We start from the raw sequence: 57,671 nt of genomic DNA, 5'->3' as shown, positions 1-57,671 counted from the left end.
GGTACATGGCTAAAATGGCGCCACGCTCAATCCCTGCTGGTGAGTCACAGATAATGTAATCAAACTCTTGAGCAAGCTCATCCATGACACGTGCCACACCTTCATCGGTCAGGGCATCTTTATCACGAGTTTGAGAAGCAGGTAAAATATAAAGGTTTTCAATATCTTTATCGCGAATTAATGCTTGTTGTAAACGCGCTTCATTATTTAAAACATTCACAAAATCATAAACAACGCGACGTTCACAACCCATGATCAAGTCCAGGTTACGCAAACCCACGTCAAAATCGATAACAACAGTTTTGTGGCCACGTAGGGCTAAACCTGTTGCAAAAGATGCACTCGTTGTAGTTTTACCTACGCCACCTTTGCCTGATGTTACGACAACAATTTTCGCCACCGAATCCACTCCTGTTATGGTTTAAATCCCCCTTTTGTGTATGGGGTTTTTTGGTGTTTATTTATACATTAAAATTCCAGAGCTTCAAATACAAGCTCTTGGTTGTCATTTAGGTAAATATGTACCGGTTTTTTCGTTACGTGCGGGGGAATATCGTCCGCCACACAGTAAGTGCCTGCAATAGATACCAATTCTGCTTCTAGGGAATGACAGAAAATTCGTGCTGAACTGTTCCCACCTGCGCCGGCAATGACTCTACCACGAACGCTACCATAAATATGTATATTTCCTGAAGCAATCACTTCCGAACCGCTGTTAATACCAGCTTTCAAGATAATATCGCCCTGGTTCTGGACCAGACATTGACCGGTACGCAGAATTTCATCGTGATAAGAGGTCACATGCGAAATTCGTGCCGCTGCAGCTTCTACCACCGCGGCTTCTGCGGCAGGCGCTTCAGGTTCTGCCGGAGTTTCAATGACCTGTTCCTGGGTGGCTTTGATCTGTTGTAACTGACGATCTTGCGGAATTACCGGGAACTGGATGGCACGCGCCTGTTCCGACAGAATGCCTTCTACCACGGCCAGTGGCTGTACATTCAGATCAATCAGCAGTTGAATCAGGGCAATTAATTCCTGATCTACCGAACTTTCAATCACCGCCGGAATTTGGGGTGGAAACCCTTTTTGTAACATTGGGCTCAATTGCTGGCGGATCGCATCATGATCATCTGTATCTAAGCTAATGCGAATCGCATTGACCATTCTGCCTTTTATCCGTATGTCAGCCATAATGATTCCTTAAGACTTCTGACCTGTTCATTGTTGTCGAAGTAAATGTTGTAAATAGAGCAAATCCTAGAACAATTCGGCCGAATACTCTAGCCGAAGGTTTAAATATTTTTATTGCTGGTTATTCTTTGTCAGTTTCCTGCTCATTCAGGATCTGTTGCCACTTTTTCACTTTCACCTGTTTGCGAATGGCTTCCAGGGTTTCAAATACCGCAGATTCCACCAACGCATCAATATGCGGATTATGTTCAATCTCGATCTGGCTGACTTTGTTGGCAATATGCGCATAGGCCACATTATCTGGCAGGGTGTCATGATGGGCAAAAGGCTGAATCAGCCCTTGGGTAATATTTTCGCCCAAACGTTGGCCAATGCTTTGAATCTGCCGTTCCATACGTCCGCCGACAATTGGCAGCAGGCGCAGTAACTGGGTCAGCTCCGGGGTATCTTCAATGGCCTGACTCACCACCTGACCGACATTTTCGGCAATGCTCTGACGCTGGCTCTGCAATTCTTTACCCAAAGATTGCTGCAAGATGTCGGCCAGTGCTGCGGCCAGCAGTTTGCGGTGCTGCTCGACCAGATCATCAATAAACTGGCGATGACCAGTGCTGCTGCTCAGTTCACGTTGCAGGTTATTGACAATGGTCAGCACAATCCGGCTCGACAGTTCTTCCATCACCAGGTTGTAATAAAAGTTGGCACGTCGGAAGATGCTGTCCGGGATGACCTTGTAGCCATGACTATATAGGTTGTAGCCAATTGCCACGGCACGTAATAAACGCAGAAAACGCAGCTGTGGCAGAATCGACAGCACTTCATACCAGTGTACGAAGGGGAAGAACCACCAGCGGGCATGATGCCGGAAAATAATCGCCAGGCCCCAACGTACCAGCAATTCGATAATCAGGAAGGTGGTAAACCAGCCTTCGGTAATAATGACCCAGGGACGCAGTTCTGTGCGATAAAATTGCAGTACCTCCGGCAATTGAATAAAGTTGAAAAGCCAGTCACCAAAATCACTCATCAAAATGGCATTGGCACTCAGGCAGAACAGGTTGATGAGAATTAACGCCATCATAAAGATGTCGTATACCAGCACTACTTTCCAGCTCCATGAGTCCTTTCTGACAAAGTGAAAGGAAGATTTGATCACCGGCTCTTCGCGTTTCTTCATAATGCTTTTGGTACTCGCTTACTGCTCAGCAAATTTCTGTTTCATTTCATGAATGAGCTGATCTTTCTCTGTCCAGAGTTGATGCACCCAGTCCTGAAAACGTTCCCGATATGCGGCATCTTCTTCATAGTCACCACCCAAGACCCAGTCTGGAATGTCAATTTTGCGCAGATTGACCGCAATACGTGGCACTTCACCCAGCCAGAATTCACCATAACCCGGTGCGCCGTCCGGATACACAATGGTCATATCTACCAGCGCATCAATTTCATTGCCGAGAATATTCAGCGCCAGCGCCAGACCGCCAGCTTTGGGTTTCAGCAGATGCTGATACGGTGATTGTTGCTGATCATGTTTTTCCTGAGTAAAGCGCGTGCCTTCCAGATAGTTGAGCAGGGTAAATGGCTGGCTGAGCAGTTGCTCGCAAGATTTACGCGCTTCCAGCATATCGCGGTCTTTTAGCGCCGGATTTTTGGCAATCTGTTCTTTGGTATGCCGCTTCATCATCGGGAAGCCCAGAATTTTAAAGGCCTGTCCGACAAAAGGAATAAAGATCAGCTCCCATTTGGTAAAGAAACGGGTCAGTGGCATACGGGTTAAACCGAAATACTGGTTGACGGTGGTATCGACCCAGCTCTGGTGGTTACAGGTCATTAAATAACGGCCCTGCATGCTCAGTTCCAGACCATCTTCAATACTGATGTCCCAGTGGGTATTGGGTAATACATGGTCAATCAGCCAGTTGTTGACACTCAGCCAGCTGTTGGTAATCTGGATATTGGTCTGGTCGACCTTGGCCGATTTCTTGAACAATTTGGTCAGGCCCAAAGCCAGTACCGGCGGTCCATGTAAAAAAGTGCTGCCGGTGATCACTGAGCTGACCGTAAGCCCTTTTGTGATTTTTTTTAAGAGCGGTTGCTTATTGGTTTTAGATGACATAAACAGTCCTGAATATAAAAACAACTTATACGAAGTTCCGCCCAATATAATTGTTGTTTTTAAAATAAAAAAGTGTTGAAGTGAAACTGTGTAGGAATTATGGTGAACTTATGCGTAGAACAACATGAGATTATTGCAAATTGTAAATAAAAGTTTATTTATTAACAAAAAATCAATGGTCTAAGCACTTTATTTCATCCAAACTTTCCCATATACGAAAAACACAAGTAAGGAGGCATGCGATGCGTGCACTAGCAATTTCAGCAGTAGTCGGGGCAATGGTATTAACAGGTTGTCAAACCACTGGTAATAACCTGGGCGGCGTAGAATATGACAAAACCGCATTAGGAACCATTATTGGTGCGGCAGCAGGTTATGGTGTTTCTAAAGGGAATGCCAATACCAGCGCACAAAACAACCGTGCAGCAGCAATTGGTGCGGTACTCGGTGGGGCTGCAGGTATCTACTTGGACAATAAAGAGAAAAAATTACGTCAACAAATGGCTGGTACCGGTGTAGATGTTAACCGTAACCCAGATGGTTCTGTTGGCCTGATCATGCCAGGTAACATTACTTTTGATACCAACAAGTCAAACATCAAGCCAAACTTCTATGCAACTCTAGATAAAGTGGCGCAAGTTCTGACTGAAGATAACAAGAGCGGTATCTTGGTGACAGGTTATACTGACAGCACTGGTAATGACTCTATCAACATCCCGTTATCTCAGGCGCGTGCGCAATCTGTAGCGAGCTACCTGGCATCTCGTGGTGTATCAACTGCACGTATTAATGCCCAAGGTCACGGTTCATCAAACCCGATCGCGTCTAACGCAACTGCAGAAGGCCGTGAACAAAACCGTCGTGTTGAGATCAGCATTTACGCGATCCAGTAATTCGGTCCAGAATTCAAAAAACCACCTTCGGGTGGTTTTTTTTATGACCAGAAAAGCAGCATTTTAGATTAGGCAACTGTGGTGGAGATGACTATAATCGAGCTCGAACCGAAATAGAGGAAACACTATGTCACTGGCAAGTCAACTCAATGACAAGCAACTTGAAGCCATGAAATATACTCAAGGACCCTTGTTAGTGCTTGCAGGTGCAGGTTCAGGTAAAACCTCGGTGATTACCCGGAAAATTGCCTATCTGGTGCAGCAATGCCGTATTCCGGCGCACCGGATTACCGCCATGACCTTTACCAACAAGGCTGCGCGTGAAATGAAAGAGCGGGTTGGTAAGTTGCTGTCGCGTGAAGAAGCCAAAGGTCTTTCGGTCTCGACCTTCCATACGTTCGGTTTAAATTTACTGCGTTTAGAGCTGAAACATACCCCGCTTAAAGCCAACTTTTCGATTCTGGATGCCGACGACTGCAAACGCATTCTGATGGATCTGATGCATCGCGACAATTTATCGGGTGCAGAAAGCAAAGAGCTGATTGCGCGGGCCATGAAAATGATTTCGGACTGGAAAAATGACCTGATTCCACCGGAGCAGGCACATACCACCTGTGAAACGCCAGAAGATATCCAGATGGCGCATTTATATCAGCTGTATGAGCGTAATTTACGTGCCTATAACGCAGTCGATTTTGATGACCTGATTGTGATGCCAACCCGGTTATTGCAGGAAAATGCTGAAGTCCGCGATAAATGGCAAAACCGGGTGCGTTATTTGCTCGTCGATGAGTATCAGGACACCAACACCGCGCAGTATATTCTGGTCAAACTTCTGGTCGGGGTAATGGGACAGTTCACCGCCGTAGGGGATGATGACCAGTCCATTTACGCCTGGCGCGGCGCCAAACCGGAAAATATGGCGCTCTTAAAAGAAGATTTCCCAAATTTAAAAGTGATCAAGCTGGAGCAGAACTACCGCTCCACCAGCCGGATTCTAAAAGCGGCCAATACTGTAATTGGCAATAACCCGCATATTTTTGACAAAAAACTCTGGTCGGACAAAGGCCATGGTGAAGTCATCCGGGTGATTACCTGCCGCAATGATGATGATGAAGCAGAGCGCGTGGTCAAAGACCTGATCACGCATAAACTGATGAACGGTAAAAACTGGAAAGATTATGCGATTTTGTATCGCGGTAACTTCCAGGCGCGTATTCTGGAAACCCAGCTGCGCCAGATGCAGATTCCGTACAAGCTGTCAGGAGGTCAGTCTTTCTTCGCCCGGGCAGAAATTAAAGATGTGATGAGCTATTTACGGCTGATTATTAACCCGGAAGATGACAGTGCTTTCCTGCGCATTATCAACACGCCAAAACGTGCCATCGGCCCGGTGACCTTGGAAAAACTGGGCTTATTTGCACAGGAAAACCATCTGTCCTTGCTGGCGGCAGCAGGTGATCAGCGTTTGACCATGGCCATTCCGAAAAAAGCCACGACTCAGCTGGCCGAGTTTGCCGACTTTATCCAGAACTTTACCCGTGAATTGCTGGAAGATGATGAACCGGTGCCAATCATCCGCCAGATGATGAACGAAGCTGGTTATATCGACTACGTCAAAGAAAGCGCCGCCACGCCTGCGCAGGAAAAAACCAAGCTGGACAATATTGAAGTGCTGTACAGCAGTATTCAAAGCCTGATTAACCGCGCTGAAGATGTGGACGAAAAAAATATTGAAAGCGTGATCCGTAAAATGGTGCTGCTGGATATGCTGGAGCAGCAACAGGAGGAAGAAGACACTGACAAGGTCAACTTATTAACCTTGCATGCCTCCAAAGGTCTGGAATTTCCGTATGTCTATTTAATTGGACTGGAAGAGGAAATTCTGCCGCATAAAAACTCGATTGTGGCTGAGACGGTCGAAGAAGAACGCCGTTTGATGTACGTGGGCATTACCCGTGCGCGTCAAGGCCTCACCATTACCCTGGCCGAGCAGCGTAAGGCTGGCGGGCAGATGAAACAGATGACCCCAAGCCGCTTCCTAGATGAAATGCCACAAGATGAGCTGGAATGGCTGGGTCGCAAGAAAAAGCTGGCTGGCGATATCGATCCGAAACTGCAGGCCCAGCATTATCTGGAAAATTTACGTGCGTTAATTAAACGCTAAACCATTCATTGATATAAACAGGAATTACTGATGAAAGTTCAGGTAAAAGTGCTTGATGCACGTTTGGGCCAAGAATGGCCAATGCCAACCTATGCCACCTCTGGTTCGGCAGGTTTGGATTTGCGTGCCTGCGTGCATGAGACCACTGTCATTGAGCCGGGTCAAACCGTATTGGTGAAAACCGGTCTGGCGATTTATATTGAAGATCCGCATTTTGCCGGTTTAATTCTGCCGCGTTCGGGTCTGGGCCATAAACACGGTATTGTGCTCGGCAACCTGGTTGGCCTGATTGATTCTGACTATCAGGGTGAGCTGATGGTGTCGGTATGGAACCGTGGTCAGACTGCATTTAGCCTGGAACCAGGTGAGCGTCTGGCGCAATATGTGCTGGTGCCGGTGGTACAAGCCCAGTTTGATCTGGTTGAGGAATTTGAAGCCACCGAACGTGGTGCTGGCGGTTTTGGCCATACCGGTAAAGCTTAAAATCTGCTTGAATGATAAAGCCTAAACATTAGGCTTTATCACAACACGCTAGAAAGTAACGCAACAAACACTTAAAATTACATTTTGTAGCGTGAATTCTGTTTTCGGCCGCATAGAATCAGTTCTTATATTAACTTATATTAAAAAGCCTAAAACAATCATTCTCCCTATTCATATATAAAGTAGTTCTGCCATGGATATTCAACAGTCCAGTTTCCCTTTTCAGGTTTTCCGTGCTTACGACATTCGTGGCAAGGTGACTTTGCTGACGCCTGAACTGGTGCAAGCGGTGGCGTTGGGTTTGGCCGTACAAATTAAAAACACGGGCAGCACACGCGTGGTGATTGGTTATGATGCTCGACTCAGCAGTCCGGCCTATGCCGATCTGATCATGCAGGTGCTCCAGCAGCAGGGCTTAAGCCCGACCTTAATGGGCTGTTGTTCCAGTCCGATGCTGTATTACATTGCCCGCCAGTTTGATGGCAATGGCATTATGGTTACGGCCAGTCACAATACCAAATCTGACAATGGTATTAAATGGATTCTGGGCGGTGAACCCCCGACGCCAGACAAGATCCAGCAGGTGGCGGCCCATGCCAGCAACTATTTTCTGGCACATCGACAGCAGCCTGTGGCTGAACAGCCGCATCAGATTTATCCGGAATTTTGCCTGCAGTATCAGCAGGCGCTACTCGATGATATTCAATTACAGCGCCGTTTTAAGGTGGTACTCGATGGTCTGCATGGTTCAGCGGGTCGCTGCGCTGCGCTGGTCTTGCAAAAACTGGGCTGCGAGCTGATCACAATCCGCTGTGAGGCCAATGGGCATTTCCCCGATCATGCCCCAGATCCCTCTCAGGAAAAACATTTAAGCAAGCTGAAACAGGCGGTACAGCAGCATCAGGCAGATTTAGGCATTGCACTGGATGGCGATGGCGACCGTCTGGTTCTGGTCGATGAACAGGCCAAAGTGATTGGTGCAGACCGTTTGCTGGCATTGTTTGCCGAAATGTGTTTACAGCAACATCCACAGCATGAAGTGGTGTTTGATGTGAAGTGTTCGACCATGGTGCGTAACACGGTACGCGCGCTGGGTGGCCATCCGGTAATGATTCGTACCGGCAGCACCTTCCTGCGTCAGTATCTGGCGCAATCAAAGGGACACGCAGTGTTTGGTGGTGAATATGCCGGGCATTATGTCTTTAATGACGGGCGCGGCTTTGGCTATGATGATGGCCTGTATGCTGCGCTGCGGGTAATGGAATATTTAAGCCAGCGCCCGGAGCGAAGCCTGTCTGAACTGCTGGCCAAATATCCTGAACGCTGCTGTACTGAAGATACTTATATCAGCACCCACAACATTGCTTCAGCGCATGTTTTACATGAGCTTGAAACCTTAAGTCAGCCATTGGCCGCACAATTAAGTAAAATTGATGGCGTTCGACTTGATTTTGAAGATGGTTTTGGCATTATTCGAGCATCGAATACGGGCGAATATTTTACAGTACGTTTTGATGCCGATAATCCGGCACGATTAGCGGATATTCGTCATACCTTTGTTTCCATGCTGAGCAACCGTTATCCGCAGATTGCTCAAGACATTTTAGATGCTCAATAAGGAGAGGCGCATGCCACAGCAACAGACTGGCATCGACAAAGCACAGATTCTGACAGAAGCTTTGCCGTATATTCAACGTTTTATGGGTAAAACGCTGGTCGTGAAATATGGTGGCAATGCCATGACCGATCCTGAGCTGGAAAGTTCATTTGCACGTGACATTGTGCTGCTTAAAACGGTCGGTTTAAACCCGATTGTGGTGCATGGCGGTGGTCCACAGGTCGATTCCTTCCTGAAACAGCTGGGCCGCGAATCTGACCGTATTGATGGCATGCGCGTGACTGATCCGGCGACCATGGAAGTGGTAGAAATGGTGCTTGGCGGTAGCGTGAATAAATCTATCGTCAATTTAATTAACCAGCATGGCGGCCGTGCCATTGGTTTGACCGGTAAAGATGGCAACCTGATTCGGGCCAAAAAACTGCTGATGGAAAAAACCGCAGAAGATGGTTCAGTACAGAAAATTGACTTAGGCTTGGTCGGCGAAGTGGTCGGCGTGAAAACCGACGTACTGGAAATGTTTACCCAAAGCGATTTTATTCCGGTGATTGCGCCGTTAGGCGTCGACGAAGACGGTAATACCTATAATATTAATGCCGATCTGGTCGCTGGTAAGGTGGCTGAAGCTTTGGGCGCAGAAAAACTGATTCTGTTGACCAACATTACGGGTGTACTGGATGCCAACAAGAATCTGCTGACCGGTTTAACCACTCAGGAAGTCGATCAGTTAATTGAAACCGGCGTAATTTATGGCGGTATGATTCCGAAAGTAGGCTGTGCGCTGGATGCCGTCAAAAATGGCGTGGTCAGTGCGCATATTGTCGATGGCCGTGTGCCACATGCCTCTTTGCTGGAAGTCTTTACTGACCATGGAGTGGGCACTTTAATTACCAACCGTGCCGCCAAACACTAAGAGTTAAAACAACTCAAGGTCTCTAAGGAGGCCTTTTTTTATGGCTGATTTTTGGTCATTGAATTGTCATCTGCATCGCCTAGTGTATAGGCAGAACATTAGGAGTGCTGATCGATGTTAGCCAAACTCAATCAATATCGACAAAATTTGAGTTTTCCTTTAAGCAAAAAAAATCATACCAAATATGATTTTAAAACCACAACAAAAACAGAATACAGCTTTGAATGGGTTGAAAATTTAAAACAGTTAAAAGAAGTACAGCAATTTCGTGCCGAGCAGTTTGCCAACCAGTTCGGTTTGCAGTTTGAGCATGGACTGGATCAGGATGTTTACGATTTTGGCTGCGAACATGCCGTATTAAGGGATAAGGCCAGTGGGGAAATTGTGGCCTATACCCGATTAAAACTGTTTCAGGGGTATGAACTGGCGCAAAGTTATAGTGCCAGCGAATTTGCCATTGAAGAGCAATTAAAGCATCTCAACAATATTGTGGAAATTGGCCGTACCTGCGTGCATCCACGGCATCGGGCCGGTAAAGCTCTATCCATTTTATGGCTGAATCTGATGCCGAAAGTACTCTGGAGCATGAAAGCCCGCTATTTGATTGGCTGTGTTAGTGTGCGTTTAGAAGGCAATGAAGCGCGTGCCTATCATACCCATCAGTATATCCAGCAGTTAAGCGAACAGCAGCGCTGTAACATTGCCTCGAAACAGGTGTATATTCCGCAGGCCTCTGAAATGACTTCGCTGAAACAGGGCCGGATTCCCAAGCTGTTTGATATTTACCTGAAAATGCAGGGCAAGCTGTCCACCGAAGCCTATTATGATCAGGAGTTTAACTGTCTGGATTATTTTGTCTTTGTCGAAATGAACCAGGTGCTAAAAAAGATGGTACTCAAGAAAAATACCCGCCACATTGTGGAATAAATAAAACTTTGCAGCGATTGTGATTTGCATGGCCTGACAGAGTCATGCACAATAAATGCAGTTTTAATCAGATGTTGAAGTCCTGTATGTGCCAGTTACTCGGAATGAATTGTGCAACACCTACTGATATTACCTTTTCATTTCGTGGTTTTTCACAACGTGCTGGCATAACTTCCGACCATAGTGATGGCTTTGGCATCGCCTTTTTTGAAGACAAGGCCTGCCGCTTATTTGTCGATAACCAGTCGGCAGTGGAATCGCCCATTGCCGAGCTGGTACGCAACTATCCAATTAAATCACGCAATGTGATTGCGCATATTCGCAAAGCCACGCAAGGCAAAATTACCCTGGAAAATTCCCATCCCTTTATTCGGGAGCTGTGGGGACGCCACTGGATTTTTGCCCATAATGGCGATTTACACCATTTTGATCCAGCCTTAAGCGGTCATTTTACCCCGGTGGGCAATACCGATAGCGAGCGGGCATTCTGTTATTTGCTCGATCAGATGGTACTGAAATTCGGTTTTGTGGAACCGTCTTTAGAGCAGCTCTTTGAACTGCTGACCGAAATTTCCCCGAAAATTGCCGAGCATGGCACCTTTAACTTCTGTCTGTCTAATGGTCAGGCGCTGTTTAGCTATGCCACCACCAAACTGCACTGGCTGGTGCGTGAATACCCGTTTAAACCGGCACAATTAATTGATATTGATGTCGAGGTCGATTTTAGCCAGGTTACCACACCGGAAGATCGGGTGGCGGTGATTACCACTGAACCGTTGACTCAAAATGAAACCTGGCAGGCTTTTAGCCCCGGCGAAATGATTTTATTCCAGCAGGGACAGCCAATCAGAAAACAGCTGACTTATATTGAACGTTTGGAAAAAGAACGTCTGAATCCGGAATTAAAACGGATTACCCGCGCCGATCAATATTAATCTACTGTTGTATATTTTATTTTAAATAGTGCCGTATTTTATTTAAGTCTAAAAATACGGCAGAAAATAATAAAACGGTTAAATAATAACTGACTCTTTTGCTCGGGTTAAAATAATATAAACATTATAAAACAAGGGTTTGTGTGAATTTGTTGGCAGAAACAGGAATCCCAAGTAAATCACTTCATTTTTATTTTAAATTAAATATGGCTACTATGCTCAAAGCTTATAAATCATTTGATTCAGGGGTGGTCGTATGAAAATGAAGTGGATTCCAGAATATAATACTGGCATCGATGTGATTGATGACCAACATAAACGTATTCTTGATTATATTAACGAAATTGTCGAGATTGGTGAAAATACCGATCGTGCCCGTATTAAACAGATTCTCGATAATATTATTGACTATACCCAGTCTCATTTTACCTTTGAAGAATCTTTACAAGAAGAAGCCGGTTATAAATACCGCGTACCACATAAACGCGTACATGACTTATTTATTAAAAAAATCGAGTCGTATCGTGAACGCTTTGAAATGGGGCATTCCATTGAAGGAGAACTGCACGAAGTGTTGTCAAAATGGTTAATTAACCATATTCAGCATGATGATGCAGATTATGTTGGCGCTGTAAAAGAAAATATGATGGGTATTATTCAGGAAAAAGAAAAGAAAAAAGGTAAAAACTGGTTTGCCCGTTTCTTCTCATAAACAGAATAAATTACTGCACAATTAATAAAACCAGAGAACAACAATATTGGACTAAAAACTAGCGCAGCAAACCATTGATGGCAATGGTTTGCTTTTTCTTTTTTAGTTTTTGATTTTCCCGGGTGACAAGGGCAAAATAGCGATAGATTTTTATTAGGAAAGCATCATGCAGGACAATGCTATGTCACGATGGTTATCGCCGCTGATGGCATTTTGTTTATCATTTATTCTGATTGCCACACTGGCACCGGTCACTGGCATTCAGCTGGAACGTCAACTGGACTTCTGGCTGCTGTGGTTAGGTACCATGCTGGTGCTGGCCTTGCCATTGACCTATATGGAAATTGCGCTGGCCAAGCGTTCAAAAACTACAGCCTTGCAGGCTCTATCCAGTTTGACCCGTGATGCCGATGCCTCTGCACAGTGGCGTCTGGTGGGCTGGCTGGCCGCGGTGTTTATTCCATTTTTAGCAGGCGCGATGCTGTTTAATGTCAGCCAAATGCTGACCCAGCTAGCACTGCCAACGATTCTACCGTTGTGGATTTTTATTGGCTTGGCACTGGTTGCCCTGGCATTGTCTTTTATTTCGCGTCTGCTGCTGCTTGGCCTGACTGCGGTCGGTGTGATTGCTGCCTTTATTCTGGCGCAAGTGATGGGTGCTCCGGTTGCTGAATGGCAAATGACCGCGCTTGAGTTTGGCGAGTGGGGCAATGCCACAGTACTGGCGTTGGTGGCTAGTGGCCTAGGTCTGGGTCTGTACTGGCAAACCAGTTTGCCGGCGGTACAACAGCAACAGGTGGCGACCAAAACCGTGTTCCCGATCTGGCTGGCGCAATTACTGGCCGTGATTGCCTTTGCTTTCTTTGCCGCGACTGCTCAGCTACCCGCTTTTGCGCTGGCTTTTGCTGTGGTGATGGCTGCTGCGCTCATCCTGCAACTGGCACGTGAACAGTTGGCACAGCGTCAGATTGCAGTGGCAATTCAATGGATCATTCTGCTGGCAGCCACGTTGATCTGGGCCATTCCAGGTCTGGCCAGTGTGTTAAATCCGCTGCTGATGATCTGGGGCCTGGTGATTTGTCTGATTTATGCGATTTTCGCCGGTTGGATCATGAAAATCAGTCATTTGCGTAAATCCATGAACTTCAGCAGTGAAGCCTTTTATAACCTGTGGCGTATTGCCATCCGTATTGTCTTGCCACTGGCAATTATTGCTGCGCTGCTGGCCGTGATTGGACAAATGTTCTGATGACTGCGCAGTATGTCTGGGTGGCTTTTGCCTCAGCCGAACAGCAGTTTCATCTGGCAGTGCCGTATCAAAATGGCATGACTGCGCTGGATGCGATTCAGCAGAGCGGGATTAGCGAACAGGTCAGTTTGCCTGAACCGCTGCAACTGGGAATTTTTGGTAGCCGTTTAACCGATGCGCAGCAGCCACTGCAACCGGGTGACCGGGTCGAGATTTACCGGCCGCTGACCATTAATCCGAAAGATATCCGCCGCAAACGAGCAGCGAAAAACCCGGTGGGCCGCTATGCCAAAGGCAATCGCTTTAAGCAATTGAGTTCATAAGAAAAACCCCTCACTGAGGGGTTTCTTTTTATCTGAAAGGGGCTATAGTGGGGGCGCGGTTAAAATTGCTTCTTTTGAACCCGGTAAGCCTGGTTGCTGTTCAGGAATGGTTTCTAAACCTTCAATTTTCTGCACAATACCGGTTTGATCGAAGTAGATTTTTAAGTGTTGACCTTGTGCAGCGGGAATCTTGGCTTTTTTAGCATAGGTTCCTGGGATATAATGGTAAATATAGTCCCAACGTAAAGGATTCATTGGATCTGAAATGGTTGGGCTACCCAGCAAAAAGCGGACCTGTTGGTGGCTCATGCCGACCTGAATTTTTGCAGCTTGTGCTTGGGTTAAGGGGGTGCCTTGAGGAATATCTACTTTATAAACGCCCAAGGTCGAACAACCCATGAGCAATGAAGTGACGAATAACGTCAACATGACTTTTTGCATTTTGCTACACTATCCCAATTAATTATTGATGCATTCGATCCAAGCATAGATCATACTGCATCTTAACTTTGTTGCATATTCCAACTTTAATTTTGTTGAGAGACCTTTTTTCATGCCTATTTCAAATCAAGATCTACGCAAAGCTGGCCTTAAAGTTACACTTCCACGAATTAAAATATTGGAATTATTAGAAAATTCAAGACAACATCACTTAAGCGCGGAAGATATTTACAAGACTTTACTCGAACAGGGTGAAGATGTGGGTTTAGCAACTGTGTATCGCGTGTTAACACAGTTTGAAGCCGCGGGGATTATCGAGCGTCATAATTTTGAAAATAATCATTCGGTTTTTGAAATTATGCAGGAAGATCACCACGACCACCTGGTATGCCAGAACTGTAATAAAGTGGTGGAATTTACCAACGACGTGATTGAACACGAACAGCATGAAGTGGCGAAAAAGTTTGGTTTTGAACTGACCGGTCACTCACTGAATTTATATGGCTACTGCGATGCGCCGGAATGCCGCGAAGCGTTCCGTAAAAAATAAGCGCAAAACTGCCCATCAATAAATCAACCCATAAAAACAGGCTGAAGATCAGCCTGTTTTTTTTGCCTAAAATTATTGCCCGTCGAAGGTAATATTCGAAGTGGCATGCATTAAACGCTCGCCGCCTTCTTCCGACAGCTTGATTTGCAGACGCAAATCGTTTGGCGAGTCGGCATGTTTCAGGGCATCTTTGTAGCTGATCTGCTTGGCTTTATACAGGTCATACAGGGCCTGGTCAAAGGTTTGCATACCCAACTCACGTGAACGCTTCATCAGGTCTTTAATTTCGTGCACATCGCCTTTACGGATTAAATCGGACACCAGTGGCGAGTTAATCAGCAGTTCAATCGCGGCACGACGTGAGTTGCCATCAATAGTAGGAATCAGCTGCTGTGCCACAATGGCTTTCAGGTTCAGTGATAAATCCATAAACAGCTGGCCATGACGGTCAGCCTCAAAGAAGTGGATAATCCGGTCAATGGCTTGGTTGGCGTTGTTGGCGTGCAGGGTGGCAAATACCAGGTGACCGGTTTCGGCAAAGGCAATTGCATAATCCATGGTTTCACGTGAACGGATCTCACCAATCAGGATCACATCTGGGGCCTGACGCAAGGTGTTTTTCAGTGCCACTTCAAACGAATCGGTATCAATGCCTACTTCACGCTGGGTAATAATACAGCCGGCGTGTTCGTGCACAAATTCAATCGGGTCTTCAATGGTGATGATATGACCTTTGGAATTCTGGTTACGATAACCAATAATTGACGCCAAAGAGGTCGATTTACCGGTACCGGTTGCCCCGACAAAGATGATGATGCCACGTTTGGTCATGGCCAGATCTTTTAAAATTGGCGGCAGTTTCAGTTCTTCCATGGTCGGAATTTTGGTTTCAATCCGACGCAGCACCATGCCCGGTTCATCACGCTGCTGAAAAGCGCTGACACGGAAACGTGCGCTTTTATCACGGTTGGTGATGGCAAAGTTACATTCACGGGTATCGGCAAATTCCTTGCGCTGCTTGTCGGTCATAATCGAGTTGAGCAGCTGGCCGACAATTTCCCCGGTCAGTTTGGATTTGGCCACTGGCACAATCTGGCCGTTAATTTTCATGGAAGGCTCAACATCGGCCGTAATAAACAGGTCCGATGCTTTTTGCTGAATCATTAAATTCAATAAATCATTAAAGTCCATAGCGCTGTCCTGGCTTCCTGCACACGATTAGAGGAACGATTCTGGCTGTTTCGCCACAGTACGCGCGGTCTGTGGACTGATCACGCCACGGCTGACCAGGGCTTTCAGGCTCTGGTCCAGCGTACTCATACCGTAGTTGGCACCGGTTTGAATGGCTGAGTACATCTGCGCAACCTTGTTTTCACGAATCAGGTTACGGATGGCCGGAATCCCGATCATGATTTCATGCGCCGCCACACGGCCACCGCCATTTTTCTTGAGCAGAGTTTGGGAAATGACCGCCTGTAACGATTCAGACAGCATGGCACGTACCATATCTTTTTCTTCGGCCGGGAAGACGTCAATCACACGGTCAATGGTTTTTGCCGCCGAGGTGGTGTGCAGGGTACCAAAGACCAGGTGACCGGTTTCTGCCGCGGTAAGTGCCAGACGGATGGTTTCCAGGTCACGCATCTCACCGACCAGAATAATATCCGGGTCTTCACGCAGCGCCGAACGTAGCGCTTCGTTAAAGCCGTGGGTATCACGATGCACTTCACGCTGGTTGACCAGACATTTTTTAGACTGATGCACAAATTCAATCGGGTCTTCCACGGTCAAAATGTGGTCATAGCGGTTGTCATTGATATAGTCAATCATCGCCGCCAGGGTGGTGGATTTACCCGAACCCGTCGGCCCCGTGACCAGCACTAGACCACGTGGATAGTCACAGATATCTCTAAAGATTTGACCCATTCCCAAATCTTCAATGGTCAGCACTTTAGAGGGAATGGTACGAAACACCGCGCCTGCACCGCGGTTCTGGTTAAATGCGTTAACACGGAAACGCGCCACGCCCGGGACTTCAAACGAGAAGTCGGTTTCCAGGTTATCTTCATAATCACGGCGCTGTTTGTCGTTCATGATGTCATAGACCAGCTTGTGGACTTCTTTATGTTCCAAGGCGGGCAAATTGATGCGGCGTACTTCACCATCCACACGAATCAGTGGCGGCATGCCTGCCGACAGGTGTAAATCCGATGCCCCATTTTTTGCCGAAAAGGCCAATAGTTCTGTAATATCCATAAGTTCCCCGAGATCATATAAATCTTAATTATTTTGTTAGAATAATACGGCTTTCCCTCAGCTTAACCAACACCTAGCACGAGGGCAAAGTAAAAAAGATGAATGAAAATGAGAACCGCATCAATGAATAGCCTGCAAAAATCGCGTCAACATGTGTTAGAACAAATTCAGCATGCCTGTCAGCAGGCGCAGCGTGACCCGGCAGAGGTCCAGCTGCTGGCGGTTTCCAAAACCCATCCGAGTGCTGTGTTGCAGGAAATGTACCAGACCGGACAGCGAGCCTTTGGCGAAAACTATTTACAGGAAGCGCTGGAAAAAATTGAGGCGCTGCAGGATTTAGAGATTGAGTGGCATTTTATTGGCCATGTGCAGCGCAACAAAACCAAACATCTGGCTGAAAAATTTGCCTGGGTGCATGGGGTAGACCGGCTGATTATTGCTGAGCGCTTGTCCAATCAGCGCAGCGATCAGCAGGCGCCACTGAATATCTGCCTGCAGGTCAATATTGATGGACAGGATAGCAAAGATGGCTGTAGCCCTGGCGAAGTACCGGCGCTGGTCGAGCAGATCAGTCGGTTGCCGAATTTACGTTTACGTGGCCTGATGGTGATTCCGGCACCAAATAACACTGCCGCCTTTCAGGATGCCAAACAACTGTTTGATACGGTCAAGGCGCAACATGCACAGCCTGCAGATTGGGATACGTTAAGTATGGGCATGTCCGGTGATTTAAATGCAGCAATTGCCGCAGGTTCGACCATGGTGCGGATTGGTACGGCATTATTTGGTGCGCGTGATTATTCGCAATAACGCTGCATTACAATATTCAGCTTATTGTTTGACATCACAGTCCGCTTAGGATAAGTGCCGTTCAATCCGGCGTGGTGGCTCCAGTTTTTGCGCCACCAGCCAGGCAAAACCAATCAGCACCGCCATTGTGATAATCAGGCTGAGCAGAGCTACTCCTAAACCGTGCTGCAGCGTAAACGGAAAACAGCCCAGGATAAAAATCAGCAATGGGAAATGGGTGATATACAGGGTATAGGAAAACTGCGCGGAAGCCGGCCAGATCACCTGAATCTGCCGTTCACCACGCGCCAGTTGTAGCAGCCAGCAGGCCGCTGCAATCCCGATACACAGGTTAAACAGCCTGAAATTTTCGCCAGTATAGTACTGCGCCAGATAAATGGAGTGAAACTGGTAGGCATCAAACAGGGCAATCAGCACCGCCAAGAGCAGAAAACCGGATTTAAAATAGTGCAGTTGGGCGGCTGGAATCTGTTTGCTCCATGCCGGACTGGCAAAAGCAAAAGCCAACAACCAGACCAGAAAATAAATCAGGAACTGGATATTGAGCAGGCTTAAGCCAAGCAGCAGGGTTAAAAACAGCAGGATGCTCCCAGGTCTGAATGTCACCAGACAACCGGCCAGAACATAAAACCAGACTTCATAACTCAGGCTCCAGAGGGCAGCATTGGCCGATACGGTCGGCGTTACAAAACCATTGACGAAAAACAATGAACCGAGAAAATCGGCTGCACTAATGTCATAGCTGTGCCGGATCATAAAGCTTTGGCTCGCCTCAATGTTATGGGAGCCGGATGCAAAGAAATAGGGCGCCAGTGCATACAATAACAAGGTCAGCAACATGGCAAATAAAAATGGTCCCAGAATACGCTGGCAGCGTTGCCGGCTATAGGCCAAGCCTGAAAACTGTCGATGGCGATGGATATTGTGACGGATGGAATGTCCAATCAGATAGCCGCTTAGAACAAAGAACATCATCACTGCGGCTTGTCCGAGCAGACGCACACCCGAATACAAGGTCTGATCCAGCGGGCCAATAAAGGCCTGAAAACAGTGGCTGAACAGCACCAGAATGGCACTCCATCCGCGCAGGCTTTCCAGCTGCAGGCTGAGCTGCGGCGAGAGCGGACGATAGTGCCAGAACATGGTCTAGCCTACGATCTGCAGGGTACTGGCCCCAGCACCAATTGGTTTGACCTGAATCTGGACCGGAATCCGTTCGTGAATTTCCTGAATATGGGAAATCAGCACCACTTTACGGCCCTGGCTTTGCAGCCGGTCGAGCGCATTCATGACCATATGTAGCGAGGCCGGATCGAGCGTCCCAAAGCCTTCATCAATAAACAGCGATTCCAGTTTCATGGAGCCGGAGGCCATATTGGCAATGGCCAGTGCCAGCGCCAGTGATACCAGGAAGGTTTCACCCCCCGATAAAGACAGTACCGGCCGGATTTCGCCATTCATGTCATGATCCAGAATCGCGAGGCCCAGACTGTTGGGAATACGTTGTAGCTGATAACGCGGCGCCAGTGGCTGCAGTTGCTGGTTGGCATGTTCCACCAGAATATCCAGATGATGTTCCTGGGCAATTTTCTGGAATTTGGTGCCTTCCTTGCTGCCAATTAAATCGGCAATCCGGCCCCAGCGATATTCTTCAGCCTGAATTTTTTCAATCTGGCTCTGGAATTTGGACAGTTGTGCCTGCGCCTGTTGCTGCATGCGTAACTGGGTTTCCAGCTGGTTAAACTGCTCCTGCAAGCTGTTTTTTTCTTGTTCCAGCTGTTCCAGTTGGGTGGTCACCTCATCATAGCTGGCAGTTGGTTGCTGGGCCTGATGCTGCTGGAATTGCTCCTGCAATACATCCAGCGCACTTTGTGCACTGAGCATGGCTTGCTGCTGTTGCTGGATGGCCTGACGCATGGCCTGCCAGCTGGCCAGATCAATACCCAGACACTGCTCAATCTTCTCGGCAGTGAACTGTGGATGCTGGCTTTGCCACTGCTGAATGTTGTGCTGTAGCTGCTGTACACTTTCCAGAAGCTGCTGCTGGCGTGTATGCAGGTCTTGCTGTTTCAGCTGCGCCTGCTGGAATTGCTGTTCCAGCTGACGGCAGTGCAGGTGTTGCTGTTCTACCTGCTGCTGGAGTTGTTGCTGCTGCTCTCGTAACAGCTGCTGCCAGGCTTTGCCTGTATCCAGCACCTGTCCAGCATGTTGCTGGCTGAGATCACGTACCTGCTGGCGCAACTGGCTGCCTTGAGTTTGTGCATGGGTAAGGTCATTGCTCAGCTGTTGCTGTTGCTGCTGATAGAACTGTAATTGCTGTTCGCCGTCTTTGATCTGGCGCTGTAATTCCTGCTGCTGTTGCAGGCACTGTTCGCGCTGTTGTAGATATTGAGTCCGGCTACTCAGCAGGGCAATAAGAGTCTGACACATCTCGGCCTGGTTCGCCCATTGCGCTTGCTGGGCCGGTTCCAGTGCCTGGGTAACCGGTTCAATCAGTTGTGCCAGCTGCTGGAATTGCTGACAGAGTAACTGCAGGGACTGAATCTGTTGCTGCAAATGTTGCAGCTGCTGGGTCTGGCTTTTCAGCTGTTGCTGGCGAGTTTTTAGCTGCTGTAACTGCTGTTGCTGCTGATTTAGCTTGTGTTGCAGTGTGGTCTGCAAGGCGGTCAGATCGTGTGCTGTATCATCCAGCTGTGTGCTTGGGCTGAGCTTTTGAACCTGCTGCAGTTTCTGTTGCACACTGTCTTGAAGCTGGCTAGAGCGTAGCTGTTTCTGTTCCAGCAGGGTTTGCTGTTTGGAATGTTGCAATTGTAATTGCTGGAGCTGCTGCTGGCACTGCTGTTCCTGCTGCTGGGCCTGTTGTAACTGGGTGTCCTGCACCGACTGCAGTGCAGATTCCAGCAAATCCTGATGACTGACAAATGGATGCTCAGTGCTACCGCAGACCATACACGGCTGTTCTGCTTGCAGCTGCTGACGCAACTCCTGCACACTTTGTGCCTGCAATAAACGCTGCTGGGCAAAAATCTGTTCCAGCTGTTCACGTGCCGTCTGGGCATTCTGGTAGTGCTGCTGTGCTTCAGTTTGCGCCTGTTGCAAGCTGCTTAGCTCGGCCTGAAGCTGGGTCATGTGCTGCTGTAATTGCTGCTGTTCCTGCTGCTCGTTCAGCATGTGTTGTAACAGGAACAGGGCTTGTTCCAGCTGCTGGCTGTGTTGCTGGTGCTGTACCTGCTGCTGTTCCAGTTCTGTTGCTTGCTGTTCCAGTTCAGCCATTGAGCCGGCCTGCTGGAGCGCATCGGCCTGTTGCTGTTTTACATCATCTAGCTGCTGTTGCAACTGGGCCAGTGAACTGTGCGCATGTGCCGGTGCCTGCTGCTGTAGCTGTTGCTGCAGTTTCTGAAATTGCTGCAAGCGTTGCAAAATACTGTGCGGCTCACGGTCAAATACTGCCAGAAAGGCATGCTGGACCGATTGCTGTTCCAGATGTTCTAAATGCGTATGCAACTGCTGTAAGTGCTGTTGCTGGCCGTGCTGCTGGGTGGTTAGTGGCGTAATTTTTTCATGTTGAATCTGTTTCAGCTGGGCATCGGCTTCTTTATAGCGCTGAATCAGATGCTCAATCTGGCCATCCAGCTGTAGTGCCTGTTCTAACACGGGTTGTAACTGTAGCTGTTCTTTCTGCTGTTGTTGCGCGCTGTGCTGCAATTGTTCCAGCTGCTGCTGTGCCTGCTGATGCTGCTGTTCACAGTGTTGAAATTCCGGCTGGAATTGCTCAAGTTGCTGCGCCAGCTGTTGCTGTTGCAACTGTTGCTGGCGCTGCTGCAGATACTGTTCACGGATTTCCTGAAACTGGTCCAGCTGCGCCAGCAGGTCACGCTGCGGCTGCATTTTCTGGTTGGCATCGACCTGCACCAGATAAAATTCTTTTTTGGCCTGAATTTCACTGTGCAGACGATGTTGCTGCTTGTACCAGCTTAAATCATTCAACAGCAGTTTTTCGCTTTGCAGTTTTTCATGCAGACTCAGTTTGCTCTGGGCATGCTGCTGTTGCAGGGCTTGTAGCTGCTCATCACTAAGCAACTCAATATGCCCCATCAGTTGTTGTAACTGTTCTTTTTCGCTGCGAATCTGGCGGATTTTTTCAAAGGCTTTCTGACTGACCAGACTGAAAATATGGGAATTGGTCAGATATTCCAGCAAGTCGGCGCGGTCCTGATCTTTGGCCTTTAAAAACGCACCCACTTCAGACTGGGCCAGCAAGACGGCGCGGGTAAACTGCTCAAAACTCAGCCCAATCAGCTTTTCAACAGTCGGGGTACATTCCGAAATTTTCTGGGTCAGCACGCGCTGATCTTCCACAGCGGTAATCGCGCGTTCGACTTTTAAATTGCCATCGACCTTGTTACGGGCGCGGCGCACTTCCCAGCGTGCCAGATAACGCTTTTGATCCAGCGCAATAAATTCCAGTTCGGCAAAGCCTTGGGTACAGCCGCGGCGCAGAATATTTTTAGAATCTTTAATCGAGATGCCCTGACCGCTGGCATCTTTAAGCGCCCCGGCAGCGCCGTTTAAGCGCGGAATCTGGTCATACAGCGCCAGACACATGGCATCGAGCAGGGTCGATTTACCGGCCCCAGTTTTTCCGGTAATCGCAATCAGGCCGGCATGAGCCAGCGGTGCGCTTTCAAAGTTGATGTCCTGGGTGCCGGCAATAGAAGCCAGATTATTCAGACTTAAACGTAAAATTTTCATGTCTGATCCTTATGGCTGTTCTTGTTCAAGGCTATGCTGCGCTTCAATCAGCAGCTGCATAAAATCTCGCTCGACCGAGGCATCCGGCTGATAGCCCATTTTGCTCCACAACTGTTTGAATAAGCTGTCCGGTGTGGGCGGGGCCAGATCAATTTTGGACTGATCTGCGGCCTGATCTTCCTGTGGGGTGTAGACCCGGCAAATGCGTAACAGGCGATAGCGCTGTTCCGGTAAGGTCTGTTCAATCTGCTGGCGTAAATCGACCGGTGGTGGTACATCGGTGCTGTATTCAATTTCCAGATAATCACGCTGGCAGATGCGTTCCACCGTACCTTGCGGGAGGGCTTTCAGTTGCTGAAACACTTCATCCAGACTGCCGCGAATACGGTGCAGCTGTACACTGCGCGGAATCAGCAGTGAGCCCAGTTGCAGGCGCTGTTCGGGCGCAGCCTGCGGGTCAATCTTGACCTCGAGCACCTGATGCTTGTACTGGATTTCACTAAAAGACAGCGGAATTGGAGAGCCGCTATAGCGGATATGTGGATGCTGGACTTTTTGCGGTTTATGCAGATGCCCCAGCGCGACATAGTCAATCACATCATCAAATAGGGCAGTGGAAAGTGCTTCTTCATGACCAATAATGATCGGCCGTTCTGAATCTGAGGTTTCGCCACCTTGCATATGCGCATGTGACATCAGGATTAGTGCCTGATCTTCCGTTTTACGGCGTTTGGCTTCGGCAATCAACTGCTGATGCAAATAGGCAATCGCATTCTGGGCGTTCTGGGTCTGCTCATTCAGTCCGGTAATTTCTGCGGTGCGCAAAAACGGCAGGGTCAGACACCAGGCAATAACTTTGTTTTCGGCATCATAAATGGGCACCAGTAAACGGTCGAGATCCAGCTGGTTGTCGGTATTGCGCTGAATCACCCCAACCGCCTTGGCCTTAAACTTGGCCAGCAACGGTTCCACCTGTTCAATGCGGTAGCCGGAGTCATGGTTACCGGCAATCATCAGGGTTTGCATGTGCGGTGCAATGGCATGAGCATCGGCCAGAAACTGGTACAGCTGGCGCTGCGCGCTGGAGGCCGGGTTAATCACATCAAAAATATCCCCGGCAATAAACAGGGCATTTGGCTGTTTTTCCTGGATTTGTTCTAATAACCAGTCTAAAAACTGTGCATGTTCATATTCACGATCGTGGTTATGGAAAAATTGCCCCAAATGCCAATCTGACGTATGAAAAAAATGCACTGCCATGTCATCAACCTGTTTTGCTTTAGGCAAGCATACTATAGCTGAGGGCGAAATTTAAAATTCTGTACCGATAGAAAACGCTGACGTTTAATCTTTATTGTCCTGAAGATGAGTGCTGCTCACCAGCAAAGGCCAGACAAATAAAAGCCGACGATTCGAGTGATGATAAATCGTCGGCCAAATAAAAAGTGCGATGAACAAAGCATTTGGCTGCTATACAAAAACTTGATTCACATTCGCTTATTGCTTTAGCAAAGCTTCCCGAAAAATTTGTGGATGCCGTTACAAATTCGCCGGAGATGAAGCTTGTGCCCTATATAACGCCTGTTCGGGCACAACGGTTGACAGGATCATGCAAAAAAAATTAATTTTTTTTATACTAGTTGCTTATGGCTCAGGTAGACAGTTTAATGATTTCTCTAACACGTTATTTTTTCTGGTTTTTATTTTTCTGTCTGATCTTTACCTGTATCTGCGGGGTACTGGCTGCATTGTTACCGGCAGGTGTGGGCGGCATTTTAACCGCAGTGCCTTACTTGGTTGCCATGATCTGGGTGCTGTTTAAATTTTTAAAACAGCAGCAGCGCGCACCGTCTCAGGCCGAGCGTAAAAAGCTGACCTTGGGTTTTAGCCTGATTTTCTGGGGCTATAATCTGGCCTTTTTATTACTCGGCATCTGGATTTTTTCCCGTCAGAGCCCAACCATCTGGCAGGATTTTCTGCTGTATTTACAGCAGCCGCAATTTTTAAGCGTGGTGGTGATTATGTGGTTATTAATTGCCATTCCGCTGTATCTGCTGACGTACTGGTTTTATGGCAAACAGGCGCAGCGGATGGCGGCGAAAATGTTTGGTTCATAGCATCAGGGCTAAATCATCTGACGTATTTTCCCTTCGCCTCATCTCGGGTAGGGGAATTGTTCCAATCTTAACTGGCCAGTGCAGCATGCTGTAAACGGGCGGGACTATAAGCCTCCGGAGATACATCTGGGGTCTGGCCCAATAGCAGTTGACGCAGCAAACGCGCAGAGGCTGGTGCCATACATAAGCCATTGCGGAAATGGCCAAAATTGGCCCACAGATTGTCAAGCGCTGGCATCAAGCCAATATAGGGAATACCGCCGTCTGGTGAGCCCGGGCGTAAACCGGCCCATTGCTTGATAATAGGCAGGTCTTTTAAGGCCGGCACCATGGCATAACTGGCCTCCAGAATATGGGCCGTGGTATCGGCATTCAAACGGGTATCAAAGCCCTGTTCTGCCATACTGGAACCACAGACAATATGGCCGTCCTGACGCGGAATCAGATACATGACTTGATTCATGCACATGGTGGGCAGCCAGTTTTCTGGAGTTTTGAATAGCACCATCTGTCCATGCACCGGACGTACCGGAATCTGTACATCAAGCTGCTCGGCCCAGCGCGCTGACCAGGCCCCGGTGGTCAAGACATAGTCATCGGCCTGATAACGCTGTCCGGCCTGATCGACAATAGCGCATACCTGCTGACCGTGCAGTTCTAGGCGTTCAATCGGGCAGTGTTCAAACAGCTGCACCCGTGGATGCTGCTTTAAATAGCACAGAATTGACTGTAATAAACGCGGATTACGCACATTGGCCAGCTGCGGGAAATAGATGGCCTGCTGGAACTGGGCGGAAATATGTGGATTCAGTTGATGCAGTTTGGTGCTGTGCAGATGCTCTGCCTGCTGCATCGGTTGCTGAAACTGCTCGGCAAAATTCAGGCCAATGTCAAAATCGCTTTCATCAAAAATCAGCATACCGGTTTCATGGATCTGAAAATCAATACCGGTGTCAGGCTGAAGTTTGGCATTCCAGCGCAGATATTCAGTCTTGGCTGATTGCGCCAGCACATTTACCGCAGCCGGATAACGCCACGGATACATTGGAGAGAGAATACCACCACCGGCCCAGGAGGCTGCCTGACCGGATTGCTGCTGATCAAAAATACTGACCGAGCAGCCCTGTTCCAATAGCTCCAGCGCCGACATCAGTCCACTAATGCCGGCGCCAATCATGGCAATGTGCTTCATTGCAGTGGCAATATCCTTATTTCATGTCTTTGAGTTTGAGTGCGGCTTCTTCTGCAAAGTAGGTCCAGATGCCATCGGCACCGGCACGGCGGCAGCTCATCAGCGATTCAATGATCACGCTGTCGGATAACCAGCCATTTTGAATGGCAGCAGCCAGCATCGCGTATTCGCCACTGACCTGATAGACAAAAGTCGGCACAGCGAAGGTATCTTTGACTTCACGGACAATATCCAGATACGGCATACCCGGTTTGACAATCACCATGTCGGCGCCTTCCTGAATATCCAGCGCGATTTCATGCAGCGCTTCTGCACGGTTGCCAATATCCATCTGGTAATTGTATTTATTGCCGCCTTTTAAATTGCTGGCCGAGCCGACGGCATCCCGGAACGGGCCATAAAAGCTGGAAGCATATTTGGCCGAGTAAGCCATGATGTTGGTATAGATATGACCTTGTGCTTCCAGTGCCTGACGGATAGCACCAATACGGCCATCCATCATGTCACTTGGTGCCACCACATCGGCACCGGCTTCGGCATGGCTTAAGCATTGCTTGATTAAGGCTGCTACGGTTTCATCATTCAGCACATAACCGCTGTCATCAATAATGCCGTCCTGACCATGAGTGGTGTACGGATCGAGGGCGCCGTCGGTAATCAGCACCATCTCCGGGAGTTCTTTTTTCAGTAAACGGACCGTGCTTTGTACCAGGCCATCTTCGCGCCAGGCGGCTTCGGCGGTCAGGCTTTTATCTTCTTGTGGGGTGACCGGAAACAGCGCCAGTTTAGACACACCCAGTTCCAGCAGGCGCTCGGCTTTTTTCAGCAGCAGATCGGCCGACAGGCGCTGAATGTTGGGCATGCTTGGAATATCTTGGGTCTGGTTCTGACCGGGTAAAACAAATACTGGATAAATGAGATGATCAACCGTGAGCTGGGTTTCTCGCACCATGGCACGTAGCTGGTCATTTTTACGGATACGACGCATACGAGTGGCAGGAAATGCGGGACGATTGAACGTATAAGTCATAACAATCTCACTGATCAGTATTAAACTAGGCAATATTGTAGACCCATAAACAGGATTGTGGGGCAAAATACATGCGTTTTTTCTCAATTTAAGGTAATTGGCCAATTTATGAGCGATATGGCAAAAAAGTGGACCGGAGGCATTCATTTGGGTTCGAAAGTAGATATTGATGTCGTCTTACAGCAATTGTGTCAGGCCTTTAACAGTTCACCATTTTTCAAGCATAACGGCATGCAGATGCGGGTGGTGGATCAGCAGATTGAAGCCTATATCGAGATGCAGCCGCAGCTGATTGGCAATGTGGCTTTTCAGATTTTACATGGCGGGGTTGCTGCGACAATTCTGGACAGTGTGGGTGGGATTGTGGCGATGGGCGAGCTGTATAAGCGCACCGAGCCGGAGCAGTTGCCTGATACCATCAAGAAAGTGACCCGATTGGCCACGGTGGATATGCGGGTGGATTATCTGGCGCCGGGGCGAGGCAAATATTTTACGGCCCGTGCTGAAACCCTGCGTTTGGGCCGTAAAGGCTGTACCATGCGCATGACTCTGGTCAATGATGAACATAAAGCCATTGCCACCGCAATTGCGTCTTATGCTTATTAATCCAAATGGATTGATTGGCAGATAAAAAAACAGGCTCAATCGGGCCTGTTTTTTTATTTGGATCAGTCGCGGTGAATAGCGTAAAAATCAAGCTTGAGCGATTTCGCAGGGCGTGTGCCGTTTAAAGATCGGAACGGGCACGTTTTAGCGCCTGTTGCCATTTTTGCAAATGTGCCTGACGCTGATCTTCTCCCATGCCGGGTTCAAACGCGCGTTCCAGCTGCCAGTTATCGGCAATATCACTTAAGCTATTAAATACCCCGGATTTAAGCCCGGCCATTGCCGCTGCGCCCCAGGCGGTGGATTCTCGCATTTGCGGCCTTAACACTGGCACATTGAGCAGATTGGCCTGAAACTGCATTAGCATATCATTACAGCTGGCGCCGCCATCGACCCGTAATTCTTTGAGCGGTTGCTGAATATCTGACTGCATCGCGCTGAGAACATCGGCCACCTGAAAGGCAATTGCTTCAAGCGCTGCCCGGGCGATATGGGCTTTGTGAGTGCCACGCGACATACCGCAGAGCAGGGCACGTGCATCACTGTCCCAATGCGGCGCACCTAGACCGGTAAAAGCCGGCACCAGCACCACGCCATCGGTATCGCGGACCTGACTGGCCAGCTGTTCGACCTCGGCACTCTGTTGAATGATGCCCAAACCATCGCGTAGCCATTGCACAATCGCACCAGCCATAAACACACTGCCTTCAAGCGCATAATGGGTCTGGTTCTGGCATTGCCAGGCCAAGGTGCTGAGCAGTTTATTCTGGCTGTATTGCAGTGTCGAACCGGTATTAAACAGCATAAAGCAGCCGGTGCCATAGGTGTTTTTGGCCATGCCCGGCTCAAAGCAGGACTGGCCGAACAGGGCAGCTTGCTGATCGCCCAGAATGCCGCTGATTGGAAGTCGGGCGCCGAGTAAGCCGGCAGCGGTATCGGCCACATAATGGTCGGAACTGATGATTTTTGGTAAGACCGAAGCGGGAATCTGAAAAAGTTGCAGCAGCTCTTCATCCCAGCTTTGGGTCTGTAAATTCATGAGCATGGTGCGTGAGGCATTGCTGACTTCAATTACATGCTCGGCGCCTTGGGTCAGGTTCCAGATTAGCCAGCTATCGACGGTACCAAAGGCAACATGACCTTGCGCTGCCAGTTCGGCCAGACCGGGAATATGCTTAAGCAACCAGACCAGCTTGCCGGCACTAAAATAAGGGTCAATTAATAATCCGGTGGTCTGCTGTATTTTTTGTTGCAGTCCCTGTTGCAGCAGCTGATTACACCAGTCGGCTGCGCGCCGGTCTTGCCAGATGATGGCCGGCGCCAAGGGCTGGCCATTGCGTTTGTCCCAGACGATGGTGGTTTCCCGCTGGTTGGTGAGGCCAATGGCCTGAATATCTTTGGCCAGAATCCGTGCAGATGCTAGCGCCTGTTGCACCACAGCCATCTGGCTGCTCCAGATTTCCTGGGCATCCTGTTCCACCCAGCCGGATTGCGGGGTGTTGATTTGGGTTTCGCGTTGCGCGCTGGCCTGAACCTGCCCATGTTCATTAAAAATAATCGCGCGACTTGAGGTCGTGCCCTGATCCAGGGCGAGTAAATAAGTCATAATTTATACTGTTATCTGACTTGAAATTTAAAATATTAGCGCAATTATGTTATTAAGCGCAGATCTTGCGGTGAATAGTTGTGAAATGATCTCGTAATTTTCAACTTTTATGCTATGATGGCGCTGTAGTCTGGGGGTGTTATTGGCTTCGACGCTGATGATGAAACTCATAGATGCATGCCGAGAGCGCATTTTCTCTCGTAAATCAAATTTGCATTTAAATAGTCGCAAACGACGAAACTTACGCTCTAGCTGCCTAAGGGCCGCTTGTCCGCTTCACTGAATACTTGTGGTCAGTGAACCCGACCGAAGCGAACGCACACAAGTCCGTATAGAGCCAAGCCTCGGGGCTTTATACCAAATTTAGAGGATCGCACTTTGAACCCTGTTCGTCGGGTCTTAAAGTGTTAAAACAATAGACGATATCTAAGCATGTAGTATTCTCGAGCGTAGTGTTGGCGGACGCGGGTTCAACTCCCGCCACCTCCACCAAAATTCTTTCCGAAGTAATCCATCGGAATCTAAAAAAGCCTTTAAACTCAATGTTTAAAGGCTTTTTTTTATGCCTGTTTGTCCGATATTGTCTGATCCTATTTGACCCCATATTTGCTCTTTGCGGGTAAATATTGGGAAAATTTACCCAGAAATTAATACATCAATTATGGGTAATCGACATGCCACTTACAGATACTAAATGCAGAAAAGCACAGCCGAAAGATAAACAGTATCGTCTTTCGGATTTACATGGTTTATCCCTCATCATTACCACCAAAGGTCAAAAATATTGGAATGTACGCGTCACTGTCCATGGTGAACGTAAGTCTGAGTCGCTTGGCCCATATCCAGATTTAAGCTTAAAAAAGGCAAGGGAGCTTGCATATGAGCTTAAGCATCGATACTCACGTTCAGTATTGCATGAAGACTTAAAGCCCTATTTCAAAGAAGTTGCAGAAGATTGGTTTAATAATCAAAAAGAAACCTGGTCATCCAAACACATCAGTAATGTTCGAGCTTCATTGGATGAGCTTTATATTGTTCTTGCTAATAAGCGTATTAATCAGATTCAGGCACCTGAGATTCTGCAGATCATTAAGAAAATTGAGGCAAGAGGCTCGCTTGAAATTGCAAAACGTACTTTGTCTCGTTGTGGCATGGTCATGAAATACGCTATTGCGCATGGATACCGCTATGACAATCCGGCAGGTGATTTAGTTTATGCCCTCAAGAATAAACGGGTCAAAAACCTGGCTTCGCTTTCGGCCTCTGAAATGCCTGAATTTTTAAGAAAGGTAAGAGCTTACCCAAGTGATGCTCAAACGCATCATGCCATTATTCTGATTATGCTGACAGGGGTTCGGGTTAGTGAATTGCTGCAAGCACGTTGGGAAGAATTTGATTTAGAAGGACGTAAGTGGGATATCCCTGAAGAGCGGATGAAGAACCGTCTTCCGCATCGTGTACCGTTGACGGACATGATGATTGCTGAGCTAAAGGCTTTGAGGCTTACCCATAATCAAGAACTGCTATTTCCACATCGTTTAAATAACAAAGAACCTATGCGTAGCGAGTCTATTTTGGCTGTGATCAAACGTTCAGGCTATGCGGGACGAATGACCACACATGGTTTTAGATCGCTATTCAGTACAGTTATAAACGAATCGAATCTGTTTAATCCAGATGCCATTGAACGCCAGCTTGCACATGTGCCCCAGAATAGAATTCGCTCGGCATATAACCGAGCGCAATATTGGGATGAGCGGGTGAGATTGATGGAGTGGTATGGAGAGCAGGTTAAAATATGGATAGAATATTGATATTAATTTATACAAGACTAAATAAACTGAAATCCCCCTTGAAGCATATTGGTTCAAGGGGGATTTTTTATGTCTGATAGAAATATTGGTTGGTGGAAATACTTGTCTAGCATGTTGTAATTGAGTGCAATGATTATTGTAAGTTATAAAATTTGCTGTTGTATCTGTAAAAAATTGCTGCGATAAAAACCTGAGTTTGCTGTAGTAAAAAAAGAGTAAATGATTCATTATAGAATAATAAAACAATAACTTAGGGTATTTCAGCGTGTCTAATACTACTTATTTGAGCAATTCTTCCTTCGTGCGGAGCAGTGATTTATTTAAGATTATGGAACTCCGCTATTCACATTCTATTTTTGATAAGGATGGTTGTTTTAATATCATCTCATCACCAGTTTCAAATTCCTTAGAGTTGATTCGATGGTATCGTAATTGTGAAGATTATTTTTACCAATTGTCCGTCGAAGCTACGCCTCCTTCTGTAAATGATTTTGCGTCCTTTCAAACAGAATCAGATAAGTTAATAGTCAAAGATGAAGTGCTTGGAAATTTTGGAATAACAGAATACTCACAAGATTGTAGGAAGCTATACTCTGATTTGAGGTTACGTGAATATCGAAATTTGGTACTAAAAAAATATGGTGACAATGAACTGACCCATTGGTTAAAGGAAGTGTACCCCGTACGAGAACAGCTAAAATTATTAGCCAAAAATGAAGCGCGATTTGATGTAGATTTAGAATATCAATATCAATTTGAAGACGTACAGCTATTTTTAAAAAATACCCAGAGTGCATACTTTTTAGCATTTGATATTGAAATTGAAGCGGATCAGTTCAAAGGGGATGCGATTGAAAATTGGCGAGAAAATGCTGTTTTGTTAAAACCTCTATTAGAGAATGCGCTGAATGATATTCTGAAACAACAGTCGGATACTTTACGATTTTATGTGAAGTTTGAAGATGATGGGATATATGGCTTTCGATTCCATGTAGTCATTTTTTTGCAATCTTTGACTTTGACTGAATCATCGTGGCTAGCAGAATTTAATGAAAAATTGCAACATAGATTGTCTGATAAAGTGTTGTTAAATGAGTGGTTGAATCCACTTTACACAAAAAAAATAAACGAATGGCGTAATCATAGGGATTTAAATGAATTATGTTATTCCAAAGAAGATTTGGATAAGATTGAGCAAAGTATCCATTCCACTTTTCAAGACTATCAGCACGATATTATTTTTAAAATTATCAATTGGAATGAGCAATTAAGAAAGCTTCAACCTGAATTAAAGTTTGGAATAGATGATTCTTTTAGTAATGAAGACAGGCAAAAATTAGAGTATTGGGGGATTAAATACTTATTTATTTCTAGTAAGTATCTATATTTCCAGAAACATCATGAGGATTTACATCCATCTATAGTAAGCTTTGTTTATCGATCATCAACCTACCCTAAAAAAATTCAGACTAAATTAGCAACACCTGAAAAACAGGAAAAATATAGTCGCTGTAGGGGTGAACAGAAGACAGAAAATTCAAATCAGTCAGGAAGAAAAAAATCTCAAGTGAATGAAGGGCCTGTAACATATCAAAGAAGGACTGAGGTTAACCAAACTTCTTTCTACAGTGAAAAATTTGATATTACCAATAATTTACCTTTGGCTGACATTGTTGAATCAAAACCTAGACCAAAATTTCAAAGTAAACCTATTTTCAAAATAGAAAAGCTTCATGTTGGTGCACCTAAAGATGAAGATCTAATAAATCCATCAAAAATCCCCATTTTGAAAGACTTTATTGATTACGTCTTGGATGAGAAAAATGGCATATGGAAAACTGAAATTAAAAATAAGCAACGTGTCACTTGGGCTGAAATATTATTTAAAAATGAGATTCTTGATGCAGAACTTCTAAGTTTTCTGGTCAGGTTTGAACATTTTATCGATAATTTACTAAGTGCTTCAAATCCCTATTTTGCAGTAGTACCAAAACGAGAATGTAATCCTGAAGAAATGTCTGTTGTTGGGGGGCAGTATCTTTCTTTACTTTATGACTTTCATACACAAGATATTGAAAATAAGTTAAATGAGCTGAGTATTCAATCAGGTTATTGGATTTTGGTTACTAAGATGTTTGAATCTCGTCCTAATGAAGAATATCAGTCCGATCTTTCACAATTGAAGATGCATCACCAGCAAGTTCAAAAGCTTAATGACTTGATGAAAAAGGCGCGAGTATTGGTCGCAGAGTATCAAAAGAAAATGAAGCAACCTTTAACATATCTAAAGTATGCAAATGCAAAGTTGTGGCAAAAGGCTTTTGATCAAGAACGCATTCTTATGCGTTGGCAATTTAATCTGCCAAGTGACTCCAATGTAAAAAAAGGATTAATGTCACTTTTTAATAAATTTAAAACGAGGTTATCAGGTAAAGAACGTCACTTTAAGGATGTTCAACATATTCTATTGGAATGTAAGAAGCATCAAAGTGTTTCTTTGGATGTTGTATTGATTTTTGATAGTGCTGAATTAGCGGAAAATCAAAATAAGCTCAGTGAGCATGTTGTAGAATTATGGACAAAAACTGTAGAAGCTGAAATGAAAAAGCGAGGAAACCAAATGAATTTTGGTCAGCTTGAAGATTTAGCACATAGTATTAGCTTGATTCCAAAACATGAACAATTGGCAGTGAAATATCTATTTATCAAAAATAGTAAGATGGCTAATGACAAATTAGTCATTTCTGATCTTATTCCATTTTTTATTTCGCAGGCTATTTTTTTACAGGATGTCTCGTCCAATCAAAGATACAAACTCAGCATGAGTCAATATTTAACAAACTTGTTTGTTAAAAAAGAGTCTGTGAGTAAGAAAGCTTTAAGATCCACAGTTAAAAAAATGCCATTGAAACTGGAAGAACATACAACAAAACTAAGCTTAACAATTGACGAATCAGTGACTTAACTTTAGCTTAACTCAACCACCCCCATATAGCCCGTAATATGGGGGTATTTAAGAAACACCGCCCTTGCCACTAGGAACTATTGAGGTGTCTTTCTAGTATGTCTTATTCGGTAGTTTATAATATAAACAAATAAAGCTTAGGATTATCAATAACTCACAGAAAGAATAAAACACATTTATCTGATGATACCGTGATTTCAATAAACTATACGATTTCAATTGCATCAACTAATGATAGTGAACACATATTCATCTATACGTAATCGGAGCAATCATAGATTTATTCAAGCCTTCAACCCAAACTCATAAAAGTAAGTGAATTCAATACCTGACTGAATATTGGTACAACAAGATAAGATAGCTTTCAAAATAAAAAAATACATAAGTGACTGATGAGATGAACCAACTAAAGGAAATACACACTATGACATCTCAACGACAAAATCAACCACTTTCAGAAAGCCAAATTCTATTGGATATTGAAAAATTCACACAAGAAATTATTAGTTGTGGACTTTATTCTGAACAATTGACGTACTTCAAATACCTTTTGGAGCAATTTGATCTTATCTATGATATAGATTTGTTTTACTGCGATTACCTACAAGCATTCATCAAGCTGAAATTAATACTAGATGGGATACGCTATAGTCCTTTTCAACCTATAGGATCAGATGATCAAACAGCTGATAACTATGACTTTGTACTTTCACTGACACCTGAACAATTACAGGAACTACTGCAACAGGCTCAGCTTTGTAAGAGCAGTATCTATACAGATATTCAGCAGTTTCATTTACAGGAAGTTGATAATGCAAAAAGTCTTGCGGAATATCTCACGAAGCTTTTTAAGCATTATTCACGGATACTAGTGGTACGGGTGGATTTGAAATATACAAAAGAAGCTCAGACAGACATCAATATTAAACAGTTTTATCAGCATTTTGAGAAGATGCGAAATCGCATATCAAATCAAGATACCTGTTTTGAAAATCTACATGGTTACGCTTGGGCAATGGAGCAAGGAACAGAAAATGGTGGTTATCACGTACATTTGCTATTGATCTATAGTGCGGATAAACATCGTAAAGGTTCATATCTGGCACAGCAAGTTGGTGAGAAGTGGATTGAACTGACTAACCAACAAGGGACTTATTACAATCTGCATAATAGAGCATATATCAACCAATTGATAATGCAGGGTAATGAGATAGGCATTGGCACACTGTCACGGGAGGTGGAAGGCGATTTGGAGAAATTACTCACAGTTGGCTTGTATCTCACAAAGGAAACCAAAGAAAGCCAAAGGTTGAGGGTAAAGACTACTAAGGGTATGCAAACTTTTGGGCATGGAAAATTTGAAATAGACAGCAGACGAGGGATCAAAAAAGGCTGAACACAGCACTTTTGATTTATACATTATTACTCAAAAAAGCCATCTTGAATAAACCGCAAAAGTGGTTTTAAACGCATCATGCGACTACCGCGAGATGAAAGCTATGCTACTAGCATCATAAGATCTAAGTTTCCTAAGACTGATTGAAACATATTTCAGTTATATAACATCAATATGAATCAATCAGGAATTGGATTTATCAAGTGATAAGTCCGTTCTAATTACATCGATCAAATAGAAGACTGCTCGATTTCATTCCTGATAAAGGGAGTGAGATTGAGCAGTCTTTTTTGTTTATAAGGACTAAAACTATGGCACATCAAATTGAACAAATGGCTTATGTCGGTGATACCCCTTGGCATGGCTTGGGTAATCAACTGACCCCTAATCAACCGATTGAAATCTGGGCACAACAGGCAGGGATGGACTGGCGCATTGAATCCTCTAATGTCAGCTACATGGCACAGAATGAACGTGGACAGAGCATCATCCTGCCTTATGAAGAACAACGGGTACTCTACCGTTCTGATACCCATGCCCCCTTATCAGTCGTTAGCCAGCGTTATCAGGAAGTACAACCTAGAGAGATTCTGGAGTTCTACCGGGATCTGACTGAGCAATCGGGCTTTGAGCTTGAAACTGCGGGTGTACTCAAGGGGGGTAAGAAATTCTGGGCATTGGCACGTACAGGGCAATCTACTGCACTCAAAGGTAAGGATGTCAGCAATGGCTACATCCTGTTGGCAACCGCTTGTGATGGCACCTTGGCAACCACGGCACAGTTCACTTCGATTCGTGTGGTGTGTAACAACACTTTGGCAATTGCCTTACGTGGGCAGAGTAGCAGTGCTGGTGTAGTCAAAGTTCCACATAGCACCAAGTTCGATGCCGAGAAAGTCAAACAGCAATTGGGTATTTCCGTGCGTGCCTGGGATGAGCACATGTATGAAATGAAACAGCTCAGTCAGCGTAAAGTCACTCAGGGTGAAGCCGCTGCCTTCTTTGATGCTGTGTTCAATAACACAACCATGAGCGTACAAGACCAGGAGGATAACATTATCCAGTTCTACCGGAATGTGGCAGCACAAGCCAGTAACTCCACAAGTAATAAAACTGAGCCAAATGGACGGGCCATGAGTAAAGTCATGGAGATGTTTAACGGACAGGGACGAGGGGCAGAACTTTCCTCTGCCAAAGATACCGCCTATGGTTTGCTGTGTTCGATCACTGAATTTGCAGACCATGAGCGTCGAGCCATGAGTACCGATCACCGACTTGATTCCGCATGGTTTGGTGCAGGCGCAGCACTCAAACAGCGTGGACTGGAACAGGCCTTGAGATTGGTTGCTTAATACAGTTTTATTTACTGGCTTAAGTTTTATTTAAGATCGAGAACTTAATCTACTATCAAGGTTAAATTCTCCATGAACCTCAAAACTACCCTTTGGCCACATCTCCCCGGATGTGGCTTTTTTTATGCCGCAAATTTGTAGATTCAATGATCAGGAGATAAATCATGAACAACGTCGCTCAATTATCAAATCTATCTCACCCATCCCTGTTGCCATTACAACCATTGGCACAGCAGCCAGCAGCATCAAATAAAAACAACCGTAGTATGGCAGCCAAACGATTAGCCAACACCAAAGATCTCAATCATCAACAGTGGTTAGAAGTACGTAAACAGGGTATTGGCAGTAGTGATGCAGCCACTGCATGCGGACTCAATCCGCATATGTCGATGCTGGAACTGTGGATGATCAAGACGGGTCGGGTACAGCAAAACATTCAAGATGAAAGCTCAGGCCATGCACCGCTATATTGGGGCAAGCAGCTTGAACCTTTAGTCGCCGAATACTACAGCATGCAGACCAACAATAAGGTGCGTCGGGTCAATGCTGTGTTGCAGCACCCTGATCCGGATAAAGCCTTTATGCTGGCCAATCTGGACTATGCTGTGGTCGGTAGCGATGAGGTACAGATCCTTGAATGTAAAACCGCAGGAGAGTATGGCAGTAAACTATGGCGGGACGGTGTTCCACTCTATGTTCTGTGTCAGGTACAGCATCAACTGGCCGTAACCGGTAAACAGGCTGCGCATATCTGCGTCTTGCTGTGTGGACATGAAACCCGGATTTTTAAAGTCACCCGCAACGAAGCGTTGATCCAACAGATCATCCATGCGGAACGCTACTTCTGGGAATGTGTACAGCGTGATATGCCACCGGCAGCAGATGCCAGTGAGTCGGCAGCACAAGCCTTACAGCAACTCTATCCTGAGCATCAGCCTTTAACGGTAGAAGATCTCAGTCAGCTGGAATTTGCCAATCAGTTATTCGATCAATTGATTGAGGAGAAGAACCAGATTGAGCAACACCAAACTCAGTTTGATGAACTAAAGCATCAAATACAGGCCTTAATGAAAGATGCAGAACGCGCTACGTTTGCAAACGGTTCAGTGACCTGGAAGAAAAGTAAGGACTCTGTCAGCTTGGACAGTAAGGCCTTGCTGAAACTACACCCAGAAATGCTGGAACAATTTCCCCTCACCCGTGCAGGTACACGACGTTTCCAGATCTATAGCAATCGTTAATCAACAACAACCAAACTTAACCTAAGCCTATACCGATCCCATGCCCCAGCGCATGGGATTTTTTATTTCTTTATTCAATATTTCTAGGAGATTCAACATGATTAAAGGTCTAGCAATTACCCCGCCTGTACTTGGTCGTATCAGTATTGGCAAGGTGGTCGAAAAGAATGGTAAACGCCTACCAGAAAAAGATGACCAGTTCACCATCACCAGTCAGATTCAGAGTAAGGACGGCTGGATCAAGCATCCACTGGATGAGCAGCTACGGGCCAAAGCTCCCAATCAAAAGCTGCGCTCCATTCCAGTCAGAATGATCTTCAATGACCCTGATCTGAATCTGAGAGCAGAGTACAGCATGTTTGACCGACAGATGGGACGACCGATTTGTGTAGGTAACGGACAGACCTGCCAGCGGTTGACCAGTCAAGGCGTCGAACAGCATCCGTGTCCATCGCCAGATCTCTGTTCGTTGGCACAAGGTGGACACTGCAAGCCTTATGGGCGTTTGCATGTCAATTTGGATGAATCGGATGAACTGGGCACTTTCATCTTTAGAACCACTGGCTTTAACAGCATCCGAACCTTGGCTGCACGTTTAGCTTACTACCATGCGGCATCGGGAGGGTTGTTGTCATGTCTGCCCCTACAGCTGACTTTAAGGGGAAAGAGTACTACGCAAAGCTATCGCCAACCCGTGTATTACGTGGATCTGACGTTAAGGGAAGGGATTCAGTTACATGAAGCCATTCGTACAGCGACACAGATTGATGAACAAAGTAAACAGGCAGGTTTTTATCAGGAGGCTTTGGATCATATCGCACGACAGGGTTTTGCGAATGCGAAGTTTGAGGTCAATAGTGAGGAAGGAGTAGATGTGCTGGAAGAGTTTTATGCCAGCACAGAAACTAAGCCTGAATCTGGTCAGACGGATGTGATGGATTACATACAGGAGATTCAGCAGGGGCTGCAACAAAGTGTCAGTGCGGTAAATTAGATTGGCTTGGATCAATTTGGAATAAATTTCTACAGAACGTCCTGATCATTTGAGCAGAAGACAGCTCGCTTAAATGATCTTAGGAGAACTCGTCATGAATACATTTGTCGGTCAAACTTTTCAAATGAATCAACTCATTAATATCAAACAAGTCATAGAGTTTACTGGCGTTTGTCGATCAACTATTTATGAGATGATGGATGAAAATTCACCTTATTACGATGAAACTTTCCCCAAGAAAGTGAAAATCACAAAAAACCGTATTGGTTGGTCAGCTTGGGAAATCAATCAGTGGATTGAAGCCAAGTTGGAAAGCCGGTAATGGATGGGAGCTTCGGCTCCCTTAATTTTTTTGTTATTCAGGAGTGATTATGCAGGCTTCAAAAATAGCGATCAGTCCATCTAACCGGCAGTTGAATCCATCAATATTGGCCTGAATCCATACTTCCTTATTGTTAATTTTACTCCACTGTACCCCATAGCCGCAGTGAGCAAGTAGGTGTTCAAAGAAGATACGCTGGGTGCGTCCATTGCCTTCACGAAATGGGTGAATCACGTTGAGTTCACAATAAAAATCGGCAATTTTTTGGATAAGCACTGGTTTTGCTAAACCTTGAAAATAGTGCTGATGCTCAAGTTGCTTGAAGAGCTTATTGGCTTCAATCTCAATACGCGAGAAGGTACAAAAGCGGGTATCACCTTTGGCAATAGCCACTTGTCTTAGTTCACCTGCCCAGGCATACAGGTCTGAAAAGAGCTGAAAGTGAATGGATTGCAGGTATTTGAGATCGTAAGGTGGCTCCGCATACTCAATGCGTGTGCTGGCATACTCAGTCAACTCTAGTTCTGCCTGTTGCAGAATTTCAGCATCCTGAATGTTCAGTTTGTTTTTGAGGACGTCCGAGTCGGGGTAACAGTAAATGCTGTCACCCATTTCACCATATTTATCCATAAGGAAGCCTGATCACGATTCCGAGGTCTGTGAGAATTTCTTATATTTCTGTAGAATCTGAGCTTTACTTAATGCCGGTGCAGTTGAGGACGGGTTAATGCCTTCCAGCTTTAAACTGGCCTGATAGTTTTGCAAGCGCGTTGCTTGGATATATTTTTTTTTCTGTTCGAGGGTAAGGAGCATAGTTCAAGTTCCTTTAAACAAGGGAGTATAAATTGAGTTTAGCAGATCGAGTCTATAAAAGGCACATGGAGTCGTGTCGGCATCCTAGCTGCTGGAATGAAGAAGTCGCAGGGCTATCGCTTATACAACTAAAGTCACGTGGCCTATAGCGACAAGGCTTGTCGCCTAGTTAAATCAATTGAGTGATTAATCACTATTTTTTCCAAAAGTTCAACAAAATTTCAGTAAGATAAAGGTAAGCAAGTTTTCAGTTGATGCTACTGCGTCAAATAAGAACCAGGATTTTTCAGAACACTATGACCAACAATAACTTTTCACAAATCGCTTCTTTCATCTGGTCGGTTGCCGACCTGCTGCGTGGTGACTTCAAACAATCGCAATATGGCCGCATCATTTTGCCATTCACGCTATTACGTCGTTTGGAGTGTGTGCTAGAAAGCAGTAAAGCATCTGTGTTGGCGAAACATGAAGAAGTCGCCAAGATGAACCTACCCGAAGAAGCACAAGAAAAGTTTTTGTTGAGTGCCACCCAAGGTTTGGCTTTCTTTAATAGCTCGCCCATGGATTTGAGTAAAATGGGGCAGAGCGATATCAAGGCCAACTTGAGCACTTATGTGCAAAGCTTTTCCAAAGATGCCCGCGAGATTTTTGAATACTTTAATTTTATCGAATTTGTCGGTTTATTGGATGATGCAAACCTGCTGTATAAAGTGGTACAGAAATTTGCAACAACCGATCTTAGCCCTAAAAGCATTTCCAATCATGACATGGGCTTGGTGTTTGAAGAACTGATCCGTCGTTTTGCCGAAGGCTCGAATGAAACCGCAGGGGAACACTTTACCCCGCGTGACATCGTGCGTTTGACTACAGCATTGGTCTTTATGGAAGATGATGATGTACTGACCAAAGATGGCATTATCCGTACCATTTACGATCCTACAGCGGGGACGGGTGGCTTCCTCTCTTCCGGTATGGAATATTTGCATGAGCTGAACCCGAATGCGGTGATGCGTGCGTTTGGTCAGGAACTCAATCCAGAATCCTACGCTATCTGTAAAGCCGACATGCTCATTAAAGGTCAGGATGTAAGCCGAATCAAACTTGGTAATACCTTGTCGAATGATCAACTCGCATTAGATAAATTTGACTATATGTTATCTAACCCACCTTTTGGTGTGGACTGGAAAAAGATCGAACAAGACATTAAAGATGAACATGAACAAAAAGGCTTTGATGGCCGTTTCGGTGCAGGCTTGCCACGGGTATCGGATGGTTCACTATTATTCCTGATGCACCTGATCAGCAAGATGCGTGATGCCAGTAGTACCGAGAGCGGTAGCCGCATCGGGATTATCCTGAATGGTTCACCTTTATTTACCGGTAGTGCAGGCAGTGGCGAAAGTGAGATCCGTCGCTACATTTTAGAAGCTGACTTGCTGGAAGCCATTATTGCCTTACCGAACGATATGTTCTACAACACCGGGATTGCTACCTATATCTGGGTACTCAGCAATAAAAAAGCCGCTGAACGTAAAGGTAAGGTACAGCTGATCAATGCCTCAAACCTCAGTACCAAAATGCGTAAGTCGCTGGGTTCAAAACGTAACTATCTGACTGAAGCTGAAATTGCCACCATTACCCAGAACTATGGTGCATTTGTCGCAGTAGATACTTTGGCAAATGATGGCGAAACCGAACAGCAAAAACCATTCGCCAGCAAAATCTTTGACAGTCATGAATTTGGCTATCGTCGCGTGACCATTGAACGTCCATTACGTTTATCGGCACAGATTACGGATAACGCGATTGCTGCATTACGCTTTGCCCCGAAACCGTTTAATGCCGTGATGCAAAGTATCGATGCGCAATTGGGCACAGCCTTTGGTACAGCGTGGACAGCAGAAACTTATGGTCAGTTGCAGGACGTTGCGCTTGAAGTTCGTGCCCTGATTAAAGCCGAGTTCCCTGAGCTAAAAGAAAAAGACATTAAAGAGGTGCTGGACAGCAAAATCTGGCTGTTCCAGAAAGCCCTGATGGAAAAAGCCCAAGCTTTACAGGAGGTGATTGGCACTGAGCAGTTTGATGACTTTAACCAGTTTGATGACGTGTTGAAAAAAGCCCTCAAGCAGACCGACATCAAGCTGGATGCCAAAGAGAAGAAACAACTGTTAGATGCCATCACCTGGAAGAATCCTGAAGCTGAACCGGTGATTAGCAAGGTCGTTAAACAGGCAGAAAACCCACTGTATGGCCAGTTTGCTTATAAAGGCAAAGTGGTGGAGTTTGTACAGGATGGAGATTTGCGTGATGCGGAGAACATTGCACTGAATCCAAAAGTCAGCACCACAGAACTGATTGAAAATTACTTTAAACGTGAAGTGCAACCGCATGTTCCTGATGCGTGGATCAATGCCGACAAGCGTGACGAAAAAGATGGTGAGATTGGTATTGTTGGTTATGAAATTCCGTTTAACCGTCATTTCTACGTGTACCAGCCACCACGTGATTTAAGCGAGATTGATGCGGATTTAGATGCGGTGAGCCGTGAAATTATGGCACTTCTGCAAGAGGTGCATTCATAATGGCAAAGTATCAGACCTATGCGGAGTATAAGGATTCAGGGGTTGAGTGGTTGGGGGAGATTCCTAGTCATTGGGATTTAAGAAAATTTAAGCATCATTTTAGATCAGCTATGGGGGAAACCATTTTAGGTGCAGATTTAATAGAAGATGGAAAGCTCCCTGTTTATTCAGCGACAGAAGGAGATCATTTTTTTGGATATGTTAATTCAAGTTCTGTAGTTTTAGAAAAAGGAGATTTTGTTATTCCTGCAAGGGGGAATTCTATTGGATTTCCTAAGTTGGTTGTAACTACCTCTACATGCTCACAAACTACAATTTATGCAAAAATGCATAAAAAGATACATTCCAAATTTACTTTTTATTATTTACTGGGTTGTAAACCTTATTTATTTCAGTTTGTACAAACAGCAATTCCTCAAATTACTGTGGAGGAAGTGAAGAATAATCATTTAGTGCATCCTTCACTAGAAGAACAAACCCAAATCGCCAAATTCCTTGACCACGAAACCGCCAAAATCGATCACCTGATTGAAAAGCAACAACAACTGATTGAACTGCTTAAAGAAAAACGCCAGGCGGTGATTAGCCATGCCGTGACCAAAGGACTCGATCCCAATGTCCCGATGAAAGATTCCGGTGTGGAATGGTTAGGGGAAGTGCCGGAGCATTGGATTGTTAAAAGTTATCGGCTAGCCTCACGTATATATCGTGGAAAATTTGGTCATCGTCCAAGAAATGATCCAGCCTTTTACGATGGGGATTATCCATTTATTCAGACTGGTGATGTTGCTCGTGCAGGAAAATACATTACTTCTTATTCGCAAACGTTAAATGAAAAGGGTAAAGAAGTTAGTCAGTTATTTCCAAAAGGTACCTTGATGATGGCTATCGCTGCAAATATTGGAGATATTGCAATCTTGGGGTTTGAAGCATATGCACCAGATAGTGTAGTGGGCTTTAAACCAAACAATGATATTGATCTTGAGTTTTTACGTTATAGCTTTATAGCGGCTTTGCCAGCATTAGAGCAAACCTCTACTCAAAGTACACAAGCTAATTTAAATGTTGAGCGTATTGGAGCTGTAAAAGGTACTTTCCCTTCACTTCAAGAACAACGTGAAATAGTTGGTTATCTAGATAACTTATTAGAACAATACCGAAATTTAGTCAAAATTGCAGAAAATGCAATTTCCTTAATGCAAGAACGCCGAACAGCTCTCATTTCAGCCGCAGTGACTGGAAAAATTGATGTTCGCCACTGGCAAGCCCCAACAGTTGCTGAGGCAGACACGGAGTTAAGCGCATGAGTGAGCATTCATTAACGAGCTTAGCTTTGCCACAACTGACCCAAGATATTGTTTCACTTGTTCATACCGCCAAACAGCGCGCAGCCGTAGCCGTCAATGCCGAACTGACCTTGCTGTATTGGTCGGTGGGACAACGTATCCGACAGGAAATATTAAAAGGGGAGCGGGCAGAATATGGGCAACACATCATTGGCAATTTATCCAAAGCCCTGACAGCGCAATTAGGCCGAGGCTGGGGAAAGTCACAGCTCAACTACTATGTTAAATTTGCAGAAGTTTTTGATGATATCAACATTGTCCATGCAGTGCGTGGACAATTAAGCTGGACGCATCTTAAAACCCTGATGTATATAGATGACCACATCAAACGAGAGTTTTATCTCAGCATGGCCGTGCAGGAACGCTGGTCTACACGAACGCTGGATGAACGCATCGGTTCAATGCTGTTTGAACGCACCGCCATTTCCAAAAAACCGGACGAAACCATTCTGCATGAATTGCAACAGCTCAAGGAACAAGGGGTTGTACATCAGCAGCTCTTGCTCAAAGATCCTTATATTCTGGACTTTCTCGATCTGAATGACCGCTATCTGGAAAAGGATTTAGAAGATGCCATTTTGCGCGATATTGAGCAGTTTCTTTTAGAGCTTGGTTCAGGCTTTACCTTTATTGCCCGCCAGAAGCGTATTCAGATTGATGAAGATGATTTCTACATTGACCTGTTGTTTTATAACCGCAAACTCAAACGACTGGTCGCGATTGACCTGAAAACTGAAAAATTCCGGCATTCGCATAAAAGCCAGATGGAACTGTATTTACGCTGGCTGGCTAAATACGAACAGGAAGAAGGTGAAAACCCACCGCTGGGCATTATTTTCTGTACTTCTAAAAAACATGAGCAAATTGAATTGCTGGACTTGGAAAGCTCGGATATTCATGTGGCTGAATACATGACGGTTTTGCCACCCAAAGAAATCCTGGAACAACGCTTACAACTTGCTATGGAACGTGCTAAACAACGCTTGCTTGCCGATGGAGAATCATAAACATGGATGCCACCCGCGAAAGCATTTTCCAGAACGATATTATTCAACAGATGCTGGCTCAAGGCTGGCAACTTGGTACGCCACAAGGCTACAACCGTGAAACCGCCTTGTATGAGCAGGACGTACTGGATTTTGTGCAACATACCCAAGCACAAGACTGGCAGAAGTTTCAGCGCATCTTTCCACAGGATACCGAACGGCATTTTCTAGAAGCCGTGGTTGCCCAGCTGAAGAAAGCCGACATCAATGCCACCGATGAACAATCCCGTACCTATGGCACTTTAGGTGTGTTGCGTCATGGCGTGAAAACCCGTAGCGCACGCTTTTTCCTCTGTCAGTTTAAACCGGAACATGCGCTCAATCCCGATACCTTAGCCAACTACAAGAAAAACATCTGCCGCATTGTACCGGAACTGGTGTATAGCCCGTATGCCACGGCTGCCGAGTTACAGAACATGGGCAAACAGGCCAAGAAATGGCGTATTGATCTAGTCCTGTTTATCAACGGCTTTCCGGTGGCGACACTGGAACTCAAGTCCGAGTTTAAGCAGGCGGTGCAGAATGCCATGTTGCAGTACAAACGCACCCGCTTGCCGAAAGATCCAGAAACCAACAAGCCTGAACCCTTGCTGATGTTTAAGCGTGGCGCATTGGTGCATTTTGCTGTCAGTCAGTATGAAGTCTATATGGCGACCCAGCTGGCCGGAGAAGACACCTTTTTCCTGCCCTTCAATAAGGGCACGCAGGATGGTGGTGCAGGCAATGACGTGCCGGAAGACCAGAATCAGTATGCTACGGCCTATCTGTGGAATGAGGTCCTCACCCCAGACAACCTGCTGAATATCATTGGACGCTTTGTCCATCTGCAAATTGAAGAAAAAGAAGACTGGGAAGGACGCAAGTACAAAAAAGAACTGCTGATCTTCCCACGTTACCACCAATGGAATGTGGTCACCAAACTGATCAATGCCGCCTTAGAGGAGGGCACTGGGCAGAAATATTTGATTCAGCACAGTGCAGGTTCAGGTAAGTCCAACTCGATTGCCTGGACAGCACATCAGCTGTCGACCCTGTACGATCAACACAATCAGAAACTGTTTGATTCGGTGATTGTAGTCACTGACCGTACCATTCTGGATGCCCAGCTACAGGATACCATCTACCAGTTTGAACATGCCGATGGCGTGGTCGGACGCATCAATAATAAAGAAGGCGATGGCTCCAAATCAGAAAAACTGGCCAAGGCACTGGAAACGTCACAGCCGATCATTATTGTGACGATTCAGACCTTCCCGTTTGTGTTGCGTGCCATTGAAAACAGCACCAACCTAAAACAGCGACGCTATGCGGTGATTGCCGATGAAGCGCATTCTTCACAAAGCGGCTCTACGGCACGACAACTGAAAGAAGTGTTGATGCTGGAAGAGCGTGAAGAGGATGCTGAACTGTCTTCGGAAGATATTCTGGATGCGGTGGTGGCTGCACGTAAGGGCAGTAATAACCTCAGCTACTATGCCTTTACCGCGACACCGAAAGACAAAACCCTGCAACTGTTTGGCCGTGTCCCCAATCCTGAGCTACCGCCATCCAAACAGAACAAGCCGGAAGCCTTCCATGTCTACTCCATGCGCCAAGCCATTGAAGAAGGCTTTATTCTGGATGTGCTGAAAAACTATACCAACTATAAAGTGGTGTATAAGCTAAAACAGAAAATTGAACAAGCCGACAAACAGGTCGATGCCAAAAAAGCCAAGATTAGACTGAATCAGTGGGTGCGCCTGCATGACCACAACATTTCTCAGAAAGTGAAAGTCATTGTCGAGCATTTCAAAAATAACGTGATGGGCTTATTGGGTGGACAGGCCAAAGCCATGGTAGTGACCAGCTCGCGTAAGGAAGCAGTACGTTACAAGCTGGCCTTTGATAAATACGTGTCTGAGCAAGGCTACAAGTCCATTCAGGCCATGGTCGCCTTCTCCGGTGAGGTTGAGTTTAATGACAAGGATACCGACAGCAGTGGCTTAGTCGGGCAGACCTTTAACGAACGCAACATGAACCCGGGGCTAAAAGGACGGGAAATGCGCAAGGCCTTTGACAGTGATGATTATCAGGTGATGCTGGTGGCCAACAAGTTCCAGACTGGCTTTGACCAACCGAAACTGTGTGCCATGTACGTGGACAAGAAACTTGGCGGTGTGGAATGCGTACAGACCTTATCACGCCTGAACCGCACCTATCCAGGTAAGGCGGAATCTGGCACCTTTGTATTGGATTTCTTTAACGATCCTGAAGACATTCTTGGGGCCTTCCAGCCTTACTATCAAACCGCAGAACTGGCTGATGTATCGAATCCGGATCAGATCTTTGACTTGTTTGAAAAGCTCAAAGCCACCAAGATCTTCCTGTGGACGGAAGTCGAGCAGTTTGTCGAAGCCTTCTTTACCAAGAACAAATCCAATGCCGCGATCAGTAACATCTGCAAACCGGCAGTTGAACGCTGGCAGAAACGTTATAACCAAGCGATTGAGGCCTATAACACCACCCGCGATATGCTGGAGCGTTGCAAGAAAACTAATGATGCGGTGCTGATTGCCAATGCCGACAATGCCTTTAAAGAGGCCAAGCTGGAAAAAGACAAGCTGGAGATCTTTAAAAAGGACTTGGGCAGCTTTACCCGTTTCTACGAGTTTATGTCACAGATCGTGGACTACGATGACAAAGAACTGGAAAAACTCAGCCTGTATGCGCGTAACCTGCGTCCATTGCTGCGTGAAACCGCGACCCAGGATGATGAAGTGGATCTGAGTAATGTCAGCATGAGCCATTACCGCCTGTCCAAGATCCGTCAGCAGGACATCAAGCTGAAAGAAGATGCTGAAGATTTTAAGCTGGAACCGGGCAATGACCTCGGTGCAGCCAAGCCACGTGACAAGAAGGAAGAGTTCCTGTCACAGATCATCGAGCGCCTGAATGAGGTGTTTATCACCGATAACTTGACTGATAAAGACATGCTGAACTATGCCTATACGGTACGGGACAAGCTGGCGGAGAATGAGATTGTGATGAAGCAGATTGCCAACAATACCCGTGAACAGGCCATGCTGGGTGATTTCCCAAAAGCTATGGATGATGCCATTCTGGGCAGCAGTGCAGCACATCAGGAACAGATGATGCAGTTACTGTCTGATCCGGCGAAGGCCAGCATATTTGCACGGGTGATTTTTGATATGTTGAGCAGTCGATAGTTTTTAAGCATTTTAGATTTTTTAGGCTTTGTTGCATAAATATGTAAGCATCTGATTTAAATAAATTTAATTTTGGATCAAAAAATAATCAAAACTTTTAAAATCATATAGTTATGAAATCATGCAACAAAGCCGTTCAGACTTGATCAAGCTAAGCTAAAAATCTTGGAAAAGTTGTCTTTAAACACCAATTAGTTTTTCTAAAATATCCTTTCTTTATCCTAGACATAGTAAAGAAGAGATATTCATATTAAGTTATTTGATATAATTTTCTAATTGTAATTTATAAAAATACTATGGGGTATGCAGTGAGTTTTTTGACAATAGCAGAATTTTTACAAAGTTATTATGTCATACCGGTTGCAATGGTGATTTTTGTCTCCTTTGTAATGTATTTTTTTGTCAAACAATATTGGTTTCCTGCCAAGAGATTAGCGCAGAATTTTGATGAAATTATTCAAAAATTGAAAGAAGATCAGCAGTCACATACAGCTAAACATGTGCTTGACGAAATTTTTTCAGAAGATGGCGAACTGAAACATGCTTGGGAGAATTATAAGAACTCTCTGCATGATATTCGTGAAGAAGTCGATGGTGAGTCAAAAATTATTGCCTCCCGATCCACTGTTTCAAGCGATGCTTTTTTTTCTCAAATCGCGATTATTGATACACCACTGAAAGTTGATTTCTATAAACACATTCCGGGCATTATTACCGGTGTTGGTATTATTGCTACCTTTGTTGGATTGCTATTTGGTTTGCTAGCTTTTGATCCAGCTGGTGATCCATCCAAAGTCCAAAACAGTCTTGCCTTACTTTTAGGGGGTGTTGGTGAGGCATTTATGGCATCTGGGCTTGCGATCTGTATTGCAATGTTTATTACTTGGAAAGAAAAGTATTGGCTAAGAGAATGCTATGCAAAGCTCGAGAAACTGACTAGCGTCATTGATTTGAAATTTGAACCTGATGAAACAGGTGAAGAGTATCTCGCACAACTTTTAAAATCTAGTCAAGCGAATGAAACCAATGCACGTCAATTAAAAGACAGTTTGGTCAATGATTTAAAAGTCATGATGACAAACTTAGTCGAGGAAAATAAAAAGAATCAACTCGCATTTGCGAGTCAACTCACCGAGAGTTATGCCAAAACAAGTCAGGATATGGCGACGCAAATTGGTCAATCCATTACAGATACTTTGCAAGCACCATTGGATAAGATTGCATCAAGTGTACAACAGGTCAGTGGAGATCAGGGTAGTCGGGTACAAGAGTTAATTACCGATGTTTTAACAGGGTTTATGTCCAAACTGGAATCTACTTTTGGTGCACAGATGCAGGGCATGGGCGAGATGATGACTCAATCTGTATCTGCGATGAAAGAAATGCAATTAGGGTTTAGTCAGCTTATTACAGATATGAAACTCAATAGTGAAAGTGCATCGGAAAATTTGCAAATGCAGATCACCAAAATGATTGAAGATATTCAGGCGAAGCAAAATGCGATGTCTGAGCAAATGAATCAAATGGTGGAACATTTATCGCAAGGTGCTGAAAAAATTGGTGAGCAGGGACAATATGCAATTGAGCAGTTAAATGGCAAGGTATCTGAGTTACTTGGTGATATGGGGGGCACCATGTCGAATGTAATGGCAGATATTGCAAGACAACGTATGGAACAAGACCAATTGGCTGCCAATAACCAACAAAAATTGCATGAGCAATCCTCAGCGTTGATTGATCACTTAGGCACAGAAATTAAAGAATTGATTGTGCATAGCCAACAGGCTGTAAATGCATATAAAGATAATATGGATAAACTGACACAAGTGACCACAGAAAGTATTTCAGGAATGAATACTGGTGCTGAAAAAATGCGTCTTGCTGCAGATCAATTTAATACGGCAGGTTCATCGTTAACCACGGTTACAGATAAAACATCACAGTTGATTTCAGAGGTCACAACAACATCCACCCATTTGACAAGCGCAAGTAGCAATCTGATTTCCTTGCTCGGTGATTATAAAAACTCACAAGACAGTGTGAATAAGGCAATCGCGACACTTGAAGGGCTTATTCAACAAGCACAGACAGAAGTTGGTATGAGTAGCAAAATGCTTGAAGATATGAATCACATGACTTCTGCATTAAATCAAGTGAAGAAAGAAATGCAGGATTATCTTGATCAAATTGGCGACGTGATGGAGAAAAGTTTTCAAAGCTTTGGTAACTCCGTCGAAACAAGCCTTAATCACACCTTGGGCGTATATGACAATGCTCTTGATCAAGCCGTTAAACGTTTATCAACAGGTATAGAAGGTTTAAGTGGTTTCGTTGAAGATCTTGAAGAACTTGTTACTCAGAAGAAACATTAATATTGGAGTACTTAAGTCATGTTTGGTAATCGGTACTCTAATACCTCACGATCTAAAGATGAAGGTGAAAAGCCATTTTGGATTTCTTTTGCCGATCTGATGACGGCTTTAATGACCTTGTTTCTTGTGGTTATGGCTGTGTCTTTAATGATTGTGACCAAGAAAATTAATGAAGCGACGCAAGCAGAAGATCAGCGTAATGCGGATATTTTAAATATTTGTCAAAATATTCAGAACAGTGCACGTTTAAAAGATGCTGGCATTGAAGTGGACTGTAAAAACAACCGTATCAATTTTGGGGAAGCAGGACGTTTTGCACATAATGACTATCGTTTAAATGAGGTGGGGCGCAACCGCCTCAATACCATCGTGCCCATTATCCTTGAGGAAGCGAATAATCCTTTAGGTGAGAAATGGTTCAAACAAATTGTGATCGAGGGTTTTACTGATACGGATGGTTCTTATTTATACAATCTTAATTTAAGTTTAAGACGTTCAGAATGGGTGATGTGTAGCTTACTTGATCCAAAGTTTAGTTCAGGTTTGTCTTTAACTGAACAGGAAAAACAGCAAGTGAAACAGCTTTTTTTAGCAGGTGGTGTTTCATTTAACTCAGCAAAGGACAGTAAAGAAGCCTCGCGGCGTGTGGAATTAAGAATGCAGTTTTATGGCTTAAAAGAAAAGGAAAACGCTGAACCACAACCACATTTCGTCTCATCTCCTGTTGAAACTTGTCAGTTGGCGAGGTAATGCGATGACAATAGAACGTTTGCAACGTCGGTTAGAACAAAGTTTAAGCCTGCTTTTTCCAAAAGAAACCACATATAGTAAGTTTGTTCAACCTGTACGTTTAACGAAAACCTTACAGGTATTGGAACGAAAATTTGATGATCTTGAAAATTCAATTCCATTAGATGTCAAAATATTCAAAACGATTTCGAAACTTGAGCATTCAGGATTTGAACAATTTACTCGAAGAGATTGGAAAAATTTAGCTTGGGCATTAAGTAAGGTTTTGCCGGATACCCAAGAAAAACTTATTTTTAATGATATTGGTAAACGTATTGTTCAGCATTTTAATCAAGCGGAACAGAGCATCATTAACTTGGTTTATTTTCCATTATTGTATAGTTATTTTGCTTTAGCGAAAGAAGATATTGCAGCGAAGCCAGCGGTTTGGTTGACATTGCGAGATATATTGAATCGTCATAAGTCGAATGTTTATAAAAGTACGCAACGTCCAAAACAATGGATGACAACTTTAATTGATCATGCTGACATTTTATCTGATACGCCAACCCAAGCATTTGTGAAACAATTCTTGCAAGACGACGATGCGAGTGGGATTCAAAAGGAGCTTGAAAGTCTAAGAATTGCACCGAATAGTTGGTTTTGGGATGATTTAATCAAGTCTTCTATTCAGTCCATTCGACAGATGAATGAAAAAGACTATTTCAAATCTATTGCACGTTTTATTACGCTGTCAGAGCAGAATAGCTTATATAGTCGCGATATTTTAGCGGCGTTGTTAGAGCGTTATGCAAAAACATCTGAACGTGACAAGGTGCATGAAACACTCAAGCAGATGGCATTAGATCAATGGGGGAATCCACAATATGATTCTTCTGCAGGTTGGAATAATGTCAATTCTGATACGAAACGTATGGTGGTTCAATGGTTTGTAAAAGCTGATTTGGAAGCGTTCTTTAAATTATTTAGTCGAACTGCAGATGTGAATAGGTTTAATTATTGGATTAAATTTATAGATAAGATTAACTTCTCTCAAATTTTTTTAGGTCCTAGTGCATTAAATTCTCAGCAAGCGCAACATAAAAAGTTTCGTGAAATGAACCGTGGTCGATTGAAAGAGTTAATTGGCTCAACGCAGACAAATAATGCCTTTTTATTAAAAATTGATAATGTATATGTAGTGGATTTTGCAGATACAGGTAATGCTTGTTATGCCTATAACAAATTGCCATACAATGATAAAAAAGAAAGAATTTTTATTGGAGATCTTAAAAATAAAGATACTGTACTCTTTAGAAATGGATGGGGTGAACCGACAGCATTGAGTCATAGTGGGGATTGGGAAAGTAGGTTTGACGAGAAATTAGCGGAAATTGGTCTTTTTTCACGAAAGCCTTCAAACAATAACGACTCTTCAAGATATAAGCGTTCATATTAGGATCTAGCATGAGATTGGCATTTTGGAAAAGAAAGAAGTCAGCTGAGGTTATTGAAGCACATGTGCCACAAGCACCAACACAGTGCTTAACCTACAATGACTTAGGTATTACGTATCCGTCTTTACAAAATGCTATGACGGACGCAGATTTCTATTGGCAAAGTCTTGAAGAAGAAGCTTTAGCATATTTGACGGATGAGGGCTATGTCTTACCTTGGGAAGAACTATACCAGATCTTGAATGATGAAGATCATGCAAGTGTGATTCATTTATTACATTTACCTAGACAAGCCAATGTACGTCCGATCATTAAAAGTGAAGGTGGTTTAAGTGATTCAACTTTTAAAATCATTTTAGATGGTTGGCTGAATGAACAAAATATTAGACTCAAAAATCAGCCTGAGCGTATTGGCGCCATTTTAAGAATAGATGGTCAAGAATATTTGTTGAATGAACAAAATTTTAAAGTCGTAGAGCAGCTAAAAGAATTTTCAAGAATACAAAATAAAGATAAAGCATTAAATCAAAGATATTTGGCTAAGATTAGAAATCTAGCCAAAAAAGCCAATGCCAATTTAGATAATTTTTTAAGAAAAACCATTGTATTGGCACCGGAAAAGCTACAATTAAATTTAAGAAAAAATCTGATTAGCCAAGAAGCGGTGGTCGAAGTACAGCCGGTATTCGATGAAGCGCCAAATGACTGGTTAACAACGTTTGATCAATATCAGCAGGTTCAGGATCAGTACAGTATTAGTTTGCCAGATGGGGAAATTGCCCATGTTGTGATTGAGCCTGAGGTGAAACATGTGCTGCAAGAAATTAAAAAAATGCCAAATCGGCGTGTGGCAGGTGAGCAAGCTCAGGCATTTTTACATAATCCATTTGCACAGTTGGGCGAAGATGCTCTAGATGTGGTGACACCTGAAAGTTTTGAAGCAGCCAAACAACAAGCTGAAATTTACAGCTACACCTTAAGTATTCACAAAAATTACAATGAATTAAATCTCTATACCTCGGCAACGCTCAACTTGCTCGAAAATTCTGAAAGAGAGACAAACCCAATTGTCTTAGCGCTGAGTAATCTAGAACAAAGCGCATATTTCATTCAGGCATATGAACGAAATACGCCATTTTTTGTATGGGCGGGTTATGAAATTGAACGTACAAGTGTTTTAGACCAAGAGATAAAAACACTCAAGCAAGACTTAGAGACCATCCAAAAATATCAGGATGCAGCACAAGCACAGCAAGTTTTGGATTTATCGAACTATAGTGATCGAGTTATAGGCATTGGTGAAGCACCAAAGCTTCATTCAGAATTTATTCAGAGAAACAGTGGAGAATCAGGTTGGTTACCACAGCATTTAATTGATCTATATGATCAGACTGATACTGATGCTCAACTAGAGGACATGGTTACTGCACTTGAAAAATGTATTCAAGCTGCAGAACAGGATGGTTTAACAGAAGTGGCGTTGCCACATGCGGATCAAAAGTTGTCAATTGAGCAAAGCAAACAACTTTTAGAAGAATTACGTCAAAAACATCATGCACTGAATAACAAAGAAGTGAGGCAAGAAGAAAATTCTGCTCAGAAAAAAAAGAGAGATACGCTCTTAATTGCTAATAACATTGATGAGGCTGAGTATAGTAAACAACGTGCAGCACAACTTGCATTTGATCGAAACAATTTTCCTGCACCAAGATTGCCAACAAGTTTTAGGCAAAGCGAATTTAGTTTAAAACAGCATCAACGTTATGGTGTTGCGTGGCTACAGCATCTCCATCAATATGCGCCTGAACAGGTCAGTGGATGTCTATTGGCGGATGATATGGGTTTAGGTAAAACCTTACAGCTATTATGTTTTATTGGCGAATATTTGGAAAATGCCAAAAATAAAAAGCCTGTGCTCGTGGTTGCGCCGGTTTCATTACTTGAAAACTGGGAAGCGGAAGCCAATCGCTTTTTTAGTCGCCAATTTCCTAAAATTTTAAGCTTATATGGCGATCATCTTAAAACAAGAAAAATTCCTAAACACTTGATATCCGCACAGCTGCGTGAAAATCATGGCATTACGCATCTGTTAGAAGAAGACTGGCGTGGTGATGCAGAGATTGTGTTAACCACTTATGAAACCTTACGTGATTTAGAATTCTCTTTGGCACGGGAAGACTGGGGGATCATGGTGTGTGACGAAGCACAAAAAATTAAAGTGCCAACCTCAATGGTGACTAAAGCGGCTAAAGCGCAAAAAGCGGATTTTAAAATTGCTTGTACCGGTACACCCGTGGAAAACTCTTTGACCGATTTATGGTGTCTATTCGATTTTATTCAGGAAAATTTACTTGGTCCGTTAAATGAGTTTGGGAAAAAATATCGTAGACCGATAGAAGATGCTGAAGTCAGTGATGAGAAAGTCTTAAATGAGCTGAGAGCATTGATTGATCCTCAAGTCCTAAGACGAATGAAAAATGATGTGGCTGATTTACCACCTAAAATTGAAGTAGATAGTTGTAAAACAATTCATATTTCTAACTTACAAAGAAAATTATATGCCGATGTGGCCCAACATTTTCGTAAGTTGTCTGCTGAGGGAAATCGTGGCGCCATGCTCAGTAGCTTACACAAATTGAGAATGATTTGTGCACATCCTTTAGCAGAAGATCCAATGGCAACACTAAAAGATTCACCCAAAGTAGATTGGTTGTTCAATACCTTGCAAATGATTCAGCAAAGAAATGAAAAGGCCATTATTTTTACGGAGTTTAGAGAAATTCAAGTCTTTCTGAAACGTATTTTAATGGAACGTTTTGGTTTAAATGTAACGACTGTGAATGGGGATACCAATACAAGCAGTAAAAGTGGGTTAACTAGACAAAATTTAATTGATAAGTTTCAAGAAAAGCCAGGATTTAATGTAATTCTTCTTTCCACTACAGCAGTAGGGTTCGGGGTAAATATCCAAGCGGCAAATCATGTTATTCATTATACGCGTAGCTGGAATCCTGCTAAAGAAGATCAAGCAACTGACCGCGCTTATCGTATCGGTCAGCAGAAAGAAGTTTATGTGTATTATCCAACGATCTCTGCACCTGATTGGGAGGAATTAGAAACTTTTGAAGTGAAATTGGATAGACTTTTAGGGAGTAAACGCGTACTTGCAACAGATATGCTTCAACCGAAAACGGATGTGAGTAAAGAGTTAATGCAATTAATAGACTAGTGTGATTGTTTAAAATATCAGAGTTGCTAATAACCTAATATTTTCCCTATCATCATTCTGAAAAAATAATAGGGAATTTTTAGATTCCTAAAATTAATTGATATGGTTTAAACCCCTCTAGCACAGCTTCAGCAACCAACTGAATGAAAGGCTCAGTTTTTCCATAAGCCATCCATTGATCTAATGCTTCATAGTAGGCTAGGCGATTTTCGACTGTAATAACGCAGGGAGGGTATCCAGCTTTGAGTAACTCAAGGTTCATCAAAAGACGTGATGTACGTCCATTACCATCAATAAATGGATGAATACCAACAAAATCTGCATGTACTTTAGTTGCACGCTCTATGGGATGAAGCTTATGTGATTCCGACTTGTACCAATCGACTAGCTGAGCCATCTTGTCTTTGAGTAATGTATAGTCGGGTGGGGTAGTTGTAGCACCCGAAATTAATACATTTTGTTGGCGATAGCGACCTGCATTCTCATCATCAATATTTTTTAGAATGAGCTGATGGATATTTCGAATTTGCCATTCAGAAAAAGGCTCTTCTTTGCGAATAATGTCTTCAACATAGTAGATGGCATTTCTATGATTGATTGCCTCGAAATGTTCTCGTAATGCTTTTCCACCAACAGTTATGCCTTCTAAAACAACTTTGGTTTCTAGCAATGTAAGTGTATTGCCTTCGATTGCATTTGAGTGATATGTCCAACGAACAATAAGATCTTCTTGTAGATTTTTTACAATTGAATGAGAGAGGGGGCGATGTTGATCTAATTTTTTCTTTAAATCATCGATAGTTTCAAACATTACCTTATCCCTGAATTAGTCTTAGTTGATAATACATGAAAAAGAAATATCAAAAAATGTAACGATATATCATTACATTTTGTATTGATTGTAGAAGTGGTAATATTGGTACACCATTTCAAATCCTAAGACAGGATTTGAACAAGATATTAAAGTGATTCAATGCACTAAATCTAAATTGGGTCAAAATTGGGTCAATGAATTTTTTTATTCAATAAAAAAGCTTTAAAATGAATGGGTTAGGATTTGAGTTCAATTGACGCCACCTCCACCAGAATTTATTTTATAAATCAGCCACTTATGTAAGTGGCTTTTTTATTTGCCACATTTTTGCCACATTTTTATTTCAACAAGTAGAAATATCAGTGGCCTTATGCTGTGTGTGCCACGCTTAATTTTGCAATTTCTTGCTTGTTCTTATCCCCATGCAGCGGCTACTGGTATACATTTGCCAAAGAAAATTCACGTCAATATTTTAAACAGGGAGATATCTTTCCTGATTTTAAAAGTGATTGGGGGATTGTATTCTGGCAGTTTGATGGTGAAGAATAATAGAATGTACGACCGCTCTTTTAAGAGGAGATTTTTATTTCTTATTAATTTGATTTAAAAAAAACAATAAATTAGACCGTCATGAAAAATGTAAAGGACTAGATAAACCAAAGTGTACACGGACAGTGACTGCATACGATATTAAGTTAGAGTTTGTTTTACCTAATGAGGTGTTGGAGCGATAAGATAATGTTCATATCGGTGAATGATCAATAAATAGATTGGCAAAAATGATTGAGCTTGGACATAAAAGATACAAGTTTGTTTAGAGATAAAAAGCATAATAGAAGATTACAATCGACATATAAGCCCTATAAATTGAATCCGCGTACCATGCTTTTATAAAGCAGAATAAAAATTGCAACTCTATTTTAGAGTGATGGAGCCTGTAAATAATTTTGTGTAATTGCTTTTCATCAATTTAAAGGTGGGCGAATTCAAACATGAGGTGCGACAGTTTCAAAAGCCTTATGATAATCAACAAGCTGAGCAAACTTCTCTAATGGTGTAAGCCAATCTAACGCTTTTCTAGGACGAGTATTCAGTGACATGGCAAC

Annotated in this window: 45 protein-coding genes, 1 other RNA gene and 2 pseudogenes (1 of these 48 running past the window's edge); 31 read left to right on the top strand and 17 right to left on the bottom strand. The window is 44.4% G+C overall.

Annotated features, from left to right (window positions below; translation table 11 throughout):
* The 4 genes from minD to FTU50_RS08780 form a co-directional block, all read right to left on the bottom strand.
* Positions 1-400 carry the beginning of a septum site-determining protein MinD gene (gene minD / locus FTU50_RS08795; protein WP_005179808.1) on the bottom strand. The gene continues 413 nt to the left of window position 1, outside the view, so the window shows 400 of its 813 coding nt (coding positions 1-400); it begins with the start codon at positions 398-400; its stop codon lies beyond the left edge, outside the window.
* A gap of 68 nt (positions 401-468) precedes the next feature.
* Complete coding sequence (gene minC / locus FTU50_RS08790) at positions 469-1,191, bottom strand: septum site-determining protein MinC (RefSeq protein WP_005179806.1); 723 nt, start codon at positions 1,189-1,191, stop codon at positions 469-471.
* Positions 1,192-1,312: 121 nt separating this feature from the next.
* Positions 1,313-2,368, bottom strand: coding sequence for a preprotein translocase subunit SecA (locus FTU50_RS08785; protein ID WP_168408722.1), 1,056 nt, complete (start codon positions 2,366-2,368; stop codon positions 1,313-1,315).
* Between the two features lie 18 nt (positions 2,369-2,386).
* Positions 2,387-3,307 (bottom strand): acyltransferase, encoded by a 921-nt coding sequence (locus FTU50_RS08780; protein WP_005179793.1) that lies wholly within the window; start codon positions 3,305-3,307, stop codon positions 2,387-2,389.
* A 242-nt stretch (positions 3,308-3,549) separates the two neighbouring features.
* Between FTU50_RS08780 and FTU50_RS08775 the strand changes: the two genes are divergently transcribed.
* From FTU50_RS08775 to FTU50_RS08730, 10 genes are all read left to right on the top strand, one after another.
* Positions 3,550-4,200 (top strand): OmpA family protein, encoded by a 651-nt coding sequence (locus FTU50_RS08775; protein ID WP_005179792.1) that lies wholly within the window; start codon positions 3,550-3,552, stop codon positions 4,198-4,200.
* A 127-nt stretch (positions 4,201-4,327) separates the two neighbouring features.
* Positions 4,328-6,367: a UvrD-helicase domain-containing protein gene (locus FTU50_RS08770; RefSeq protein ID WP_005179787.1), complete on the top strand. Its 2,040-nt coding sequence runs from the start codon at positions 4,328-4,330 to the stop codon at positions 6,365-6,367.
* A gap of 30 nt (positions 6,368-6,397) precedes the next feature.
* Positions 6,398-6,850, top strand: coding sequence for a dUTP diphosphatase (dut, locus tag FTU50_RS08765; protein WP_005179786.1), 453 nt, complete (start codon positions 6,398-6,400; stop codon positions 6,848-6,850).
* Positions 6,851-7,043: 193 nt separating this feature from the next.
* Complete coding sequence (locus FTU50_RS08760) at positions 7,044-8,468, top strand: phosphomannomutase/phosphoglucomutase (protein WP_180006901.1); 1,425 nt, start codon at positions 7,044-7,046, stop codon at positions 8,466-8,468.
* 10 nt (positions 8,469-8,478) lie between these two features.
* Entirely contained in the window at positions 8,479-9,381 is a 903-nt protein-coding gene (gene argB, locus FTU50_RS08755; protein WP_016659457.1) for an acetylglutamate kinase, read from the top strand.
* Positions 9,382-9,495: 114 nt separating this feature from the next.
* Positions 9,496-10,308, top strand: a complete 813-nt coding sequence (locus tag FTU50_RS08750) for a GNAT family N-acetyltransferase (RefSeq protein WP_180046868.1) — start codon at positions 9,496-9,498, stop codon at positions 10,306-10,308.
* Between the two features lie 86 nt (positions 10,309-10,394).
* Positions 10,395-11,243 carry a class II glutamine amidotransferase gene (locus FTU50_RS08745; protein WP_075168090.1) on the top strand — a complete coding sequence of 283 codons (849 nt, stop codon included), beginning with the start codon at positions 10,395-10,397 and terminating at the stop codon, positions 11,241-11,243.
* Between the two features lie 256 nt (positions 11,244-11,499).
* On the top strand, positions 11,500-11,955 hold the full coding sequence (locus tag FTU50_RS08740; protein ID WP_005179777.1) for a bacteriohemerythrin: 456 nt from the start codon (positions 11,500-11,502) through the stop codon (positions 11,953-11,955).
* Positions 11,956-12,121: 166 nt separating this feature from the next.
* The gene (locus tag FTU50_RS08735) at positions 12,122-13,204 is read left to right on the top strand and encodes a hypothetical protein (protein ID WP_127800517.1); all 1,083 of its coding nucleotides are present in this window, start codon (positions 12,122-12,124) and stop codon (positions 13,202-13,204) included.
* Positions 13,204-13,527 (top strand): RnfH family protein, encoded by a 324-nt coding sequence (locus FTU50_RS08730; protein WP_005179774.1) that lies wholly within the window; start codon positions 13,204-13,206, stop codon positions 13,525-13,527. The genes FTU50_RS08735 and FTU50_RS08730 overlap by 1 nt, the downstream gene beginning before the upstream one ends.
* Before the next feature lie 42 nt (positions 13,528-13,569).
* Here FTU50_RS08730 and FTU50_RS08725 read toward each other — a convergent pair whose 3' ends face one another.
* Complete coding sequence (locus tag FTU50_RS08725) at positions 13,570-13,968, bottom strand: outer membrane protein assembly factor BamE (protein WP_005179773.1); 399 nt, start codon at positions 13,966-13,968, stop codon at positions 13,570-13,572.
* 112 nt (positions 13,969-14,080) lie between these two features.
* Between FTU50_RS08725 and fur the strand changes: the two genes are divergently transcribed.
* A complete protein-coding gene (gene fur, locus FTU50_RS08720; RefSeq protein ID WP_005179771.1) occupies positions 14,081-14,518 on the top strand; it encodes a ferric iron uptake transcriptional regulator in 438 nt (145 codons plus the stop codon).
* A 72-nt stretch (positions 14,519-14,590) separates the two neighbouring features.
* Here the strand turns inward: fur and FTU50_RS08715 are convergent, their stop codons facing one another.
* Both FTU50_RS08715 and FTU50_RS08710 read right to left on the bottom strand, forming a co-directional pair.
* Positions 14,591-15,709 (bottom strand): PilT/PilU family type 4a pilus ATPase, encoded by a 1,119-nt coding sequence (locus FTU50_RS08715; RefSeq protein WP_005179770.1) that lies wholly within the window; start codon positions 15,707-15,709, stop codon positions 14,591-14,593.
* A 27-nt stretch (positions 15,710-15,736) separates the two neighbouring features.
* The gene (locus FTU50_RS08710) at positions 15,737-16,774 is read right to left on the bottom strand and encodes a type IV pilus twitching motility protein PilT (RefSeq protein WP_005179768.1); all 1,038 of its coding nucleotides are present in this window, start codon (positions 16,772-16,774) and stop codon (positions 15,737-15,739) included.
* Positions 16,775-16,897: 123 nt separating this feature from the next.
* Here FTU50_RS08710 and FTU50_RS08705 point away from each other — a divergent pair, with 123 nt between their 5' ends.
* Entirely contained in the window at positions 16,898-17,584 is a 687-nt protein-coding gene (locus FTU50_RS08705) for a YggS family pyridoxal phosphate-dependent enzyme (RefSeq protein WP_163145486.1), read from the top strand.
* Between the two features lie 45 nt (positions 17,585-17,629).
* Here FTU50_RS08705 and FTU50_RS08700 read toward each other — a convergent pair whose 3' ends face one another.
* From FTU50_RS08700 to FTU50_RS08690, 3 genes are read right to left on the bottom strand one after another with little or no spacing between them, the layout of a single operon-like run.
* On the bottom strand, positions 17,630-18,727 hold the full coding sequence (locus FTU50_RS08700) for an acyltransferase (protein WP_104489467.1): 1,098 nt from the start codon (positions 18,725-18,727) through the stop codon (positions 17,630-17,632).
* Positions 18,728-18,730: 3 nt separating this feature from the next.
* A complete protein-coding gene (locus FTU50_RS08695; RefSeq protein ID WP_180046870.1) occupies positions 18,731-22,336 on the bottom strand; it encodes an AAA family ATPase in 3,606 nt (1,201 codons plus the stop codon).
* Positions 22,337-22,345: 9 nt separating this feature from the next.
* Positions 22,346-23,596, bottom strand: coding sequence for an exonuclease SbcCD subunit D C-terminal domain-containing protein (locus FTU50_RS08690; protein ID WP_168397495.1), 1,251 nt, complete (start codon positions 23,594-23,596; stop codon positions 22,346-22,348).
* A 407-nt stretch (positions 23,597-24,003) separates the two neighbouring features.
* Here FTU50_RS08690 and FTU50_RS08685 point away from each other — a divergent pair, with 407 nt between their 5' ends.
* The gene (locus tag FTU50_RS08685) at positions 24,004-24,453 is read left to right on the top strand and encodes an ABZJ_00895 family protein (RefSeq protein WP_180036591.1); all 450 of its coding nucleotides are present in this window, start codon (positions 24,004-24,006) and stop codon (positions 24,451-24,453) included.
* 67 nt (positions 24,454-24,520) lie between these two features.
* Here the strand turns inward: FTU50_RS08685 and thiO are convergent, their stop codons facing one another.
* Positions 24,521-25,645, bottom strand: a complete 1,125-nt coding sequence (thiO, locus tag FTU50_RS08680; protein ID WP_180046872.1) for a glycine oxidase ThiO — start codon at positions 25,643-25,645, stop codon at positions 24,521-24,523.
* A 16-nt stretch (positions 25,646-25,661) separates the two neighbouring features.
* The gene (gene hemB / locus FTU50_RS08675) at positions 25,662-26,675 is read right to left on the bottom strand and encodes a porphobilinogen synthase (RefSeq protein WP_005179750.1); all 1,014 of its coding nucleotides are present in this window, start codon (positions 26,673-26,675) and stop codon (positions 25,662-25,664) included.
* A 108-nt stretch (positions 26,676-26,783) separates the two neighbouring features.
* On the opposite strand from hemB, the gene FTU50_RS08670 reads away from it, so the two are divergent.
* Positions 26,784-27,281 carry a thioesterase family protein gene (locus tag FTU50_RS08670; protein WP_034597877.1) on the top strand — a complete coding sequence of 166 codons (498 nt, stop codon included), beginning with the start codon at positions 26,784-26,786 and terminating at the stop codon, positions 27,279-27,281.
* A gap of 121 nt (positions 27,282-27,402) precedes the next feature.
* On the opposite strand, the gene glpK is transcribed toward FTU50_RS08670, so the two are convergent.
* Entirely contained in the window at positions 27,403-28,887 is a 1,485-nt protein-coding gene (gene glpK / locus FTU50_RS08665) for a glycerol kinase GlpK (protein ID WP_180046874.1), read from the bottom strand.
* Between the two features lie 132 nt (positions 28,888-29,019).
* Here glpK and ssrA point away from each other — a divergent pair.
* The 8 genes from ssrA to FTU50_RS08625 all read left to right on the top strand — a co-directional run bounded on the left by ssrA (position 29,020) and on the right by FTU50_RS08625 (position 38,971).
* Positions 29,020-29,379, top strand: a transfer-messenger RNA (tmRNA) gene (gene ssrA / locus FTU50_RS08660).
* A gap of 182 nt (positions 29,380-29,561) precedes the next feature.
* Positions 29,562-30,701, top strand: a complete 1,140-nt coding sequence (locus FTU50_RS08655) for a tyrosine-type recombinase/integrase (RefSeq protein ID WP_180046876.1) — start codon at positions 29,562-29,564, stop codon at positions 30,699-30,701.
* A 265-nt stretch (positions 30,702-30,966) separates the two neighbouring features.
* A complete protein-coding gene (locus FTU50_RS08650) occupies positions 30,967-33,666 on the top strand; it encodes a hypothetical protein (protein ID WP_180046878.1) in 2,700 nt (899 codons plus the stop codon).
* A 424-nt stretch (positions 33,667-34,090) separates the two neighbouring features.
* On the top strand, positions 34,091-35,062 hold the full coding sequence (locus FTU50_RS08645; RefSeq protein WP_096902610.1) for an inovirus-type Gp2 protein: 972 nt from the start codon (positions 34,091-34,093) through the stop codon (positions 35,060-35,062).
* 311 nt (positions 35,063-35,373) lie between these two features.
* Complete coding sequence (locus FTU50_RS08640; RefSeq protein WP_096902609.1) at positions 35,374-36,414, top strand: DUF932 domain-containing protein; 1,041 nt, start codon at positions 35,374-35,376, stop codon at positions 36,412-36,414.
* A 164-nt stretch (positions 36,415-36,578) separates the two neighbouring features.
* Positions 36,579-37,655, top strand: a complete 1,077-nt coding sequence (locus FTU50_RS08635) for a YqaJ viral recombinase family protein (protein ID WP_096902608.1) — start codon at positions 36,579-36,581, stop codon at positions 37,653-37,655.
* Between the two features lie 97 nt (positions 37,656-37,752).
* A complete protein-coding gene (locus FTU50_RS08630; protein ID WP_180046880.1) occupies positions 37,753-38,649 on the top strand; it encodes a hydrolase or metal-binding protein in 897 nt (298 codons plus the stop codon).
* A 94-nt stretch (positions 38,650-38,743) separates the two neighbouring features.
* Positions 38,744-38,971 carry an AlpA family transcriptional regulator gene (locus FTU50_RS08625; protein ID WP_075168047.1) on the top strand — a complete coding sequence of 76 codons (228 nt, stop codon included), beginning with the start codon at positions 38,744-38,746 and terminating at the stop codon, positions 38,969-38,971.
* A 33-nt stretch (positions 38,972-39,004) separates the two neighbouring features.
* Here the strand turns inward: FTU50_RS08625 and FTU50_RS08620 are convergent, their stop codons facing one another.
* Positions 39,005-39,601 (bottom strand): putative adenosine monophosphate-protein transferase Fic, encoded by a 597-nt coding sequence (locus FTU50_RS08620; RefSeq protein ID WP_180046881.1) that lies wholly within the window; start codon positions 39,599-39,601, stop codon positions 39,005-39,007.
* A gap of 12 nt (positions 39,602-39,613) precedes the next feature.
* Positions 39,614-39,784, bottom strand: a complete 171-nt coding sequence (locus FTU50_RS08615) for a YhfG family protein (protein ID WP_075168045.1) — start codon at positions 39,782-39,784, stop codon at positions 39,614-39,616.
* A gap of 296 nt (positions 39,785-40,080) precedes the next feature.
* Between FTU50_RS08615 and FTU50_RS08610 the strand changes: the two genes are divergently transcribed.
* The 8 genes from FTU50_RS08610 (at position 40,081) to FTU50_RS08575 (ending at position 55,751) form a co-directional block, all read left to right on the top strand.
* Positions 40,081-42,366 (top strand): class I SAM-dependent DNA methyltransferase, encoded by a 2,286-nt coding sequence (locus tag FTU50_RS08610; protein ID WP_180046883.1) that lies wholly within the window; start codon positions 40,081-40,083, stop codon positions 42,364-42,366.
* A complete protein-coding gene (locus FTU50_RS08605) occupies positions 42,366-43,673 on the top strand; it encodes a restriction endonuclease subunit S (protein WP_180046885.1) in 1,308 nt (435 codons plus the stop codon). Before FTU50_RS08610 ends, FTU50_RS08605 begins: the two co-directional genes overlap by 1 nt.
* Positions 43,670-44,719: a YhcG family protein gene (locus FTU50_RS08600; RefSeq protein ID WP_180046887.1), complete on the top strand. Its 1,050-nt coding sequence runs from the start codon at positions 43,670-43,672 to the stop codon at positions 44,717-44,719. The genes FTU50_RS08605 and FTU50_RS08600 overlap by 4 nt, the downstream gene beginning before the upstream one ends.
* Positions 44,716-47,964, top strand: coding sequence for a DEAD/DEAH box helicase family protein (locus FTU50_RS08595; RefSeq protein ID WP_180046897.1), 3,249 nt, complete (start codon positions 44,716-44,718; stop codon positions 47,962-47,964). Before FTU50_RS08600 ends, FTU50_RS08595 begins: the two co-directional genes overlap by 4 nt.
* 308 nt (positions 47,965-48,272) lie before the next feature.
* A complete protein-coding gene (gene zorA, locus FTU50_RS08590; RefSeq protein ID WP_373685473.1) occupies positions 48,273-50,336 on the top strand; it encodes an anti-phage ZorAB system protein ZorA in 2,064 nt (687 codons plus the stop codon).
* Positions 50,337-50,354: 18 nt separating this feature from the next.
* Positions 50,355-51,086 carry a type I Zorya anti-phage system protein ZorB1 gene (zorB1, locus tag FTU50_RS08585; protein WP_000467885.1) on the top strand — a complete coding sequence of 244 codons (732 nt, stop codon included), beginning with the start codon at positions 50,355-50,357 and terminating at the stop codon, positions 51,084-51,086.
* Positions 51,087-51,090: 4 nt separating this feature from the next.
* The gene (locus tag FTU50_RS08580; protein WP_180046891.1) at positions 51,091-52,524 is read left to right on the top strand and encodes an EH signature domain-containing protein; all 1,434 of its coding nucleotides are present in this window, start codon (positions 51,091-51,093) and stop codon (positions 52,522-52,524) included.
* Between the two features lie 8 nt (positions 52,525-52,532).
* Entirely contained in the window at positions 52,533-55,751 is a 3,219-nt protein-coding gene (locus tag FTU50_RS08575) for a DEAD/DEAH box helicase (RefSeq protein WP_180046893.1), read from the top strand.
* 79 nt (positions 55,752-55,830) lie between these two features.
* Here FTU50_RS08575 and FTU50_RS08570 read toward each other — a convergent pair whose 3' ends face one another.
* Positions 55,831-56,562, bottom strand: a complete 732-nt coding sequence (locus FTU50_RS08570; protein ID WP_180046895.1) for a Fic family protein — start codon at positions 56,560-56,562, stop codon at positions 55,831-55,833.
* Positions 56,563-57,194: 632 nt separating this feature from the next.
* Between FTU50_RS08570 and FTU50_RS15565 the strand changes: the two are divergent.
* Positions 57,195-57,299: pseudogene (locus tag FTU50_RS15565) on the top strand (hypothetical protein); the annotation flags it as partial.
* A 252-nt stretch (positions 57,300-57,551) separates the two neighbouring features.
* Here the strand turns inward: FTU50_RS15565 and FTU50_RS08565 are convergent.
* Positions 57,552-57,671, bottom strand: a pseudogene (locus FTU50_RS08565) (IS30 family transposase); the annotation flags it as partial.

The organism is Acinetobacter sp. YH12112, assembly GCF_013418945.1.
GTDB lineage: Bacteria > Pseudomonadota > Gammaproteobacteria > Pseudomonadales > Moraxellaceae > Acinetobacter > Acinetobacter indicus.
The sequence above is the reverse complement of the archived record's forward strand: the minus strand, read 5'-3'. Positions and strand labels throughout refer to the sequence as shown.

What these genes read in the sequence shown, in the direction of transcription:
- FTU50_RS08600 (WP_180046887.1), top strand. Translation starts at nt 43,670, where the DNA reads ATGAGTGAGCATTCATTAACGAGCTTAGCTTTGCCACAACTGACCCAA.
- FTU50_RS08785 (WP_168408722.1), bottom strand. Translation starts at nt 2,368, where the DNA reads ATGAAGAAACGCGAAGAGCCGGTGATCAAATCTTCCTTTCACTTTGTC.
- FTU50_RS08745 (WP_075168090.1), top strand. Translation starts at nt 10,395, where the DNA reads ATGTGCCAGTTACTCGGAATGAATTGTGCAACACCTACTGATATTACC.
- glpK (WP_180046874.1), bottom strand. Translation starts at nt 28,887, where the DNA reads ATGACTTATTTACTCGCCCTGGATCAGGGCACGACCTCAAGTCGCGCG.
- FTU50_RS08700 (WP_104489467.1), bottom strand. Translation starts at nt 18,727, where the DNA reads ATGTTCTGGCACTATCGTCCGCTCTCGCCGCAGCTCAGCCTGCAGCTG.
- FTU50_RS08615 (WP_075168045.1), bottom strand. Translation starts at nt 39,784, where the DNA reads ATGCTCCTTACCCTCGAACAGAAAAAAAAATATATCCAAGCAACGCGC.
- FTU50_RS08610 (WP_180046883.1), top strand. Translation starts at nt 40,081, where the DNA reads ATGACCAACAATAACTTTTCACAAATCGCTTCTTTCATCTGGTCGGTT.
- FTU50_RS08655 (WP_180046876.1), top strand. Translation starts at nt 29,562, where the DNA reads ATGCCACTTACAGATACTAAATGCAGAAAAGCACAGCCGAAAGATAAA.
- FTU50_RS08775 (WP_005179792.1), top strand. Translation starts at nt 3,550, where the DNA reads ATGCGTGCACTAGCAATTTCAGCAGTAGTCGGGGCAATGGTATTAACA.
- hemB (WP_005179750.1), bottom strand. Translation starts at nt 26,675, where the DNA reads ATGACTTATACGTTCAATCGTCCCGCATTTCCTGCCACTCGTATGCGT.
- FTU50_RS08685 (WP_180036591.1), top strand. Translation starts at nt 24,004, where the DNA reads ATGATTTCTCTAACACGTTATTTTTTCTGGTTTTTATTTTTCTGTCTG.
- FTU50_RS08770 (WP_005179787.1), top strand. Translation starts at nt 4,328, where the DNA reads ATGTCACTGGCAAGTCAACTCAATGACAAGCAACTTGAAGCCATGAAA.
- FTU50_RS08710 (WP_005179768.1), bottom strand. Translation starts at nt 16,774, where the DNA reads ATGGATATTACAGAACTATTGGCCTTTTCGGCAAAAAATGGGGCATCG.
- fur (WP_005179771.1), top strand. Translation starts at nt 14,081, where the DNA reads ATGCCTATTTCAAATCAAGATCTACGCAAAGCTGGCCTTAAAGTTACA.
- dut (WP_005179786.1), top strand. Translation starts at nt 6,398, where the DNA reads ATGAAAGTTCAGGTAAAAGTGCTTGATGCACGTTTGGGCCAAGAATGG.
- FTU50_RS08750 (WP_180046868.1), top strand. Translation starts at nt 9,496, where the DNA reads ATGTTAGCCAAACTCAATCAATATCGACAAAATTTGAGTTTTCCTTTA.
- FTU50_RS08625 (WP_075168047.1), top strand. Translation starts at nt 38,744, where the DNA reads ATGAATACATTTGTCGGTCAAACTTTTCAAATGAATCAACTCATTAAT.
- FTU50_RS08735 (WP_127800517.1), top strand. Translation starts at nt 12,122, where the DNA reads ATGCAGGACAATGCTATGTCACGATGGTTATCGCCGCTGATGGCATTT.
- zorB1 (WP_000467885.1), top strand. Translation starts at nt 50,355, where the DNA reads ATGTTTGGTAATCGGTACTCTAATACCTCACGATCTAAAGATGAAGGT.
- minC (WP_005179806.1), bottom strand. Translation starts at nt 1,191, where the DNA reads ATGGCTGACATACGGATAAAAGGCAGAATGGTCAATGCGATTCGCATT.
- FTU50_RS08635 (WP_096902608.1), top strand. Translation starts at nt 36,579, where the DNA reads ATGAACAACGTCGCTCAATTATCAAATCTATCTCACCCATCCCTGTTG.
- FTU50_RS08640 (WP_096902609.1), top strand. Translation starts at nt 35,374, where the DNA reads ATGGCACATCAAATTGAACAAATGGCTTATGTCGGTGATACCCCTTGG.
- FTU50_RS08630 (WP_180046880.1), top strand. Translation starts at nt 37,753, where the DNA reads ATGATTAAAGGTCTAGCAATTACCCCGCCTGTACTTGGTCGTATCAGT.
- FTU50_RS08570 (WP_180046895.1), bottom strand. Translation starts at nt 56,562, where the DNA reads ATGTTTGAAACTATCGATGATTTAAAGAAAAAATTAGATCAACATCGC.
- FTU50_RS08705 (WP_163145486.1), top strand. Translation starts at nt 16,898, where the DNA reads ATGAATAGCCTGCAAAAATCGCGTCAACATGTGTTAGAACAAATTCAG.
- FTU50_RS08645 (WP_096902610.1), top strand. Translation starts at nt 34,091, where the DNA reads ATGACATCTCAACGACAAAATCAACCACTTTCAGAAAGCCAAATTCTA.
- FTU50_RS08580 (WP_180046891.1), top strand. Translation starts at nt 51,091, where the DNA reads ATGACAATAGAACGTTTGCAACGTCGGTTAGAACAAAGTTTAAGCCTG.
- thiO (WP_180046872.1), bottom strand. Translation starts at nt 25,645, where the DNA reads ATGAAGCACATTGCCATGATTGGCGCCGGCATTAGTGGACTGATGTCG.
- FTU50_RS08605 (WP_180046885.1), top strand. Translation starts at nt 42,366, where the DNA reads ATGGCAAAGTATCAGACCTATGCGGAGTATAAGGATTCAGGGGTTGAG.
- FTU50_RS08670 (WP_034597877.1), top strand. Translation starts at nt 26,784, where the DNA reads ATGAGCGATATGGCAAAAAAGTGGACCGGAGGCATTCATTTGGGTTCG.
- FTU50_RS08730 (WP_005179774.1), top strand. Translation starts at nt 13,204, where the DNA reads ATGACTGCGCAGTATGTCTGGGTGGCTTTTGCCTCAGCCGAACAGCAG.
- FTU50_RS08740 (WP_005179777.1), top strand. Translation starts at nt 11,500, where the DNA reads ATGAAAATGAAGTGGATTCCAGAATATAATACTGGCATCGATGTGATT.
- FTU50_RS08725 (WP_005179773.1), bottom strand. Translation starts at nt 13,968, where the DNA reads ATGCAAAAAGTCATGTTGACGTTATTCGTCACTTCATTGCTCATGGGT.
- FTU50_RS08690 (WP_168397495.1), bottom strand. Translation starts at nt 23,596, where the DNA reads ATGGCAGTGCATTTTTTTCATACGTCAGATTGGCATTTGGGGCAATTT.
- argB (WP_016659457.1), top strand. Translation starts at nt 8,479, where the DNA reads ATGCCACAGCAACAGACTGGCATCGACAAAGCACAGATTCTGACAGAA.
- FTU50_RS08575 (WP_180046893.1), top strand. Translation starts at nt 52,533, where the DNA reads ATGAGATTGGCATTTTGGAAAAGAAAGAAGTCAGCTGAGGTTATTGAA.
- FTU50_RS08780 (WP_005179793.1), bottom strand. Translation starts at nt 3,307, where the DNA reads ATGTCATCTAAAACCAATAAGCAACCGCTCTTAAAAAAAATCACAAAA.
- FTU50_RS08715 (WP_005179770.1), bottom strand. Translation starts at nt 15,709, where the DNA reads ATGGACTTTAATGATTTATTGAATTTAATGATTCAGCAAAAAGCATCG.
- FTU50_RS08695 (WP_180046870.1), bottom strand. Translation starts at nt 22,336, where the DNA reads ATGAAAATTTTACGTTTAAGTCTGAATAATCTGGCTTCTATTGCCGGC.
- FTU50_RS08620 (WP_180046881.1), bottom strand. Translation starts at nt 39,601, where the DNA reads ATGGATAAATATGGTGAAATGGGTGACAGCATTTACTGTTACCCCGAC.
- FTU50_RS08760 (WP_180006901.1), top strand. Translation starts at nt 7,044, where the DNA reads ATGGATATTCAACAGTCCAGTTTCCCTTTTCAGGTTTTCCGTGCTTAC.